The 55,864-nt window shown below is 66.6% G+C and carries 54 protein-coding genes, 1 tRNA gene and 1 pseudogene (2 of these 56 only partly in view); 24 read left to right on the top strand and 32 right to left on the bottom strand.

Going from position 1 to position 55,864, the window contains the following annotated elements:
- The 3 genes from C4B30_RS07480 to C4B30_RS07470 form a co-directional block, all read left to right on the top strand.
- Positions 1 to 316: the 3' portion of a LysR substrate-binding domain-containing protein gene (locus C4B30_RS07480; RefSeq protein ID WP_234015412.1), read on the top strand. The gene continues 212 nt to the left of window position 1, outside the view; only the last 316 of its 528 coding nucleotides appear in the window; the start codon falls outside the window, past its left edge; it ends in the stop codon at positions 314 to 316.
- 128 nt (positions 317 to 444) lie between these two features.
- Positions 445 to 1,827 carry a nucleobase:cation symporter-2 family protein gene (locus C4B30_RS07475; RefSeq protein ID WP_105132239.1) on the top strand — a complete coding sequence of 461 codons (1,383 nt, stop codon included), beginning with the start codon at positions 445 to 447 and terminating at the stop codon, positions 1,825 to 1,827.
- Positions 1,828 to 2,044: 217 nt separating this feature from the next.
- Positions 2,045 to 2,470 (top strand): NUDIX hydrolase, encoded by a 426-nt coding sequence (locus C4B30_RS07470; RefSeq protein ID WP_105132238.1) that lies wholly within the window; start codon positions 2,045 to 2,047, stop codon positions 2,468 to 2,470.
- Between the two features lie 59 nt (positions 2,471 to 2,529).
- Here the strand turns inward: C4B30_RS07470 and C4B30_RS07465 are convergent, their stop codons facing one another.
- Positions 2,530 to 2,742 (bottom strand): hypothetical protein, encoded by a 213-nt coding sequence (locus C4B30_RS07465; protein WP_080681281.1) that lies wholly within the window; start codon positions 2,740 to 2,742, stop codon positions 2,530 to 2,532.
- Positions 2,743 to 3,026: 284 nt separating this feature from the next.
- Positions 3,027 to 3,542 carry a hypothetical protein gene (locus tag C4B30_RS36280; RefSeq protein WP_442778453.1) on the bottom strand — a complete coding sequence of 172 codons (516 nt, stop codon included), beginning with the start codon at positions 3,540 to 3,542 and terminating at the stop codon, positions 3,027 to 3,029.
- Positions 3,543 to 3,735: 193 nt separating this feature from the next.
- Here C4B30_RS36280 and C4B30_RS07455 point away from each other — a divergent pair.
- Positions 3,736 to 4,254, top strand: a pseudogene (locus C4B30_RS07455) (aldehyde reductase); the annotation flags it as partial.
- A gap of 118 nt (positions 4,255 to 4,372) precedes the next feature.
- Here C4B30_RS07455 and C4B30_RS07450 read toward each other — a convergent pair.
- The 7 genes from C4B30_RS07450 to sctJ form a co-directional block, all read right to left on the bottom strand.
- On the bottom strand, positions 4,373 to 4,762 hold the full coding sequence (locus tag C4B30_RS07450) for an HrpB1 family type III secretion system apparatus protein (RefSeq protein WP_027782698.1): 390 nt from the start codon (positions 4,760 to 4,762) through the stop codon (positions 4,373 to 4,375).
- Positions 4,763 to 4,837: 75 nt separating this feature from the next.
- Positions 4,838 to 5,644, bottom strand: a complete 807-nt coding sequence (gene sctT / locus C4B30_RS07445) for a type III secretion system export apparatus subunit SctT (protein ID WP_105132237.1) — start codon at positions 5,642 to 5,644, stop codon at positions 4,838 to 4,840.
- Positions 5,645 to 5,695: 51 nt separating this feature from the next.
- Complete coding sequence (locus C4B30_RS07440) at positions 5,696 to 6,181, bottom strand: type III secretion system protein (RefSeq protein ID WP_089501525.1); 486 nt, start codon at positions 6,179 to 6,181, stop codon at positions 5,696 to 5,698.
- A 15-nt stretch (positions 6,182 to 6,196) separates the two neighbouring features.
- Positions 6,197 to 7,588 (bottom strand): type III secretion system ATPase SctN, encoded by a 1,392-nt coding sequence (gene sctN / locus C4B30_RS07435; RefSeq protein WP_089501524.1) that lies wholly within the window; start codon positions 7,586 to 7,588, stop codon positions 6,197 to 6,199.
- A gap of 51 nt (positions 7,589 to 7,639) precedes the next feature.
- On the bottom strand, positions 7,640 to 8,641 hold the full coding sequence (gene sctL, locus C4B30_RS07430) for a type III secretion system stator protein SctL (protein ID WP_105132236.1): 1,002 nt from the start codon (positions 8,639 to 8,641) through the stop codon (positions 7,640 to 7,642).
- Positions 8,635 to 9,390, bottom strand: a complete 756-nt coding sequence (locus tag C4B30_RS07425; protein WP_105132308.1) for a type III secretion protein HrpB4 — start codon at positions 9,388 to 9,390, stop codon at positions 8,635 to 8,637. Before C4B30_RS07425 ends, sctL begins: the two co-directional genes overlap by 7 nt.
- 52 nt (positions 9,391 to 9,442) lie before the next feature.
- A complete protein-coding gene (gene sctJ, locus C4B30_RS07420) occupies positions 9,443 to 10,237 on the bottom strand; it encodes a type III secretion system inner membrane ring lipoprotein SctJ (protein WP_105132235.1) in 795 nt (264 codons plus the stop codon).
- An 89-nt stretch (positions 10,238 to 10,326) separates the two neighbouring features.
- Between sctJ and C4B30_RS07415 the strand changes: the two genes are divergently transcribed.
- Entirely contained in the window at positions 10,327 to 11,379 is a 1,053-nt protein-coding gene (locus tag C4B30_RS07415) for an RNA-guided endonuclease InsQ/TnpB family protein (RefSeq protein WP_105132234.1), read from the top strand.
- Between the two features lie 18 nt (positions 11,380 to 11,397).
- Here the strand turns inward: C4B30_RS07415 and C4B30_RS07410 are convergent, their stop codons facing one another.
- Complete coding sequence (locus C4B30_RS07410; RefSeq protein WP_027782690.1) at positions 11,398 to 11,796, bottom strand: serine kinase; 399 nt, start codon at positions 11,794 to 11,796, stop codon at positions 11,398 to 11,400.
- A 28-nt stretch (positions 11,797 to 11,824) separates the two neighbouring features.
- Positions 11,825 to 12,394, bottom strand: a complete 570-nt coding sequence (locus tag C4B30_RS07405) for an HrpB1 family type III secretion system apparatus protein (protein ID WP_105132233.1) — start codon at positions 12,392 to 12,394, stop codon at positions 11,825 to 11,827.
- Positions 12,395 to 12,771: 377 nt separating this feature from the next.
- On the opposite strand from C4B30_RS07405, the gene sctU reads away from it, so the two are divergent.
- The 6 genes from sctU to sctS are packed head-to-tail and all read left to right on the top strand — an operon-like array spanning position 12,772 to position 18,820.
- Positions 12,772 to 13,830 (top strand): type III secretion system export apparatus subunit SctU, encoded by a 1,059-nt coding sequence (sctU, locus tag C4B30_RS07400; protein ID WP_027782688.1) that lies wholly within the window; start codon positions 12,772 to 12,774, stop codon positions 13,828 to 13,830.
- Between the two features lie 5 nt (positions 13,831 to 13,835).
- Positions 13,836 to 15,812, top strand: coding sequence for an FHIPEP family type III secretion protein (locus tag C4B30_RS07395; RefSeq protein ID WP_027782687.1), 1,977 nt, complete (start codon positions 13,836 to 13,838; stop codon positions 15,810 to 15,812).
- Complete coding sequence (gene sctP, locus C4B30_RS07390; RefSeq protein WP_234015411.1) at positions 15,775 to 16,773, top strand: type III secretion system protein SctP; 999 nt, start codon at positions 15,775 to 15,777, stop codon at positions 16,771 to 16,773. The genes C4B30_RS07395 and sctP overlap by 38 nt, the downstream gene beginning before the upstream one ends.
- A 7-nt stretch (positions 16,774 to 16,780) precedes the next feature.
- A complete protein-coding gene (gene sctQ, locus C4B30_RS07385) occupies positions 16,781 to 17,905 on the top strand; it encodes a type III secretion system cytoplasmic ring protein SctQ (protein ID WP_105132231.1) in 1,125 nt (374 codons plus the stop codon).
- On the top strand, positions 17,892 to 18,548 hold the full coding sequence (gene sctR, locus C4B30_RS07380) for a type III secretion system export apparatus subunit SctR (protein ID WP_089501517.1): 657 nt from the start codon (positions 17,892 to 17,894) through the stop codon (positions 18,546 to 18,548). Before sctQ ends, sctR begins: the two co-directional genes overlap by 14 nt.
- Positions 18,549 to 18,556: 8 nt before the next feature.
- Positions 18,557 to 18,820: a type III secretion system export apparatus subunit SctS gene (gene sctS / locus C4B30_RS07375; protein ID WP_027782683.1), complete on the top strand. Its 264-nt coding sequence runs from the start codon at positions 18,557 to 18,559 to the stop codon at positions 18,818 to 18,820.
- Here the strand turns inward: sctS and C4B30_RS35815 are convergent.
- Entirely contained in the window at positions 18,790 to 18,975 is a 186-nt protein-coding gene (locus tag C4B30_RS35815; RefSeq protein ID WP_234015410.1) for a hypothetical protein, read from the bottom strand. The genes sctS and C4B30_RS35815 overlap by 31 nt on opposite strands.
- Here C4B30_RS35815 and C4B30_RS07370 point away from each other — a divergent pair.
- From C4B30_RS07370 to C4B30_RS07350, 5 genes are all read left to right on the top strand, one after another.
- Complete coding sequence (locus tag C4B30_RS07370) at positions 18,967 to 20,019, top strand: helicase (RefSeq protein ID WP_234015409.1); 1,053 nt, start codon at positions 18,967 to 18,969, stop codon at positions 20,017 to 20,019. The genes C4B30_RS35815 and C4B30_RS07370 overlap by 9 nt on opposite strands.
- Positions 20,020 to 20,139: 120 nt before the next feature.
- Positions 20,140 to 21,180, top strand: coding sequence for an HrpD5 family protein (gene hrpD5, locus C4B30_RS07365; protein WP_230469077.1), 1,041 nt, complete (start codon positions 20,140 to 20,142; stop codon positions 21,178 to 21,180).
- 23 nt (positions 21,181 to 21,203) lie between these two features.
- Positions 21,204 to 21,464 (top strand): hypothetical protein, encoded by a 261-nt coding sequence (locus C4B30_RS07360; protein ID WP_011660757.1) that lies wholly within the window; start codon positions 21,204 to 21,206, stop codon positions 21,462 to 21,464.
- A gap of 173 nt (positions 21,465 to 21,637) precedes the next feature.
- On the top strand, positions 21,638 to 21,847 hold the full coding sequence (locus C4B30_RS07355; protein ID WP_006765597.1) for a hypothetical protein: 210 nt from the start codon (positions 21,638 to 21,640) through the stop codon (positions 21,845 to 21,847).
- A gap of 123 nt (positions 21,848 to 21,970) precedes the next feature.
- A complete protein-coding gene (locus tag C4B30_RS07350) occupies positions 21,971 to 22,426 on the top strand; it encodes a molecular chaperone Tir (RefSeq protein ID WP_027782680.1) in 456 nt (151 codons plus the stop codon).
- 174 nt (positions 22,427 to 22,600) lie between these two features.
- Here C4B30_RS07350 and C4B30_RS07345 read toward each other — a convergent pair whose 3' ends face one another.
- From C4B30_RS07345 to sctC, 4 genes are all read right to left on the bottom strand, one after another.
- Entirely contained in the window at positions 22,601 to 24,025 is a 1,425-nt protein-coding gene (locus C4B30_RS07345) for a secretin N-terminal domain-containing protein (protein WP_105132229.1), read from the bottom strand.
- Entirely contained in the window at positions 24,022 to 24,807 is a 786-nt protein-coding gene (locus tag C4B30_RS07340) for a response regulator transcription factor (RefSeq protein ID WP_034185277.1), read from the bottom strand. The genes C4B30_RS07345 and C4B30_RS07340 overlap by 4 nt, the downstream gene beginning before the upstream one ends.
- 88 nt (positions 24,808 to 24,895) lie before the next feature.
- Positions 24,896 to 26,104, bottom strand: coding sequence for a sensor histidine kinase (locus C4B30_RS07335; protein ID WP_027782678.1), 1,209 nt, complete (start codon positions 26,102 to 26,104; stop codon positions 24,896 to 24,898).
- A 40-nt stretch (positions 26,105 to 26,144) separates the two neighbouring features.
- The gene (gene sctC / locus C4B30_RS07330) at positions 26,145 to 27,908 is read right to left on the bottom strand and encodes a type III secretion system outer membrane ring subunit SctC (protein WP_027782677.1); all 1,764 of its coding nucleotides are present in this window, start codon (positions 27,906 to 27,908) and stop codon (positions 26,145 to 26,147) included.
- 103 nt (positions 27,909 to 28,011) lie between these two features.
- On the opposite strand from sctC, the gene C4B30_RS07325 reads away from it, so the two are divergent.
- The gene (locus C4B30_RS07325) at positions 28,012 to 29,118 is read left to right on the top strand and encodes a type IV pilus twitching motility protein PilT (RefSeq protein ID WP_371090891.1); all 1,107 of its coding nucleotides are present in this window, start codon (positions 28,012 to 28,014) and stop codon (positions 29,116 to 29,118) included.
- A 106-nt stretch (positions 29,119 to 29,224) separates the two neighbouring features.
- Here C4B30_RS07325 and pilV read toward each other — a convergent pair whose 3' ends face one another.
- The 9 genes from pilV to C4B30_RS07280 form a co-directional block, all read right to left on the bottom strand.
- Entirely contained in the window at positions 29,225 to 30,922 is a 1,698-nt protein-coding gene (pilV, locus tag C4B30_RS07320; RefSeq protein WP_105132228.1) for a shufflon system plasmid conjugative transfer pilus tip adhesin PilV, read from the bottom strand.
- Positions 30,915 to 31,394, bottom strand: coding sequence for a type IV pilus biogenesis protein PilM (pilM, locus tag C4B30_RS07315; RefSeq protein ID WP_105132227.1), 480 nt, complete (start codon positions 31,392 to 31,394; stop codon positions 30,915 to 30,917). Before pilM ends, pilV begins: the two co-directional genes overlap by 8 nt.
- A gap of 52 nt (positions 31,395 to 31,446) precedes the next feature.
- A complete protein-coding gene (locus tag C4B30_RS07310; protein WP_105132226.1) occupies positions 31,447 to 32,001 on the bottom strand; it encodes a type 4 pilus major pilin in 555 nt (184 codons plus the stop codon).
- 103 nt (positions 32,002 to 32,104) lie between these two features.
- Positions 32,105 to 33,181, bottom strand: coding sequence for a type II secretion system F family protein (locus C4B30_RS07305; protein WP_105132225.1), 1,077 nt, complete (start codon positions 33,179 to 33,181; stop codon positions 32,105 to 32,107).
- Positions 33,171 to 34,955, bottom strand: a complete 1,785-nt coding sequence (locus tag C4B30_RS07300) for a GspE/PulE family protein (protein ID WP_105132224.1) — start codon at positions 34,953 to 34,955, stop codon at positions 33,171 to 33,173. The genes C4B30_RS07305 and C4B30_RS07300 overlap by 11 nt, the downstream gene beginning before the upstream one ends.
- Before the next feature lie 4 nt (positions 34,956 to 34,959).
- Entirely contained in the window at positions 34,960 to 35,538 is a 579-nt protein-coding gene (gene pilP, locus C4B30_RS07295) for a type IV pilus biogenesis protein PilP (RefSeq protein WP_105132223.1), read from the bottom strand.
- A complete protein-coding gene (gene pilO2 / locus C4B30_RS07290; RefSeq protein ID WP_105132222.1) occupies positions 35,528 to 36,844 on the bottom strand; it encodes a type 4b pilus protein PilO2 in 1,317 nt (438 codons plus the stop codon). The genes pilP and pilO2 overlap by 11 nt, the downstream gene beginning before the upstream one ends.
- A 25-nt stretch (positions 36,845 to 36,869) precedes the next feature.
- Entirely contained in the window at positions 36,870 to 38,603 is a 1,734-nt protein-coding gene (pilN, locus tag C4B30_RS07285; protein ID WP_089501505.1) for a PilN family type IVB pilus formation outer membrane protein, read from the bottom strand.
- Positions 38,603 to 39,676: a toxin co-regulated pilus biosynthesis Q family protein gene (locus tag C4B30_RS07280; RefSeq protein WP_105132221.1), complete on the bottom strand. Its 1,074-nt coding sequence runs from the start codon at positions 39,674 to 39,676 to the stop codon at positions 38,603 to 38,605. The genes pilN and C4B30_RS07280 overlap by 1 nt, the downstream gene beginning before the upstream one ends.
- An 890-nt stretch (positions 39,677 to 40,566) precedes the next feature.
- Here C4B30_RS07280 and C4B30_RS07270 point away from each other — a divergent pair.
- The gene (locus C4B30_RS07270) at positions 40,567 to 42,003 is read left to right on the top strand and encodes a helix-turn-helix transcriptional regulator (protein WP_105132220.1); all 1,437 of its coding nucleotides are present in this window, start codon (positions 40,567 to 40,569) and stop codon (positions 42,001 to 42,003) included.
- 174 nt (positions 42,004 to 42,177) lie between these two features.
- Positions 42,178 to 42,645, top strand: coding sequence for a lytic transglycosylase domain-containing protein (locus C4B30_RS07265; protein ID WP_089501501.1), 468 nt, complete (start codon positions 42,178 to 42,180; stop codon positions 42,643 to 42,645).
- Positions 42,646 to 42,843: 198 nt separating this feature from the next.
- Here C4B30_RS07265 and C4B30_RS07260 read toward each other — a convergent pair whose 3' ends face one another.
- Positions 42,844 to 43,584 (bottom strand): hypothetical protein, encoded by a 741-nt coding sequence (locus tag C4B30_RS07260; RefSeq protein ID WP_234015407.1) that lies wholly within the window; start codon positions 43,582 to 43,584, stop codon positions 42,844 to 42,846.
- Between the two features lie 257 nt (positions 43,585 to 43,841).
- Between C4B30_RS07260 and C4B30_RS07255 the strand changes: the two genes are divergently transcribed.
- Together C4B30_RS07255 and C4B30_RS35200 are read left to right on the top strand one after the other, a co-directional pair.
- Entirely contained in the window at positions 43,842 to 46,127 is a 2,286-nt protein-coding gene (locus tag C4B30_RS07255; RefSeq protein WP_234015406.1) for a hypothetical protein, read from the top strand.
- Between the two features lie 282 nt (positions 46,128 to 46,409).
- The gene (locus C4B30_RS35200) at positions 46,410 to 47,222 is read left to right on the top strand and encodes a phage tail tip lysozyme (RefSeq protein WP_158683401.1); all 813 of its coding nucleotides are present in this window, start codon (positions 46,410 to 46,412) and stop codon (positions 47,220 to 47,222) included.
- A 192-nt stretch (positions 47,223 to 47,414) separates the two neighbouring features.
- On the opposite strand, the gene C4B30_RS07240 is transcribed toward C4B30_RS35200, so the two are convergent.
- Positions 47,415 to 47,732 (bottom strand): HrpB1 family type III secretion system apparatus protein, encoded by a 318-nt coding sequence (locus C4B30_RS07240; RefSeq protein WP_234015405.1) that lies wholly within the window; start codon positions 47,730 to 47,732, stop codon positions 47,415 to 47,417.
- Positions 47,733 to 47,793: 61 nt separating this feature from the next.
- A complete protein-coding gene (locus C4B30_RS07235) occupies positions 47,794 to 48,099 on the bottom strand; it encodes a hypothetical protein (protein WP_027782660.1) in 306 nt (101 codons plus the stop codon).
- Positions 48,100 to 48,332: 233 nt separating this feature from the next.
- On the opposite strand from C4B30_RS07235, the gene C4B30_RS07230 reads away from it, so the two are divergent.
- Positions 48,333 to 50,093, top strand: coding sequence for a hypothetical protein (locus C4B30_RS07230; RefSeq protein ID WP_105132217.1), 1,761 nt, complete (start codon positions 48,333 to 48,335; stop codon positions 50,091 to 50,093).
- Positions 50,094 to 50,301: 208 nt separating this feature from the next.
- Entirely contained in the window at positions 50,302 to 51,156 is an 855-nt protein-coding gene (locus C4B30_RS07225; protein ID WP_105132216.1) for a methionyl-tRNA formyltransferase, read from the top strand.
- A gap of 156 nt (positions 51,157 to 51,312) precedes the next feature.
- On the opposite strand, the gene C4B30_RS07220 is transcribed toward C4B30_RS07225, so the two are convergent.
- Both C4B30_RS07220 and C4B30_RS07215 read right to left on the bottom strand, forming a co-directional pair.
- Positions 51,313 to 52,332, bottom strand: coding sequence for a hypothetical protein (locus tag C4B30_RS07220; RefSeq protein WP_105132215.1), 1,020 nt, complete (start codon positions 52,330 to 52,332; stop codon positions 51,313 to 51,315).
- A gap of 154 nt (positions 52,333 to 52,486) precedes the next feature.
- Positions 52,487 to 52,975, bottom strand: coding sequence for an HrpB1 family type III secretion system apparatus protein (locus C4B30_RS07215; RefSeq protein ID WP_027782656.1), 489 nt, complete (start codon positions 52,973 to 52,975; stop codon positions 52,487 to 52,489).
- A gap of 672 nt (positions 52,976 to 53,647) precedes the next feature.
- On the opposite strand from C4B30_RS07215, the gene C4B30_RS35195 reads away from it, so the two are divergent.
- Positions 53,648 to 54,640, top strand: a complete 993-nt coding sequence (locus C4B30_RS35195) for a hypothetical protein (protein WP_158683399.1) — start codon at positions 53,648 to 53,650, stop codon at positions 54,638 to 54,640.
- A gap of 304 nt (positions 54,641 to 54,944) precedes the next feature.
- Here the strand turns inward: C4B30_RS35195 and C4B30_RS07210 are convergent.
- Together C4B30_RS07210 and selB are read right to left on the bottom strand one after the other, a co-directional pair.
- Positions 54,945 to 55,040: transfer RNA gene (locus C4B30_RS07210), tRNA-Sec, on the bottom strand.
- A 30-nt stretch (positions 55,041 to 55,070) separates the two neighbouring features.
- Positions 55,071 to 55,864: the end of a selenocysteine-specific translation elongation factor gene (gene selB, locus C4B30_RS07205; RefSeq protein ID WP_105132214.1), read on the bottom strand. 1,132 nt of this gene lie beyond the right edge of the window; 794 of the gene's 1,926 nt are visible here — the last part of the coding sequence; its start codon lies off the right edge, out of view — the gene reads right to left on this strand; it ends in the stop codon at positions 55,071 to 55,073.

The raw sequence follows: 55,864 nt of genomic DNA, 5'->3' as shown, positions 1-55,864 counted from the left end.
GGTGGGCGTCGCGGTATGCGGCCGGTGTCGCGTGAACAGTTCGATCGCGCTGCGCGAATGCTTCCTGGCCGGCCACGCGGTCGGCAGCGCACCGGCGTGGCTGGTCCAGGATCTGATCGACCCCGGGCAACTCGTCCGGCTGCTGCCGAAGTGGCACATGCCGTCGCACACGCTGCACCTCGTGTACGCGTCGCGCCGGCATCTGCCGCTGCGGACCCGCACGCTCCTGCAGTTCATGGCGCAGCGCATTCCGGAACTGCCCGGGTTCCGCGCCATCGCGACGCCAACCGCGAGCGCCACGCAGCCCATGCGCTGATCGCCGGGCGCCGATCCGGATTCTTTTCTGCGCGCCGCCGAATCCTCGGTATTGCGGGCCGGCGCGACGGCGCCGGCAGGCCCTTCGGCTAAAATGCCGCACTTTCCACCTTGTCCGGCCCGCTCGCCATGCAACCCGCCTCCTCCGCCCCATCCGCCTCCCACGGCGCCGCCGAATCGGCCCGCGACCTCGTCTACGGCCCGAACGACCGGCCGGCGCCGATGGTCGCCTTCGTTGCCGCGCTGCAGCACCTGCTGGCGATCATCGTGCCGATCGTCACGCCGGGCCTGCTGATCTGTCAGGCGCTCGGCGTGTCCAGCCGCGATACGACCCTGATCGTGTCGATGTCGCTGGTGATTTCCGGCATCGCCACCTTCGTCCAGTGCAAGCGCTTCGGCCCGCTCGGCGCCGGCCTGCTGATCGTCCAGGGCACCAGCTTCAACTTCGTCGGCCCGCTGATCGCCGGCGGTAGCCTGATGGTCAAGCAGGGCACGCCGGTCGAGACCGTGATGGCCGCGATCTTCGGCGTCGTGATCGCCGGGTCGTTCGTCGAGATGGGCGTGTCGCGCATCCTGCCGTTCGTGAAGCGCCTGATCACCCCGCTCGTCACCGGCATCGTCGTGCTGCTGATCGGCCTCACGCTGATCAAGGTCGGCCTCATCAGCATGGGCGGCGGCTACGGCGCGATGGCCAAGGGCACGTTCGCGAGCGCGGAGAATCTCACGCTGTCGGGCCTGGTGCTCGGCACGATCATCCTGCTGAACCGCGTGCCGGTCGTCTGGGTGCGCAGCACCGCGCTCGTCATCGCGCTCGCGATCGGCTACTGCGCGGCGGCGTTCCTCGGTCGCCTCGACTTCACCGGCATGCACCAGGCCGCGCTGTTCCAGGTGCCGACGCCGCTGCACTTCGGCATCGGCTTCTCGTGGGCGCTGTTCGTACCGATGCTGATCATCTATCTCGTCACGTCGCTCGAGGCGATCGGCGACGTGACGGCCACCAGCAAGATCTCGAACGAGCCGGTCGAAGGGCCGGTGTGGATGCAGCGCATCAAGGGCGGCGTGCTCGTCAACGGTGCGAACTCGCTGCTGGCCGGCGTGTTCAATACGTTCCCGAGCTCCGTGTTCGCGCAGAACAACGGCGTGATCCAGATCACCGGCGTCGCGAGCCGCCACGTCGGTATCTGGATCGCGGGCATGCTGGTAGTGCTCGGCCTGTTCCCGGTCGTCGCCGGCGTGCTGCAGGCCGTGCCCGAGCCCGTGCTTGGCGGTGCGGCGATGGTGATGTTCGGTGCGGTGGCCGCGTCGGGCATCAACATCCTCGCCGGCGTCCACCTCGATCGTCGCGCGCTGCTCATCATCGCGGTGTCGCTCGCGCTCGGCCTCGGCGTGTCACAGGTACCGGACATTCTGAACAGCCTGCCGCATGCACTGAAGAACGTGCTGGAATCGGGCGTGGCGACGGGCGGCATCTGCGCGCTCGTGATGAACTGGTTCCTGCCGGAAAAGAAGTAAAGGCGATCGCGGTGCGGACCGCATGACGACGTGGCGCGCGGGATGGGCCGGGCCGGTCGTCGTGCCAAACGGCATCGGCAGTCCGGCGCACGGCCCTGCCGCCGGCCTTGTGCATTGGACGTGCACGTAGCGTACCGACCGCGCATCGGCGGCAATCAATCGTCAAACCGCGTCAGGCCGCCTTGGCCGATCGATTTGTGCTGGTTAGAATCGCGGCATGCCCCAAACCCTCGCGCCCGACCAAGCCCCCGAAACGACCGCCGTTCCGATCAAGGAACGCGCGACCGTCGTCTGCTATCGAGACGCGCGCGTGTTGCTCGTCACGCGTGCCGCGTCGCGCTGGGCCCTTCCCGGCGGCACGATCAAGCGCGGGGAAACACCGCTCGAAGCCGCGCATCGCGAATTGTGCGAAGAAACCGGCATGACCGGCCAGGATCTGGTGTACTCGATGCAGTTCACCGGGCTCGCGAAGATCCATCACGTGTTCTTCGCGGAAGTCGGGCCGGACCAGACGCCGCAAGCGAGCAACGAGATCGAGAAATGCAAGTGGTTTCCGATCGACAGTGTCGACCGTCTGCGCGCGAGTATTCCGACGAAGCGAATCGTCGAACTCGTCTACAACCACGAAATCCGCAACGCGTAGCGCCCCCGAGCCGTCGCCCGGCTCGAGTCGATTGTCGTGAATCAGCGGCGCGCGAACGCTCAATGCGCGCGCTTTCTTCGCAGTTCGCGTGTGGAATAGACGACGAGGAAGATGCCCAGCATCGCGGCGCCTGACGCCATGAAGTCGTTTGCGCTGCCCGAGCTGCGCAACGCCGCCGGGAAAATACCCAGACTCAATCCTGCACCAGCAAGAAGCAATCCTGCTGCCACACCCCAGATCGGTCCGACGGTCTTGTCGATTTTGTTTTGCATACAGCACCCTTCTACGGTCATGACCTGGCCAGCATCGGTACCGCACCCGTGACCAGCCATTCCACTATAGCCGGGAAAAAAATCACTGCGTTTCAGTGCTTTTACCGATCAAGTTTTTCCAATCTCGACCGTGAGCACGGTTTGGATCGCGCAACTGCTTCGCGTTCAACCCGGTGCAGCCGATGGGGAGCGGTGACAGCCATCGTCCTTCCCGCGCAGTCGAGCCGCCGCGTCGTGAGTTGCCGGCGCGCCAATGGCGCGGTGACGACGCCGGCAACCTCGTCTCATTGAAGCGGCGGATTTGCCAGACCGCCCAGCGCGGTTCGCGCCTGTTGGACCCGCGCAAGCACGCCAGGATCATTGGGGACATCGAGCCTTGTCCCGCGCGCGTCGCCCGACGATGCCGACCTGAACAGGTTTTCCTCCCAGTCACAGATCGCATAGACGCTGTCGCGAATCGATGTATCAAAATCGACCGGATTGGTCGGCTGACCGAGCGCCGGCAGCCCTATCCGACCCAACAGCGCGGAAACATTGGCGACGACGGTCCTTCTCGTCTGGCCAATGACATGGTTGTCCGCAATATTCTTCATGATCCAGTTGTACGGAACGTAGTGCTTCAGCGAGCCGTTGTTGTCCCCATCCGTCTTGCTGTAACGAGGGTTGCTCACCGGGCAGTCGATGACGACATTACCGATCGTCTCGTCAAGCCAGTTTTGCGCCTGATCGTCATAGCGAATCCGGCGATTGAAAGCGATCCGGTTGTCGCAACGCGGAACTCGAAGCCGTCCGAACACCATCGCTGACTGCTACGCACGACGGCCACCTTGCCACCGTGGCGACGTCGGGGTCGAGGCCGAGCGGGACGATATTGCACAACAGTCCCACGCCCGGCGATGCCCGTGGCCGGGAGAATCGCCGATGACCCGGCGAATTTCCTCGACTGCGGCCGCGTCGTCGGCCTCGATTGACGGTCATCACGCGACGTCACCGGAAGGACGCGGCATGCAACTGTCCGCGATCAATCCGGTGACGGTTCTCGGGCCCGTGCTCGGCGACGACTATTCGCACTCCATCCGCCTGATCCGGGGCATGCTGGACGGCCAGCCTGGCAATCCACGAATCAATTCCGGTTTCGTCGACGTGCGCGATGTCGCCGACCTGCACGTGCGCGCCATGACCCACGAAACCGCGAACGGCGAGCGCTTCATTGCCATTGCCGGCGAAAGCATGTGGCTCGCCGAAGTCGCGCGAGTGCTCAAAGCGCGCATGGGGGACGCTGCGCGCCGTGTGTCGACCCGCGTGCTGCCCGACTGGCTGGTGCGCATCGGCGCACTCAGGGATCCCGCGCTGCGAGGATCGCTGCCGCTGCTCGGCCGCAATCCGAACGCTACCGGCCAGAAGGCCATCAGCTTGCTCGACTGGTCGCCCCGTCCGCGCGAGGACGCCATTGTCGCCACGGCCGAAAGCCTCGTGCGCCTCGGGCTGCTGCGTGATGCCAGCCGGCGATAGCACCCGCACCGCCTACCTGCCGGTGCATGGCGAAGCAGGCCGTGGCTAGTTCGCCCGCGCCCCATCGCGCCGGGCGCGGCATCAGCGTGTCGACGCACGTTTCAGGGTTCAGTGGCACCTATCCGCGCCCGATCGCGGGCGCTGCGAGCAGCGCCTGGGCGGTGCGCGTCGCCATCGGGTCGTCGGATTTGTACGCCGCCGCGTAGGCATAGGTACGCCACGATGCATCGCCAAGCGCGTAACGACATACAGCCGCGAGCGCCATGCCGCGCGACGACAGCGTGCCATCGCGCTCCACCCGGCGCAATTCGCTCAGCGCCTCGCCCCAGGCGCGTGCACGCACATGCCACCAAGCCAGCACCTCGCGCATTTCGCCGTTCCCGGGACGCAGCACCGCCATCGCATCGAGCAGGTCCTGAACGTCCGAAAACGTATCCAGCGCCGCGCCGGCCCACAGCACGTCCATCATCCCCGTAACGATCACGTTGTCGCTCAACGTCTCGATCATGTTCTTCTCCAGGCTTTTTCAGCCAATCGCCACCGACGAACGCATATTTGCGCCCGCTCGCGCATTCAGCGCGTTTCACTTGCCGCTCGCGAGCGCCTTCGCCTCGGCCGCGATGCCCACGAGCGACAGCTGATCGCGTACCTGATCGATGAAAATCGCCGCCATCAGGGCGAGCATCAGGATCGTGAGCGCGCCTTTCACGGGCTGCGCCAGCGACGGCAGATCGAGCTTTTGCGACACCTTTCCGGTAAAGCCGAAGCCGATATCGATCAGCAGCAGCATCAGCATCATCGGCGTGGCGAGCTTCGCCACCGTTTCCATCAGCGAGTCGGTCTTCAGCAGCACGAACGATTCGAGTACCGCCCCCCCGGCCGGCGTGAGGTTCGCAAGCGGCCACCAGGTATACGATTCGTAGATCGCGCCGAGCAGGAACGTCATGCCGCCCAGACACCAGAACGCCGCGATCGCGAACTGGCTCAGGAGCGTGGAAGTCAGCGACGTCTGCTGCCCCTGGCTCGGGTTCTGCATCTGCAGTTGATTGAAACCGGTCAGATCGTCGACGTACGTGCCGACGCTTTCGGCGGCCCAGAACACCGTCGACGCCGCGAAGCCAAGGCCGACGCCGATCAGCGCCTCCTTCAACCCGATGCCCACGAGGATCATCGCCTCCCCCTGCTCGAGCAGGCCGCGTTGCCCGTAGGCGATGAAGCTGCCCCACAGCAGCGCCAGCGCGGTGCGCACGCGGCCTTGCACGACGTTGTCGGACGTCGGCGGAAAAATCATCATCAGGACCATCAATCGTTCGCTGCAAAGGCCCAGCACGATCAGAAACCTGACCAGTTGGTGGCTCGATTCGATCGATGCGAATGTAATCTCGCTCATTTCAGTCGCCTGTCGTTCAATGGATGCCGGCTGGCGAGCGCGCTCGCCGCTTCAAAACGCCGGGTTGGGCCGGCGGCTCTCCGATGTTTCCTCGTCCTGCGCGTCCTCGATCGCGAGCTCGATGGCCTTGACGAGCGTGTCGCGCCGCTTGCCGTAGATGTCGATGCGGGCACGGTTGCGCAGGATCTCCGTGCGCAGCGCCCCGATCTGCGCCTCCTTCGCCGCCAGCGCCTGCCCGGCCTGCGCCGCCCGGGCCTCGAGCATCGCGTGCTGCTCGGCCGCGTGCGCCCGGAATTCGCGCAGCTTCAGATACTCGTCGGCCCGGAAGGAAACGCCGCCGAGCATCGCGTCGATCTTGCCATCGTGCGCGGCGAGCCCGGCCGCATGCGCGCGCACCGCCGCGCGGCTTTCCTCCAACGCGTCCATGAGCCCCTGCAGCTCGCCGCGCAAACCGCCCAGCGCCGCATTGAGCTTGCGATCGAGCTGACGGCGACGCGCCAGCACGCGCTCGAACGCGGCAACGCGGCGGTCTTTCATCGCTTGCCTCCGGCGTCAGGACTGCACGATCTCGTCGAGGGCCGCGAGCGTGTCGCCCGGGTCGACGAGCAGATCGGTCGGTTGGCCGAGGAAAGCCCGAATCGCGTCGATCTTCGCAATGGCTTCGTCGGCCAGCGCATCGGTGCCGCTCTGATACTCGCCCACCTGCAGCAGCAGTTCGACCTCCTTGTGCTTGGCCATCAGCCGCCGCACGTGCCCCGCCGCCGCCACGTGCTCGCGCGGCACCACCTGCGTCATCACGCGCGACAGACTGCCGAGCACGTCGATTGCCGGATAGCGATTCTGTGCCGCAATCTCGCGCGAAAGAATCATGTGGCCGTCGAGAATGCCCCGTACTTCCTCGGCGATCGGGTCGCCGCCCGATTCGTCCTCGGCCAGCACGGTATAAAGGGCGGTGATCGAGCCGTGCTCCGAGCGGCCCGCGCGCTCCAGCAGCCGCGGCAGCTCCGCGAAGATCGACGGTGGAAAGCCGCGCCGCGTCGGCGGCTCGCCCATCGCCAGGCCGATTTCGCGCTGCGCGCGCGCAAAGCGCGTCAGCGAATCCATCATCAGCAGCACACGCATGCCGCGGTCGCGGAAGTATTCGGCCACCGCCGTTGCCGCGTAAGCGGCCTTCGCGCGCTCGATCGACGAGCGATCCGACGTCGCGCAGACGACGACCGAGCGGGCCATTCCGTCGGGCCCGAGAATGTGCTCGCAGAATTCGCGCACTTCGCGGCCGCGTTCCCCGATCAGCGCGATGACGTTGACGTCGCAGCGCGCCCCGCGCGCGAACATGCCCATCAACGTACTCTTGCCGACGCCAGCCGGCGCGAAGATGCCCATGCGCTGGCCCTCGGCCAGCGTCATCATGCCGTCGACGACGCGCACGCCCGTCGGCATCGGGGTATCGACGACGGGCCGCGACATCGGATCGGGCGGATCGGCGATGACGGGCTGCCACTCGTCGCATTCGAGCGGCCCCTTGCCGTCGATCGGCTCGCCCAGGCTGTCGATCACGCGGCCGAGCAGGCGGGGGCCGATGCGCAGCGAAAGCGGACGCCGGAGTCCCACCACGCGTGTCGCGCGCGACACGCTGCCGAGCCTGCCGAACGGCGAGAGCAGCGCGACGTCGCGCGAGAAGCCGACCACCTCGGCACGCTGCAGCAACGCGCCGTCGGGCGAGCGCAGCTCGCACAGCTCGCCGAGCGTCGCGTCGAGCCCCGATACGCGTACGAGCGTGCCGATCACTTCCTGCACCTTGCCGCATGCCGCGGGTTGTGCGCGGGCGCGCAGTTCGCGCTCCATCGCATCCATCAGCGCCGAAAAGCCGCGTCCGGCCCGTGGCTGCGCGATGCGCACCCCGCTCGCTTCGTCGGTTCCGAAATCGTCCGCGCTGTCGATCATGGCGCTCCCTTCCTTGTCATGTCTTCTTCCATGTGCCGCTCGAAGGCCGGTTCAAATGGACATCGCGTCGGCGTCGGCATACGCGGCATCGGCCCAACGCTCGTCGCGCGGGTCGCCCGCCGTTTGCAGGGCCGCGGCATCGTCTTGCCAACCTGCTTCGTCGCCGATGTCGTCGTCGCCATCGCCGCCGTCGTCCGCGTGCGCATCCGGGTCCGCCAGGCCCTCGCCGGCTGCGACGGCGTACTCGCCGATCGGCACCTCGGCGTTGCCAGCGACACAAGCCTGCGCGTCGACGGCTTGTGCGTCGTCGCCGGGCCGCGCATTCGGCGCCTCGCGCCAGCAGTCCTCATCCACGCTTCGCACCGCGCGCGCCAGGGCGCCGCGCATCGCCGCCAAGTGCAGCGACAAGCTCGCGTCGATCGCGCCCAGGTCGGTTTCGGCGACGCATGCGCCGGGCGCAAGCGTCGCGTCGGTCGCCACGCACAGCCGCACGGAGCGTCCGGCCTCGCGCCACGCCGCGGCCGCTTCGTCGAAGGCCGCCCTCGCCGCGGCCAGATCCGACGGATGAACACGCAGATGAACGGGGCTGCCGTCGGCGACGATCCGCTCGACCGTCGCGGCCGCGCGCGCGAAAAGCGCCTTGGGATCCACCGACGCGACGATCTGCTCGACCGCCAGCGTCACCAGCCCGGCCAGCCGGTCCTGCTGCCCGGGCGCGAGCCGGCAGGCTTCGGCGTGCGCGGCCGCCGCGCGTTCGTGCCAATCGGTCAGCCCCCGCCGCAAACCGTCGTCGTAGCCCTGCTCGGCCGCTTGCGCGAACTCGCGCAGGGCACGCTCGACGAGCTCGTCCGCGCGGGCGCGGGCTTCGTCGAGCAGCATGCGGGCCTGGGCGCGTGCCGCGTCCAGCGCCTCGTCGCATTGCCGGCGCATCTCGGCGTACGCCGCATCGATCTCGACGATCGCCGCGACGCGTTCATGACGCAGGACGTCGCCTTCGACGCCCACGCCGAGGTCCGTGCCTTCGGCCTGCGGATTGCGTAACCAGATCACCATGACCCCTCCGGAAACAAGTCGGGCAGTTGCGAGACGATCGAAAGGCTCGGGCCCGCGCCTTCCGAAGACGGTCGTGACAGCGGCAACGAAGGGGACGGCAACGCACCCCCGTCGTCGCGCGCCGGCATGGCCAACCGCAGGATCGCGAGCGGACTACCCGGCGCCCATCGGCAGTCGCGCTCGAACAGCCGAAAACCCAGCCACGCGAGGGCATCGCCATCGGCCGCGTCGAGCGGCGCTTGCACGACCGATGCCCCGTAGCGTGCGCGCGCGGCGAGCGAGCGCGCATCGCCGGCAAGCTCGCGTCCGCGCGCGAAGAGCAGATTGACGCCGCGCACCCCGATCCAGCCCGTCAACTTCTCGCGACGCGTCCGGTCGATCCAGGCGCGCAATGGCTCCGCCTGCTCCACGAGCGCGCGCAAGCGGAACACGGTCAGACAATCGTGCGCCGGCAGCAAGGCAAGCGCCGTTTCCGGCGCGTTGAACGCGGCAAGCGGCGGCGCGGGCATGCCCCATTCGTCGAGCAGCGCATCGGCAAGCGCCTCGGCCTGCGCGGGGCTGCATGCGCCGAGCCGGTCCGCACAGGGCACGCGTGCGAGGCACGTCGGATGCATCCAGTCGAACAGCGTACGCCGGCGCCGATGGTAGGCGGCCAGTCTCGCCGCCACGGCCGCCGGCGTCTCGCCGTTCGGGGCGGCAACGCTGTCGGCGGCTGCGTCGTATGCATCGGCTGCGTCGTATGCGCTCATCATCTGCTCACCGTGCTTGCCATGCCGGCCTTGCGCTCGTTCGGATCGAAGGTCATGCCGGCGCCTTCGCCGCACGCCCCGCCCGGCGCGCGAGCAGGCCCGCAAGTCCGCCGCCGCCCTTGAGCAGGTTGCCGCGCAAGAACGCGAAGCCGCCGGCGATCATCAACAGCAGCACGCCGAGCGCGCCGCCCGCATAGACCACCCAGCCGTCCTGGCGGTGCGGGTGGGCAGGTGGATCGAGCGCATCGGCCGGCACGCTCGTCACGCTGACCTGATCGTAGGTCAGCCCCTCTATGCTGTGCACGACCAGGTTCTTGATCGCCGGCGTCATCCGCTCGAGATTCGCGTCGGGCCGGTACTTGATGAAGACCGATGCGGACGACGGCTTGACCGACTGTGCGAGCGGGTCGTTGTTCGGCAGCACGATCTGCACGCGCGCCACGACCACGCCGTCGATCTTCGACAACGTGTCGTCGAGTTCCTGCGACAAACCGTAAATGAAGCGCACGCGCTCCTCGGTCGGCGTGGAAACGAGCCCGTCCTTCTTGAACAGCGAGCCGAGGTCGTCGAATTTCTTGCGCGGCAGGCCGCGTGCGCGCAGCACTTCCACGGCATGCACGATCTGCTTTTCGTCGACGCTGACCGACCAGGTCTTGCCGCCATCGGGCGTGCTCTTTTGCGCGTCGACGCCGGACATCAGCAGCGCGGCCGCCATTTCGTTGCAGTCGCTTTCGGTCAATTGCCCGTAGAGCTCCTGCTTGCAGGCTGCAAGCGACAGCACGAGCGCCGCCACCGCGACGAGCCGCCATGCGGAGGGCAGCTTCGAAGGCATGAGGTTCGGTTTCATCAGTTGCTCCGAGAAACCCCGTCCTTCAGAACGGGGAGGAAAGGATTGCTGTTGACAGACAGCTTCTTCCACGGGTTAGGATCACCGACATGATCCTTGTCTACCGCTACCGGGTGAAATCGCTCAACGGACTGCTTAACAAGCAGAGCCGCGCGGTGAACTACGTCTGGAACTTCTGCAACGACACGCAGAAGCATGCGCTCAAATGGGGCAAGAAATGGCCGACGGGTTTCGACCTGAACGTACTGACAACTGGCAGCAGCAAGGAACTTGGCATTCACTCCGGCACAGTCAACGCCACGTGCGAGCAATATGCGAAGTCGCACAGTCAGCGCCGGCGTCCTTATCTGCGTTATCGCGGGAGGAAATCGCTCGGCTGGGTGCCACTGAAAGGGCGGGACCTGAAGCGCGAGGGCGACGCGTTTCGTTTTGCCGGCAACACGTTTCGCGTGTTCAACAGCCGCCCGCTTCCCGAAGGCAAGATCAAGGACGGAACCAGTTTCGCGCAGGATGCGCGGGGCAACTGGTTCCTCAACATCGCGATCGAGGTGTCCGATGTTCAGGCTCGAGCGATCCGTTCTGGTGTTGGCATCGATCTCGGTCTGAAAGACTTCGCCACACTTTCGACCGGCGAGAAGCTGGCGAATGACCAGTTCGGCCGACGTGCGGCCGACAAGCTCGCGAAAGCTCAAAGAGCGCGAAAGCACAAGCGACATATCGCGAAGCTGCACGCCAAGGTCGCGAATGCGCGTGCCGATTTCCAACACAAGCTCGCGCTCGATCTGGTGCGGCGTTTCGATTACATCGCGGTCGGCAACGTGTCGGCCGCAAAGCTCGCCAGAACCAGGATGGCGAAGAGCGTCTACGACGCATCCTGGTCGTCCTTCCGAAACAAGCTCCGCTACAAAGCGATCGCGCACGGAGTCACGTTTGAGGAAGTCGACGAAAGCGGTTCTACCCAGTCCTGTTCGGCGTGCGGATCGAAAGACAGCACGACGCGGCCGAAAGGTATCGCGGGACTGCGAGTAAGAGAATGGGCCTGTAGTGACTGCGGTGTCGAGCATGATCGAGATACCAACGCTGCGTTGAACATTCTCCGATGCGGACGTGCATCGCCAGGTGTGGGAATCCTCTCCCTTTAGGGAGACGAGGACGTCAAGTCACTGGTTCTTCATGAGCGTCTGCACGGCGTCCTTCGACGACTGCACGGTTGCCATCTTCACCTGCAGATCGGCATTCAGGCTTGCGATCTCGAGCTGGATGGTCATGTCGGCGGCGGCAAGGCGCTCCATCGACAGCGCGCTCATGTGCTGAGTCATATAGAGCACGTCGTTCGGCACTTGCCGGTAATAGTCCGCCTGCTCCTCGACTGCTTTCGTCACGAGGTCCGCGCGCTCGGTCGGGTGGACGGCTGCCGCATGCTGGCGCTCCGAAGCCATCATCGCCTGGAATTTGTCGACGAGCGGCTGCGATACCGCGTCCGCATTCGGCGCCGCGGGCGTCGTGCCGGTGACGCGCGCCAGTTCGTACTGGAGTTGCGATGCAGTCGTGATGCTCATTTCGTTTCTCCTGGTAGGGGCAACAGGCTCAGACGCGCATGTACTGCATCGTCAGCAGCATGTCGCTGGATGAGGACGACGGCGTCGCGACCGCTTCGCCGTCTTCGGCATGCGCTCCGTTCTCGAACGCGAGCGCGGAATCCGGCGCAACGAAGCGGCCCGTGCGCTTCGCGGTCGCGACCGCCTGCTTCAGCTCCTCGCTCGCAAGCAGAACCTTCGCGAGCCGCTCGACCTCTTCGTTGCCGCCTTCCTCCAGCAGGTGTCGGGCCTCCTCCTGCCAACCGAACTCCTGGCGGGCCTTCAGGCACTGCAGCAACATTCCCTTGCTGGCCGGCAGGCAGACCGAGCGCTCGACCAGATTGCGAAAGAGCCGTTCGGCCTCGCTCCATTCCTCGCGCACCATATGCAGCCAGCCGTCGAAAAACGCGAATTCGGCGGAATCCGGGCGCAGCAGATGCAGTACTTCGACGAGGTGCTCGAGATCGTCGATATCGACTTGCTCCGGCGTGCCCGCGCGGGCCATTGCCACCCTGACCAGGTCGACGATCGCGCCGACGACTCCCGATGGGCACTGCGGCCGATCCTTCAGAACGTCCATCCTTTCCCCCAAGGAAATCAGATTCGATCCGATGGGCCACACCCGATGAGGCGTGGCCTTCCGTTGACGCTAAGTTACGCAACGCGATGGGCGCGCCACCTGCCGGGCACGAAGTCGCACAACGAATTGCGAAGCGCCGCATGCGATGGGCGCCGGTCGGTGCCGCTGCCGCGAACGTCTGCGCTCGTGCCCGCCGCCACGCGGGTTGCCTTTGCTCATGCGGCCTGCGCCCGAGCGACGCGCCGTCGCGCCGCCTCGCTTCGCAGCCCTCGTCCTTGCTTCGCATCGCCATCGCGCCGGATACCGCGGCGCCGCTAACGTTGCATCGGGCCGCCCCATCCCGGGTGCGCGCCTGAGACAAGCGAAGGACAGCGGTCATGAGCGACGAGAAAACCGAAGAGCCCACAGACAAGAAGCTGGACAAAGTCCGCGAGGAAGGCCAGGTCGCGAAGAGCTCCGACCTCGTCGAAGTCGCGTCGCTCGGCTCGATCGTGCTCGTGCTGACGGCGGGCCAGCATTACCTGGCCGATACGCTGCGCGCGATCGTCAAGGAGGCGGTCGATTTCACCCACGGCGAGCGCGAGTTGCAGGACCTCTGGACCGTCCTCGTTCATATCGGCCTGCAGGCGCTCGGCCTGCTGTGCGGGATCGCGGCCGTTGCGCTCGTCGCCGCCATCATCGCGCTCGCCCCCCAGACGGGGCTCAAGTTTTCGCTGAAAGCCGTCATGCCGAAGCTTGCGTCGGTCAGCCCCGGCTCCGGCTTTCAGCGCATCTTCTCGATGAACTCGGCCATCGACCTCGCGAAGATGGTCGGCAAGGCCGCGGTTCTCGCCGCCGTCATGTGGCAGACGATCAAAAGCGCGATGCCCGTGGTGGCGAGCGCGCTCGATCAGTCGGTACCGCAGTTGATTGGCGTGCTGTGGTCCGTGCTCATGCATGTGGTCGCGGTCGCGCTCGGCGTGTTCGTCGTCATTGGCGCGTTCGACTACAAGCTGCAGAAGTGGCTCTTCATCCGCAAGAACCGGATGTCGAAAGACGAGGTGAAGCGCGAGCACAAGGAGAGCGAAGGCAACCCCGAACTCAAGGGCGAGCGCAAGCGCATGGCCAGGGAGATGTCGCAGGAAGGCCCGAAAGGCGGTGTCGCGCGCGCGAACGTCGTCGTGGTCAACCCGGTTCACTACGCGGTCGCGCTGCGCTACGACCCGGCGGAGTTTCCGCTGCCCGTCGTCCTCGCCAAGGGCCTCGACGAGCAGGCGCTGCGGCTGCGCCAGCAGGCGATGCACGCGCGCGTGCCCATCGTCGCGAACCCGCCCGTCGCGCGCATGCTGCACAAGGTGCCGCTCAATCAGCCGATTCCCGAAGAACTGTTCGAAGTCGTCGCCGCGATTCTTCGCTGGGTGGACGGCCTCGCGCCTCAAACCGCCACCACGGAGTAGTGGACATGTTCAAGACCATGAAACTGCCCGGCATCGGCGAGGCCGGCATCGCCGTCCTGCTGATCGCGATCGTCTCGCTGATGATCCTGCCGCTGCCCCCCGCCATCATCGACGGGCTGCTCGCGATCAACATCATGATCAGCATCACGCTACTCATGGTGACGATGTACGTGGGCCATATCGCCACGCTCTCGGCGTTCCCGTCCGTGCTGCTCTTCACGACGCTTTTCCGGCTCTCGCTGAATATCGCGTCGACGAAGTCGATCCTGCTGCATGCCGATGCCGGCGAAATCATCGAAAGCTTCGGCCAGCTCGTCGTGGGCGGCAATCTCGTCGTCGGCCTCGTCGTGTTCGTCATCATCTCCGTCGTGCAGTTCATCGTGATCGCCAAGGGCTCGGAGCGCGTCGCCGAAGTGGGGGCCCGTTTCACGCTCGATGCGCTGCCCGGCAAACAGATGAGCATCGACGCCGACTTGCGCGCGAACATCCTGACGCCGGACGAGGCCCGCAGGAAACGCGCGAGGCTCGCCATCGAAAGCCAATTGCATGGCGGCATGGACGGCGCGATGAAGTTCGTGAAAGGCGATGCGATCGCCGGCCTCATGATCACGATGATCAACATCGTCGCGGGCATCGCCGTGGGCGTCGCCTATCACGGCATGTCGGCCGGCGAGGCGGCCAACCGCTTCTCGGTCCTCTCGATCGGCGACGCCATGGTCTCGCAGATTCCCTCGCTGCTGATCTCGGTGGCCGCGGGCGTCATGATTACGCGCGTGGACGAAGGCGGCGACCATGGAAATTCCTCCCTCGGCGAAGACATCAGGCGCCAGTTCACGAGCAGCTCGCGCGCGCTGTACTTCGCCGCGCTGCTGCTCCTCGGCTTCGCCGCCGTGCCCGGTTTTCCGGCGGCGCTCTTCGCGCTGCTCGCCGGGCTGCTCGGCTTCGTCGGCTACCGTCTGCAGAAAAAGCAGGACGGTCCGGCCAAAGGCGCCGGCAAGCCCGTAGGGGCACTGCAGCGCGCCGGTGCCAAGGGCGACGCGCCGTCGATCCTGCCACGCCCGCCGCAGTTCACCTGCCCGCTCGGCGTGCGCCTCGCAGCCGATGTCAGCGCGCGTCTCGCGGCCGATGCCCTTGACCGTGCGTTCGACGCACAGCGCCATGCGCTGCAATCGGAAGTCGGCCTGCCGTTCCCCGGCATCATGATGTGGTCCGACGGCACACTGCCCGAAGACAGTTACGAAGTGCTCATCTTCGACGTGCCGCAAGGACGCACCACGCTCGCCGAAACGCGCGCGGTACACGCGGCGGCCGACGGCGGCGCCGCGGACGCGCCTGCCGCCGCCGCGACACCGGAAGCATTGATTGCACGCCACACGATCGACCTGCTGCGGCGCAATGCTCATCTCTTTCTCGGCATTCAGGAAGCACAGTGGATGCTCGATCAGCTCAACGAGGACTACCCTGGACTCGTCGCGGAGGTACAAAAGGCACTGCCGCTGCAGAAGATGGCGGACGTGCTGCGCCGGCTGCTGGAGGAAGGCGTGCCCGTGCGCAATATCCGCAGCATCACCGAAAGCCTGATCGTCTGGGGACCGAAGGAGAAGGACATGCTGATGTTGACCGAATACATCCGCATGGAGCTCGGCCGGCTCATCGCCTATCGCGCGACGGGCGGCGTGCGGGATTTGCCCGTCGTACTCGTCGACGTTCAGGTCGAGCAGCACATCCGGCAGTCGATCAAACAGACCCCCACGGGCAACTTCCTCGCGCTGCCGCCCGACGAAATCGCCCAGCTCGTCGGCAAGATCGCCGACATCGTCGGCGATACGCCGCGCCAGCCGCTGGCGCTCGTCGCCTCGATGGATATCCGGCGCTACATCAAGCGCATGATCGAGGCACCGCTGCCCTGGCTGCCCGTGTATTCGTACCAGGAGCTCGGCGCGTATGTCGATCTCCAGCCCGTCGGCCGCCTGGCGATGTGATCGGGCGAGCCGCGCCATGCACTCCTCCGCCCCTCATCGCGCCCGCGTCATCGCGGCGCCGGCCACGCACACCGATCCCGCACCCGAGATGCCGGCCGCGCAGTTGAGCCGCCAGGCCGCCCTTTTTCAGCGCCTGCGCGAAGGCGTGCGCGCCGGCGCCTCGGAAACGCCCGGCGACGAGCAGCCATGCGCCGCACCGGCCGCGCCTCCCTTCGCCGAGCAAGCCGCCCCGCTCTACCCGGTCGCCGGGTTCGCCGCGGACGAACATCGCGACGATGCCGGCAGCGGCGAGCGCGACGACGACGCACAGGCCGGCTCCGGCGACGAACGCGATGACGCTGCCGCGCACGCTCCATCGGCAGCGCAGGTGCCGGCTCCGGTACCTGCGACGATTCATCCGCCCATGCATTCGACGATGCGCGTACCGGTGCATTCGGCCATGCATGCGCTCATGCATGTGCCGGCCTATTCGACGATGCCTGCGCCGACGCCGATGCCGGCGCGCGGCGCGGCGCCGCTTTCACCGCCGAGGCCGCCCAACGCCCGGCCATCGACGGCTGCGCCGGACACGCCGCGCGTACAAGCCGCGCGCGGGCCGCAGCGCCCCGGAGCAGGCGGCCCGCACGCCGTGGTCGCCGTGCGGGCACCGGCGCGCACGGGCCAGGACATGAACCGGTTCGTCGATTCGATCGTCGCCGAGGTGTCGGACTTCTGCGCCAATCCGATCGTGTTCGAAAGCGGCGACTGGCAGATCACGATTCCCGTCGATCCCGCGCTGCTGCCAGGCTGCACGTTGAGCCTCGCGCTTTCGCATTTCCAATTGACGCTTCGCTTCGACACCACGGACGCACGCTCGCGCGAACTAATCTCACAACATGCAGCGACGTTGCGCGCCAGCCTCGAAGAAGTGATGCAAAACCGCTTCGACGGCGCGCGCAGCGTCGAGATCATCGTCACGTAAAACCAATATGGACACCACACGAACGCTACTGACGGACCACGTTGCGGCGGGCGCCCAAGCGCCGGCGGCGGCCGTCTTGCTCGATCCCGCGCGGCTGCCCGCGCTTGCGGCCGCCACCGCGCGCCAGCATCGGCTCGCCGTCGACGCGCGCCTGAGCGCACTGCTCGCTCACGCACTCGGCGTCTCCGCCTTCAGCGTCGGTGCGCACGATTTCGTCGAGCCGGAGCGCGCCGCCGTCGTGCGCGTGCGCTGGGGCATGGAGACGGCCTCGGTACGCATCGACGTCGGACAGCACACGGGGCTCGCGAGCGTCGTCGCGTCGGACGAGCCCGTCAACGAGCGCTTGCGCCATGCCGTGTGCGCCATCCTGCTCGATCCGCTGCGGCGCGCGCTGCAAGCGCTCGGCTTCGACGGCGTGGAAGTCGTCTCGCTCGAACGTGCCGCGCGTCAGCCGCTGAGCGCGCCTTGCTGCGCGCTCTCGCTGCGCGTCGGCGATACCCGCTTCGATGCGGTTATCGAGCACATCGACAGCGGCTGGCTCGACGCGCTCGAAACGCTCGTGGCCCGGCAATGCACGCCGTTCGCCACCCACGTCAGCGAGATCGCCGTACCGGGCCGGCTGCAGATCGGCGAGAAAACGATGAACGTGACGACGCTCGATTCGCTGCGCGCGGGCGACGTCATCTTGCGTGCCGTACCCGAAGCCACCCGCGCGCTCTTCACGAGCGAGCGGTCGTCCGCCCCGATGCAAGTCGTCTGGGGCCGCTACGGGACGCGGCAGCTGCGCGCCGTGGCAGACGTCACCCACCACCTGATGACCTTGAGCGAGGACCCCACCATGAGCCACGAGACGCAGTTCAACGCGCCGCTTACCGATTCGATCGACACGCCCGTCGAAATCAGCCAGCTGGACCTGCCGCTGAAGCTGGAGATCGACACGGTTTCGATGCCGGTCGCGCAGCTCTCGGCGCTGCGCGCGGGCTATGTGCTCGAGCTTCCCACCGCGCTGCCCGATGCGCGCGTGCGGCTCGTCACCTATGGGCAGACGATCGGCTTCGGCGAACTCGTGAGCGTCGGCGATCATCTCGGTGTGCGTCTCGTTCAGCTGTCGCGCGGCCATGGTTCAGTTTAGCGATCTCACCGGGCTGCTGATCACCGTCGTCGCGATCAGCCTGATCCCGTTCGTCGCCATGGTCGCGACCTCGTACGCGAAGATCGTGGTCGTGCTCGGGCTGTTGCGCAACGCGCTGGGCGTGCAGCAGGTGCCGCCGAACATGGTGCTCAACGGCATCGCGGTCCTCGTCTCCGCTTACGTGATGGCGCCGATCGGCATGCAGGCCATGCAAACCATGCAGACGATGCACCGTACCCCCGGCGGCGACACGTCGCTCGTCGTGCTCGATGCCTTCGATGCGGCAAAGGAGCCGTTTCGCGCCTTTCTGAAGAAGCACGCGCACGAGCGCGAAAAGCGGTTCTTCGTGCGCTCGGCAACCGTGGTATGGCCGAAGGACATGGCGGCGAAGATCCGTGAGGACGACCTCATCGTCCTCGCCCCGGCCTTCACGCTGACCGAGATGGCCGACGCCTTCAAGATCGGCTTTCTGCTGTACATCGCATTCATCGTCGTCGATCTCGTCATCGCCAACGTGCTGATGGCGATGGGCCTGAATCAGGTCCAGCCGACGAACGTCGCGATTCCGTTCAAGCTGCTCTTGTTCGTCGTCATGAGCGGCTGGTCCACATTGATTCACGGTCTTGTCATGACCTATCGCTGAGGCGCACCATGGAAACCGATACGCTCGTTCGCATCACCTCGCAGGGCCTGCTGCTCTGCCTGTCCGTCTCGATGCCGGTGGTGGCCGTCGCCGCGCTCTCCGGCCTCGCGATTTCGTTCGTGCAGGCCATCACGTCGATGCAGGACCAAAGCATCTCGTACGCGGTGAAGCTCGTGGCCGTCGTGGCCACCGTGCTCATGATCGGCGCCTGGGGCGCCGCCGCGATCCTGCGCTTCGCCAATCAGATCATCACGCTCGCGGTGCCGTCGTGAATTCGCCGATCCGCAACAACCACGGCCACCACGCCGCCGATCTCGCGCAGCAGGCGCAGGCCGGCGCCGAGCACACGGGGCAGATGACCCAGGCGCGCGGCTTCACGGGCGCGAAGGTGCAGCACACGAAAATGCAGCGCGTGCGCATGCAGCACAACAAGATGCTCGCCGCCGCTTTCTACCGCGGCAAGCGTTTTGCCGAAGGCATGCACAAGCCGCCGGCCCCTTCCGCGCAAAAGCTGATGCGCCAGCTCGGCCAACGGCCGCGGCCGGGGGGCTCGGCGAAGACGCAAGGCAAAGACGCATCAGCTCACGAACGACCGGACGACCCGCACGCGCTCGAGCCCAGGCACGAGCACGAGCACGAACACCCGCACGAGCGCGAACGCAAGCACGAGCAGGGGCAGCAGCAAAAGCGCGAGCGCGATCGGCAACACGGCGACGGGCAGCAACAGCATCGCAACGGCCATGGGCACGATCGCGGCTCGAATCAGCAAGGCGAAGAGCAGGGGCAGCCGCAGCAGCGTGCGCCGCGCGACGGGCAGCCTGAGCGCGACGGCCGTCAGTCCGGCGAAGGCCGCGACAAACCGCGCAAGTTCGCGATCGGCAAGGCGGGCCGGGCCAAGGCCGCCGCGCGCAGCCAGCCGCTCGCGGCCACGATGCAACTGCTCGCGAGGCAAAGGCTCGGTGCGCCGGACTTGCCGGCCGAGCTCGCGGCGACGTGCGCGAAGGAGGTGCTGCGGCTTGCCGCGCAGATCGAGCTGGGGCCCTTGCTGGCGGTGCCGATGCTGCTCGCCATGCGCTCGCCGATGGCGCTCCGGCGCAATGCCGCCCGGCTTCACGCGCACCGCCATGCGGCACTGATGCAAAGCGCCGCGACCCCGGGCAAGGCCGCCGCGGTGGCGGGGCTTCTCGGCGTATCGCTCGACAACACGCTCGCGCGCCAGAGCGCGGGCATCGAATACTCGTACGACGATCAATCGATCGCGGCAGTGAAGCAACGCATTCTCGACACGCAAGCCGCGCTGCCGGCCAGCGGGGCACCAGCCGGTGCCGCCGTCACGGGCGGCGCGACGGGCGGCGCGATCGGTGGTCAAACCGGCGCCGCGCGGCAAGAGGCGGCCAAGCCCACGGCCGGCGCTTCGGATAAGACGTTCGAAGTTCGCATGGCGCCGGCTGCGCCAACGGCAAAACCCTAAACTGATTTCGACGGTCAAGGCCTGGCGGCCCGATGCGCGAAGCAGCGAAACGCCGGAGCGACGACCAGCAAGAGCAACCGCAACCGCATGACACACGTCGGATACACGGATACCACGATCATGAAAGCGCTTCGAGTACTGACCGGCACCCACGCCGGAGCCCAGGTCCGGCTCACGAGCGGCGCCTACCGGATCGGCGCCACCGAGCACGCGGATGTCTGCATCAGCGACTGGACGGTCGAGGACATCGAGCTTTGCGTGGGCGAGGACGGTGTGGCGCGGATCCGCTCGGCGAACGGCGACGAGGTGCTCGTGGCGGACTTCGTGGCCGTGCCGTTCGGCGATGTCGTGTTGTGCGTGGGCCCCGATGGCGAAGTCTGGCCGCGCGATCTCGATTTGCTGGCGGGCCTCTGGAAGACGGCCGAGCCGCCTGACGCCGACACCGCGACGGGGGCTGACGCGGAAAGAGGCGCGCCGGATCGGGGCCCGGCCCATGCGGACGAAGCCGGCGCCGACCATGCGCCGGCCGCTTCGCCCAAGGTGCGCTGGCGCACGGCCGTGCTGGCGCTCGCCTGCACCGCTGCGATCGGCGGCATCGCCGTGGCCGGTGTGATGTTCGCGGGCACGCAGTCGAGCGAAGCGGCGAGCGTGAGGTTCGACGCCGACGCGCTCGCACGGCAGTTGCAGGAGGCCCTGCACCGCGAAGGCCTCGGCGATCTGCAGGCAATGGCACGCACGAACAGTGTGGCGGTGCGCGGCATCGTGACGAGCACCGACGAAAGCGCGAAGGCGCAGCGGATCATGGACAGCCTCGCGCGCGGCAAGGTGCGGCGCGAATACGACGTCGCGCAACAAGACGTGGACAACATCCAGCAGTCGCTCGCCAGCACGGGCGCGGCAGTGAGTTACCAAGGCCACGGCATCTTCCGCGTGAGCGGCAGCGTGCAGTCGATGACGACCTTCCGCACGCTGATAGCAGGTATCAGGGCTGACCTCGGCGACAACGTCAAGCGCGTCGACGTCGATGTCAAGGAGGCGCAGGCGCTCACGCCCGATGTCGAGTACACGGCGGTGATCGCCACGGGCGGGCTGCGTTACATCGAGACGCCCGACGGCACGAAGCATCTGTTCGCGAGCAGCAGGGACGAAGCAAACAATTGACCTCGACCACCAAAGGAACCGACATGTACGACGCATTGCTTCCCATCGCGCAGGATTTGAACGCGCTCGATGCCACGCTCTCGGCGCCCGACGGCGCGCAACGGGTCGCGCGCATCGCGGCGGCCTTCGATGAAACCGCGCGCCGGATCAGTACGGCCACGCAGTCCGCGGCCGACGAGCGCGAGCGGCTCGATCTGCAAAAGCTCTATCGCGGGATGATCGCGGCGCGCCGCATCGTGCTCACGCTGCAGGAGCGCCACAGCGCCCGTGGCGCGGCGCTTTGACGGCATCCGCGGCGATACGGAAGACGGTTGAACAGTTTGCAGTTGCAGCATCCGGCTGCGCGTCAGCCGGTCCGGACCGGCGGCCACCACGGCCAAGGGCCTTTTACCGAAGCATCAGGCGTCAACCCACAGCAGTGCTTTTTCCATCACTTTCTTGATAAGGGGAATACATCATGTCTTCATCGATCGGAAGCTCGGGCGTCTCGCAAGCCGGTTCGCAAAACGCCGACATGGTCGGCCAGATGCAAGCCATGGCCAACCAGAACAACGCCATGACGATGGCCGCCATGCAGATCAACATGCAGCAGCAGGAAACGTCGGCGCTCGCGTCCGTCGGCAACAACGGCGCGAAGAACATCGCCGACGCCGCGAAGGGCCAGTAAGCCACTCGCGTTGCCGCGGTCCGTTCGCGCGAGGGGCACGAAAGCGGAAAGCCTGGCTTTCCGGCTACGTGCCCCCGCTTTTTTGCAAGCGGGCCGCCCTATTTTCGCCGGAGATTGCCGCCCATGAGCAGGGAACGTTTCGTCGAGTTGATTCACGAGGTTTGCGCGGTGGTCGGGCTGCCCGACGCCGAGTATGTCGTCGAGACGCAAACGCTCGAGATCGAAGGGTTCGACGTCCATCTCGACCACCACGAGACCGACCCCGATTCGGTCTATGTCAGCTTTCATTACGGCGCCGTCACGCCCGGCCGCTCGCTCGTCGTTTTCCGGCTCATGCTCGAGGCCAACCTGCTCGTCTACGCGCAGGATCAGGCGCAACTGTGCCTCGAATCCGATACGGGCAACGTCGTGCTGCTCGTCCATCTGCCGATAGGCCCGACGATCACCGGCGATTATCTCGCCGATCTGTTCTCGCACTACGCCGAACACGGCCGCTACTGGCAAAACAACATCCTCGAATCGCCCGACGAAATGTTCGAGGGCATCGCCTCGGGCAATTTCATGTGGCTGCGGGCGTAAGCCCGGTGAGCGCAAGCGTGCCTCAGCCAAGGGGCGCATCCGCGCGCGCATCGACGCCTGGCCAGCCATCGCATCCGTTCGTACCCGGCACGTCGCTTCACACTCACGCCATTGCGGGCGCTCGCCCGATCGGCGCTAGGGCCTGTTCACGCTAATAACGGGCTTGCGCTGGCCCTAGGCTGCCACGCGTGGCATCAGCAAGACGAGACGGCGACGCGTACCCTCCTCTCCCGCTCTGCCCGAATCGGGATCGTCCGCGCGGCGCTCGACATCGCTCCCGTGCCGCGCCGGTCCCTCGATGACGAGGCACTCGCCCGGCGCCAGGCTCTCGTCGACGGCCCGATAGCGGCGCGCATCGCGGCGGCGCCCCAGTTCCACGCGCAAGCCGATACGCGGCATCGACGCGGCGCCTTCGACCGTCGGTGCAATTGAGAGCCACAGATCGCGGGCATCGTCATCGGGCAGGTCATCCTCATCGCGGCGGGCGAGACGTGCCTCGTGGCGGTCGATGACGGCCGGCGAGCGGTCGTGCGTGAGCGCCGTTTGCGACACCTCGATTTCGGCGCGGCCGCTCCTGGCCAATGCCTTGAGCTGCGCGAGCAGCGCGCGGCCGCCGTCGGGCGCGATACCTGCACGGTGCTCGCGCGCGGCCGCCGTTGCCTGCTCCGCGCCTGCCCCGTCGGCCATGGCCGGCGGCAGCGCGGATCGCAACGTGTCGAGCGCGTCGCCATCGACATCCACCACCCACGTCTGGACCGATACGAGCTGTGCACGCACGTCCAGGCTGGCGACGAGCGCGCCGTCGGCGTCGATGCGCTCGGCCCGATCGCGTACCAGGATGGAGTTCGTGGTCGCATCCGCTTCGATCGCCGGCAACGCTGCATCGAACTCGACGATCCGCGGTGCATCGGAAACGGCGGCCCCGCTCGCAACGGCCGGGCGCTCGAAACGGCGCCGCAAGAGCGTGGCCACACCGGGCACGACGAGCGTGCGGCCATCGACCACGCGCGTTTCGTCGGCGGCATTCGCGGCACTCAGGCGAAACACCCGCACGGACAAACGCACGCGCTTTCGCGCGTCGCGCTCGAAGCGCTCGGCCGCGGCACGAATACGTTCCACGTAGGTCGCCGGCCCGCGCACGTTCACCGTTTGCGCGGCGGCATCCACCGTCAACGGGAAGTGGGTATCGGCAAGACCTGCCTGCTCGAGCGACGCACGCAGCGCATTCGCCAAAAGGAAGTGAGGCCGGATGGCGACATGCGCCTGCTCGTTCGCGGGCGACACATGCAGGACCGCACCGTCGTAGTACCAGACGAATCCGTACGACCGGCTCATGACATCGAGAAAGCGCTGCGGCGGCATCGCGAAACGGCCGCTCACGGCGCCCTCCACTTGACCGTCGATGCGCAGGGCAACGTGCTGCCCCGCGGCGAAGGCATTCAGGACCTCCGCGAGGCTCGCACCGTTCGTCACGTAGACGAAGCGGGCGCCGGCGCCCCCGGCCCACTCCATGCTCGCCGCCTGCGCATGCACGGTGACCGTGCAGACGAAGGCAGCGACGGCGCCGCGCGCGAGCGCTCGCATTCGTGCCGCGCTCATGCGGCGCCTTCCGGCGACGCACCGGCGCCGGACGCATCGGCGCCCGACGCACCGGCGCCCGTCTGCTCCATATCCGGCTTGAGGGTCAGGCGGTAACCCGTCGCATAGACCGATTGCACGGTCCAGCCGACGCCGGCGGCCTTCAGGCTCGCACGCAGCCGGCTCACGTACATGTCGACGGAGCGGCTTTGCACGGCCGCATCCCAGCCCCAGACCACGCTCATCAGATCCTGCCTCAGCACGACGGCGCCCGTGTGCCGAGCGAGATGCCAGAGAATGTCGAACTCCTTGGTGCCGAGCTTGTGCGCCACGCCCGCCACCACGAGCGAGCGCGCCTGCTGATCGAGCGCGCATTCGCCGTCGACGAACATCTTGCGGCCCTGCACGTTCATCGGCGCGAAGCGCCGCAGCAGCGCGCGCATGCGCGCGAGCAGCACCTGCCTGTCGTAGGGCTTCACGAGATAGTCGTCGGCACCCGCATCGAGTATGCGCACGATGTCGGACTCCGCCGAGTGCACGGTCTGAAAAATCACGGGCATGATCGATTGCGAACGACTGCGGATCTTTTGCAGCAGCTTGTCGCCGGAAACGCCCGGCAGGTCCCAGTCGAGAATCGCGAGATCGGCCCACTGCTCCGACAGAAATTGCTGCGCGTCGAGCCCGCTGTGAAAAGCGTCGACGTGGTAGCCCTCGCTCTTGAGCCAGGAATGGATGAGCGCGTGGTGCGCGACGTCGTCCTCGACGAACAGAATGCGTACGGGTTTGCCTGCAAGCGATTTCATGTGAACCCTTGGTTCCGACGGCCGCGCGGGAGCCGGTGCCCGGTCCGCGCAACGCGTGTCAAACGAATACGGGCCACGCCCTGGCGCCTCACTCGCCGCGCGCCGCGCGCAACGCGCGGTCGGCATCGACAAGCGATGTCGCGTGCGGCTTCGCGGCGACAGGATTCAGGCACGGCAGACGCAGCACGAACATGGTACCGCCTTGTCCGTTGAGCTCGGCGTAAAGTGCGCCGCCGTGCATGCCGACGATCTGCACGGCGAGCTTGAGCCCGAGACCGAAGCCCGTTGCCGTCCGCTTGCCGAGCTTCTCGAAGTCGGTCAGCCGATCGCCGTCGACGAGCCCCGGCAGCCCGCCCGCGCGATCGTCGACGACCACCTCGGCGAAACCGTCGGCCTGCCGGATCGACACCGTCACCGCCTCGCCGCGCGGCGACGCACGAACGGCATTGTCGATGACGTTCTGGACGGCGCGCGCCACGAAGTTGCGCATGCCGCTCACCCACAGCGGCGCGCTGTCGGGCAGCCACAAGTGTAGCGCGACGCCGCAATAGACGGCGGTGACCTCCAGTTGCGAGATGATCTGGCGCAGCGTCGCGCGCAGATCGAACCGTTTGAAGTCGCGCGCCTGCAAATGCTCGGTCACCGACGAGAAGATGAACTGCTCGCCGAGCGAGAGCACGTACTGCGCGAGCGCGGTGATCTGCTGCATGCCGCCGCAACGCTCGAACGCCTCGGGGTCGCTCGCATCGAGCTGCGTGAGCGCGCTGATCGAATTGAGCGGCGAGCGCAGATCGTGCAGCAAAAAGCGCAGCGACATGGCTCGCTCGTCGAGCGAGCGTGCGAACGGCGTCACGTCCGTCACGGCGATGACGGATTCGCCCACCCCCGCACCGGCGCACGCACCGGCGGGACCCGCCTGAATCCAGAAGGTCGAATCGTCCACGCGTACCTCGCGGCCCGCTTCGAGATCGCGCAGCCGCGGCACGTCCGTCATCTCGAAGCGCTCGCTCAGCGCCACGCTGAAATCGACGCCCGCGGGCAGCGTCATCGCCAGCATCTCGAGCGCGCGCGCGTTCGCGTGCACGACCGCACCCGCGCGATCGAGCACGATCACCCCGCACGGCAGCCCGCGCAGCGTGCCGCGCAGGCGGCGCGCCTCGTCGTCGGACAGGCCGCGATCGGCAGCGCCCCCGCCGCATGCGTCGGCGGGCAAGCCCGGTTGGGTGGGCCGCGGCTCGGACTGCTGCCCAGGCTGCACGTCGGGCCGCGAATGCGGCTGAGTATGGGATTCGTTCACATGGCCTCCTGCATTCTCCGGTGCGGGCGGTTGCGGTGAATCACGGCGAGATGACGCGCGGCGACAACAGGAAGAGCCGCTCCATGTGGCTCTTCTGGCGGTTGTCGGTCCTGAAGAGCGCGCCGATCAACGGAATCTTCGAGAGCCCGGGCACCCCGGTCACGCCCATCGTCGCGCTGTCCGCGCGATAGCCGGCGATGAGCAGCGCCTGCCCCTCCTCGATGAACGCCTGCGTGTTGATCGTGCTGTTCTGGATCACCGGCAGGTTGCTGACCGTCTGATCGGTGAGCTGGCCGTCCTGAATCGCCACGTCGAGCTTGATGCGCGTGCGCCCGTCCTCCTCCACGACCATCGGCAGCACACGCAGCGAGATGCCGGTCGACACGCTGTAGAGATCGCCCGAGGTGTATCCCGACACCGGCACGAAAAACTGCGTCTGGTTGTCCATCACGGCCTCGATGTTGTTGAGCGTGACGACCTTCGGACTCGCGTCGATCTTGGCGGCCTTCGTCTGCTGCAGCGCCGAGATGCGTGCCATCAGATAGCGGCCGGCGTCGCCGAGCACGGCGGCCACCGATGCGCCCACGGGCGTCGCCGCCGCGAGCAGGTTGCCCGGCAGCGCCGTCTGGCCGAAGGTCTGCGAGAGCGTGCCGTTGTAGGTGCTCTGTGCGAGCGTGCCGGTACCGGTCTGCACGTCGACGTGGCTGTTGTGCGCGGTCCAGTCGACGCCGAGCTGATGCAGCGCGTCGTCGTCGATCTCGATGATGTGCGCCTCGATCTCGATCAGTTGCGGTTTGACGTCGAGGCGATCGATCAGCTTGCCGTACTGATCCATCCGGTCGGCCGTATCGCGAATCACGACGGAGTTGGTGCGCTGGTCCGCGACGATGACGGGCAGTTGATCGTCGCTCGCGGGCGCCGTGCTCGTGTTCTGCGGCGGCGGCGGCTCGCCCACCGCCGCCGCCACGGCCGGCGATGGCTGTCCGGTGAGCCCGGCGAACATGCCCTTGCCGGCCGCGCCCGACGGCACCGGCGGCGGAACGTACGGGCCGTTGTAGGCATTGCCGTTCACGTCGTTGATCGGCGTGTTGCGCTTCACGCCGCTCGCCGCGCGACCGCCCTCGCCGCGTTTGTCGGCGGCCTTGGCCGTGCCCGGGTGGTAGATCCCGTTGAGCACGGCCACCACGCCCTGCAGCGTGACCTGCTGGCCGTCGATGGGCACCGTGCGGTCGTGCGCCCACGCGTGATAGAGCGGAAAGACGCGTACCTGCGTGCCGCTTCGATGCGCGGCGTTGTTGTCGAGCCGCGAGGCCACGTTCGTCACCATCTGCACGTAGCGAGGCGGCCCGCTCACGAGCGCCGTGCCCTGCGCGCTGTCGTAGACGATCGGAAAACGCTCGTCGGCGATGCGCAGGCGGTCGAGCGCATCGCGCAGCGCGCCCGTATCGGCCGAATCGAGCTTCACGAGCGTGCTCTGCAGTTCGGCAGCCGTCGTGACGTCGAGCACTTCGCCGTCGTAGTACCACACGAAGCCGAACGACGCCGCGAGCGTATCGAGAAAGCGCCGCGGCGGCAGATGGAACTTGCCGCTCACGGTGCCGCTCACATCGGCCGCGATGCGCGTGGGGACGCCCTGGCTCGCGCCGAAGTCGCGCAGCACATCCTTGATGTCCTTGCCCTGCGCTTCGTAATCGACGATCGACGACTTCCAGCGCACGGCTGCCGCCTCGGCAACGGGGGCGGTCGCCCCGAATGCGAGCGCGGCGGCGAGGGCCACGGTGCCCAGTCGGCGAGCCCAGTTCATGACGCGCCGCCCGCGATGAAACGTACGCACCGCCGCCCGGTGCTTCTCCGACACATCGACAAAATTTTCATGTAAGTTCCGACTATCTTTCATAGGAAGGGCACTGACGATGAACGCTCCGAGTCACGAACGTCGCGACCTGACGCGCGAGATTCTCGAATTGATCGACCTGCGGCAGACTTTCACCGACATCCATATCGAGCAGGACCGGCCGATCATGATCAAGGCGCCGCGCGGCTGGCTCGCCGTCGGCGAGGAGCCCGTGCTCCACGACGAAATGCTGCCCACACTGGCCTCGATCGAACCGGACTGGGAGGCGCAGCTTCAGCACGGCGCGATCGATCGCCCGTTCGTGCTCACGCGCTGCCGCCTTCGCTGCAACATCTACCGCACCAATGGCGGCCGCAAGCTCGTCATCTCGATCCGGCGCCTGCCGCTGCAGCCGCTCGCGCTCGACAAGCTCGGCCTGCCCGCCTACGTGCGCTCGATGATCGACAGCGCCAAGGGGCTGATCCTCGTGACGGGCCCGACCGGCTCGGGAAAGACGACGACGATCGCCTCGCTGCTCGAGCACATCAACCGCACGCGCAACAGCCACATCGTCACGATCGAAGAGCCGATCGAATACGAACTCGAGGGCCGCACGTCGATCGTCTCGCAGCGGCAAGTGCCCACCGACACGCCGAGCTTCTCGGCCGGCCTGCGCGAGGCGCTGCGGCAAAAACCCGACGTCATCATGGTGGGCGAGGTGCGCGACCCCGAGACGGCGGAGACGGCGCTCCAGGCCGGCGAATCGGGCCACCTCGTGCTCGCGACGATGCACACGGGCAGCGCGATCGGCACGCTCACGCGGCTGTTGTCGTTTTTTCCGGCCGAGCAGCGCGAGCGCTATGCGGCCGCGCTCGCGAACTGCCTCATCGGCGTGATCTGCCAATGCCTCGTGCCGACGGAGGATGGCGAGAACTTCGTGCTCGCGAGCGAACTGCTCTTCAACAATAATCAGCAGATCAGCGGCCTGCTGACCGATCCGGGCAAGCTGCCGTACCTTGCCGAGTTCATGAAGCGCAAGGAAGACAACATGTCCCGCATGCTCAACGATCACCTCTTCAGCCTCGTATCGAAGCAGCAATGCCTGCCGCGCGACGTGCTGCGCGCGACCTACAACCGGCTCGAGCTGCACGAAATGCTGCAGACGCTCGCGCCGCACTGAGCCCGCGCGAAGGCGGTGCCGGCGCAATGGCGTCGCTTTCGCCGGTCGCGCCGTGCGTGGCGGTGCTGCGAAGGTGTGCGGTGTCGATCGGTTCACGGTTGGGCGCTCAGTAGTAGGAGTTGATCGTCCAGCCTGCCGCGACGGGCGTGTTCCAGACCGTCTGGCCGGACTCCCCGCAAAAGCTGCTGACCCACGGCGTCGTGATGCCGGCGTACGTCGCCCAGTTCGTCGTCACGATGATCGTGTAGGTGCCAGGCGTGCCGGCCTGGGACAGCGCGTTGTTGATCCCGCCCGAATCGTCCTGAAGCGTCGGCGTCTGGCTCTCCGTATGCCCGAGGTTGCGGTTGCCGCCGTCGGTGATGTCGATGCTCTGCGAGAGCTGCCCCCGGTTGCCGGAGGGGCCGTTGCACATGCCGTCGTTCAAGTGCGCCCAGGTGGACGCGACGATGATCCCCGGCTTGGTGAGGTTGACGGTCGTCCTGAACGTATACGAGTACGTACCGTTGCTGCCGTTGTACGAATAGGCGCCCGATTGGAAGTTCGTCGCCGGCTGGCCCGTGCAGGCGGAGTAATCGCCCGCGCCGTTCGGGTTGGCCATCACGAGCTGACAGCCGGTGAGCGACGACGCCGGCTCGATTTCGCTTTGCGTTTGCCACCGGCCGCCGCGGCACGACAGCACGCGCCCGTTCGCATCGGTGGAGACGAGCGTCGTGCTCGCCGACGCCGGTGCGATGGCCGAATTCTGCGGCGCGGGCGGGCATGGGTCGCCGACGTTGTGCGCGTTGCCGAGCGCGAGATTGCCCGCTTCGTCCACCGCCAGCGCCTGCCATGTGGCGCCGTCGTACGCATAGGCCCGATTCGTCGCGGCGGTGAGCCGCACGTCGCCCTGATGCGCGGCAACGCCCCCGAGCGCCGCTTCGTTGGCCACCGGTTCGCGCCAGTGATAGGCCGCCTGCGGCACCCAGAGGTTCTGCGTTCCATCGCAATTCAGGACGTTGCCCGAAGCGTCGGCCGCGATGGCGCCGGGCTGCGTGCAGGCGGCATAGTCGATCTGACGCGCGAGCACGATCGGCACTTGCATCGTGTTCGCCTGCGGATTGCCCGGCACGGCCACGCGGTACAGATAGTCGACGTTCTGCGCCTGCGTGCCGTCGTAGAAAATGAGGCTCGCCAGATGTCCCGTGCCCGTTTTCGTGTTTGTGCAGGATGTGTTCGCCGGGTTCGGCGTATCGACCTTCCAGGTGCCGAAGGCGCCGGTGGCCGCGCCGGTCGAATTGTTCGTCGCCTGGATCGAACCGCCGCCCGGGCCGGCGTTCGCCGCGATGTAGCCGAGTTCGGGATCGGGAATGGTCCGGCCGCCCTCCGTGACGAGCAGCGCCTGCAACGCCACCGGATTGGCGCCGCCCGGGGCCGCGTAGACGAGCAGGCACGGCGCCTGACCATAGGGGTTGGTGCCGCTCAACGCATTCGGAAGGTAGGTCGACAGCTGATACGTCGAGCCGGTCATTTTCGCGATCACCGGCGAGGTGGTCGTGGCCTGGGCCGCGAGCGCCGTGTAGTTTTGCCGAATGAGCCGCGTGGCAGCCGCCGTCAGCTGCGACTGATAAAGCGCGGCCTGCTGCGCGCGCGTATCGTCGAGCGACGAGTTCGTGAGCGCGACGAGGCCCGCCATCATCAATGCGGCGAGCGCAAGCACGGCCAGCATCTCCACCATCGTGAAGCCGGCCATACGGCGAGCCGGCCACGCGCGGGGGCCGGGACGACGCATGCCGGTGCGGGCAACGGTATGGGTGCGCTCAGTCATACGCTTGCGCCATCCATACTGGCATGCCGTTCGGGATCGCGTTCGCCAGGGCGGCCGGCAGCGGCACCGCCGGATTGCCGGGGGACACGAGGTTGGCGCCGAGCGCCACGCCGGCCAGCGCCGAGCCCTGCGCAATCTGCTCGATGCCGTCGACCGCCGCCGCGGCCGCTGCCGACGCCGCATAGACCACGACGAGGCTGCCCGCATAGCCAGTATTGGGCTGGACGTAGTTCCGCCACATCGGATCGGGAACGGTCGCCCCGAGGTAAGGCGCGAGGCTCGCCGCCGGCACGCTGCCCGCGAACGACGGGTTGGCGCGCGCGAAGGCCGCCACGGCCTGCCGGTAGGCGCTCATGTTCGCCGCGAGCACCATCGCCGACGGCGCGAGCGGTGCCGGCGCCGCCTCGGCGCCGAGCAGCGCGTAGGCACCGGTAAGCATCGCGAAGGCGGCGACGATCCAGATCAGGAACATGGCGGGCGGCGCGTGGCGTCAATCGGAGCGAAGGCCGATACTCGGGCCGCGATCAGGCGGAGGTCCAGATGATGTTCTTCGCACCACCGGTACAAGCCGCCTGAGCGGCGGCGGGCGTTACCGGCACGGTTTGCGCCGTACCGCCGATAGAGACGGCCGTCCACGTTCCGCCCGCAGATGCCGCGTTGATGCATACGTCCGTCGGCACGGAATCGAATTCGATCGTGAATGTACCGGTGCCGGTGCCCGTAACGGTTACCGCGCCACCCCAGGCATCGGTGACGGTATTTGCCGCGGTGTCGATGACGAGCGTCGTCGGGATGATGCCGGCCGAAATGGCGACGGTCGTCGCCAGCCCGGTGTAGCCGTTGGTCTGCCCCATATACAGCTTCTTGACGCCGGTCTGGATGGCCGTCACCTGCTCGGCCGTCTGATTCGACGAAGCACTGCCGAATGCGCCGCGCAGCAGCGCAATGGCGCCGATGACGACGATTGCGGCGATCCCGAGATAGGCGATCGCCTCGAGCAGGGTGGCGCCACGCTGCGTGCGCCGCGACCCACGGCTGCCCACCCTGGCGCGAATCGATGCGACGGTCTTGACCTTCATGTTGCTCTCCTTGGTTTCCTCAATCGGCACTCGAGAAAGACGTGCCCTCTCCTTTCAACACCCGTTCGTTTGCGCTGCGCCTGCACGTCATTACACGGCAGGCTCAATGCAGACTCCGAGCCAAAGCCGCAATTTCCTGCTGAATTCCGAAGAAGCCGCTGATGAGCCACGACAGCACGAGCGCGAGCACGACGATCGCCGCGCCGTTGACCACGCGCATCTGCGCCTCGATCGTCTCCACGCCGTCGGTCATCCATTCGTTGGCGATCGCGTGCAGCGCCTCGGCGAAGCCCTTGTATTCGGCATACACGCACAGATCGTCGACGATCTCCTCCGAAGGAAACCGGTAGCCGGCATTCTTCATCGCCTCGCCGACGTTGAGCCCCGACTTCACGCCGAACAGCATGTCGTCGATTCGCTGCCTGAGCCACGGCTTCGCATCGGTGGCCAGCCGCGCGAGCGAGCGCTCGACCGTGAAGCCCGCCGCCTGCAGCGACGAAAACGCGACGAGAAAACCGCAGCCCGTAATGAGCCGATAGATCGAGTAAGGCGGGTAGCGGTCGAGCCAGACCCGCACGTTGCCGGACCAGCGCGGCATCGAGTAAAAGAGCGCCGCGACGAGGATCGCGAGCACCACGAGGCAGTAGATCATGCCGCCCTGCACGAACCGGGACAGCTCGTAGAGCGACTTCGCCACGCCGTGCCAGCGCTCCGGGCTCACGATCGACGCGAAGCGCGGAATCATGAGCTTGCCGAAGAGGTACACGTACCCGATCGTCATCGCCACGATCACGCACGGGTAGGTCAACCCGCCGACGATGGCCGTGCGGATCCGGCGGCTGTACTGCACGACGTTGCACACGTTCAGCAGCGCGGCCTCGAGGCGCCCCGACTGCTCGCCGGCCATGACGATCATCTGCTCGGTATGCGGCACCCACCACGCCATTGCCTCGGCCAGCATGCCGCCGTTTTGCACGACGCTGCGCCAGTCCGCGAGCGTCAATGCCAGCGGCTCGTTCGGCTTGCGGCCCTCGTGCGACGCACGCAACTCGAGCTCCTCGAGAATCTTGAGCAACGGCAAGCCGTTCGCGAGCATTTTCGCGATCTTGCGATAGAGCCGCAGGCGCGCCTGCGTCGTGAGTTGCAGGCGCGCCCAGCGCCGGTTGAGCTCAAGTGCCATAGCCGCTTCCGAGCGGCTGCGGCCGCCCCCCGCTGCCCGGCATGAACGGGCCGACCACCCGCTCCGCCATGCGCGGATCGACGAGACCCGCCGCCACTTTTTCGAGCGCGTGCTGCGCGACCGTCTGCCCCGCGAGCTCGCCGAGCCAGTACGCCTGCGCATCGGGCTTGCGCCCGGCGCGCAGCAATTCGCAAAACGTCGCGTCGGTGCGCACGACCTCGGCCACCACGGTCCGGCCGACCGTGCCGTTCTTGCAATGCGGGCAACCGGGCCCGGCCACGCGCACCGCGTCGAACCGCGCGCCGACGGCCCGCTTCACGCGCGCGACGAGCCCCATGTCGAGCTGCGCCATCGCCTCGGCCAACGGGCGCGAGCAGTGCGGACACAGCAGCTTGACGAGCCGCTGGCTGATGAGCCCCGTGACGAGCGATTCGTCCGTCACCATCGCGATCGGCAAGCCGAGATCGACGAGACGATCCACGATCGCGAGCGCGCCGTTCGCGTGCACCGTCGTCCAGACCTGATGGCCCGTCATCGCGGCGCGCAACGCGCTTTGCGCCGATGCGCGGTCGCGCACCTCGCCGATCATGATCGTATCGGGATCGAGCCGCATCGCATTCGCGATCGCGGCGGCGAACGCGAGCGAGCGCGCCTCTTCCGTCGGCGCGTTGACAACGGGCGTCTGCACGGCGCCCTCGATCGGGTACTCAACCGGATCTTCCACGGTAATGACGTGAATCGAGCCGGCCATCTCGCGCAGTTGCTTCGTCAGCACGCGCTGCAACGTCGTGGATTTGCCCGAGCCGGTCGGGCCGCTGATGATGTTCATGCCGTGCGGCTGCTGCGCGAGCAGCTCGAACGCGTTCGCCTGCGCCACCGTGAAGCCGAGCTCGGTCAGGGCAGTCGCCTCGCCCGCATCGTTGTAGAGCAGCCGCAGCACCATGACGCTGCCGACGCTCGTGGGCGCCGTCGCGATCCGCACGCCGAAAAGCCGGTCCGGCAGCTTGTCGCGATCGCCGATGGCCGCGTCCTGGCGTTCGTTCGGCTTGTAGGTGTTGTCCGATACGCTCGACATCGCCGCATAAAGCGTGGCGAGCAGCCGCTCGCCGTACTCGCGCGTCTGCTCCGACATGCGCACGAGTTCGTTGTGGATGCGAAAAAGAATCTCCGTGCTGAAGCGGTTCACGCGGATATGGATATCCGAGGCACGCGCGTCGCACGCCCGCGTGATCAGGTTCTTCGCGACGACCTGCATCTGCGTGTGATCGATGCGCTCGGCACTGCCGTCGCGGCGCGGGCCCTGATAGCTGCGCCTGATCGCGTCGAGTGTCACGAGCCGCGTCGTATAGCGGCAATTGAGCCGTTCGAGTCTCGCGCAGTACGACAGCACGAACGGATTCATTTCGTGCCCTTCGGCAACGAGCAGCGTGCCGTCGTCGAGCAGACAGAGAAACTTGCGCTCCTCGTCGCTCGCGGCGAATTCGCCGCTGTCGGAAAGCGGGCGCGCCACCGCGGCGAGCGGCAGCGCCTGCCCCGGCGGCGCGTTTTGCGACGCCGTGTGCGCGGGCAGCACCGAAGCGGCGGCAGCAGCGGCCACGGCGCTCAGCGCCGGCTCGCGTGGCCGCGCAACGGGCGCGAGCGCCGGCGCGGCGGGAGCCGCGGGCTGAACCTGCGCAAGAGACGGATCGGTTTCGATCGGCTTCACGGCGCGCGAGAGAATCAGCGGCGTCACGCTTGCAGGCGTCTTGCCCGGCGGTGTCGGAGACGAACTCATCGCATCACCTCGCAGGCATCGGCAAAGCAGGCAGCGGCGGCACGCCGGGCGAGCCTGTCGACGCCAGGTTGCGCGCGGGCTGCTGCCGCGCGCTCGCGGAGACGGTCAGCGTCGTGCGCCGTCCGTCTTGCGATGCGAGGACGATCGCACCCGGGCGAATGGCCGCCACGCGCATGCCGTTGGGCAGCGTATCGCCGGGCCCGACGTCGAACTCCGCTCCGTCGCTCGTCGCCACCGTTGCGCCGAGCCTCTTGCCGAGCCCTTGTGTCGCCACGAGCGACACGTCCGAATACGAGGAGACGGTACTGCCCATCCGGTGCAGCGCTTCTTGCCGCTCCGCCACCTGCGCCTGCGCATCGAGCTTTTTCAGCTGTGCCTTGAGGATCATCGTTTCCTCCTGTAGCCGCATCAGTTCGTTGGCGGCCTGCACGGCGGCCGGTGTCGGAACGACGTTCATGCGCGGCGCCGCTTCAGCGGGCGCGGCGGCCGCGGCAGCTGCGGCGCTGGCCTCGCCGAACGCGGCCAACGGCCACGCGCAGCAGCAGGCGAGCACCAGCACAGTCCATGCTTCGTCATTTCTCATAAAGCACTCCGTCGAGCGTCCACTGCCCGGATTTGTATGAAAGCGTCTCGACGCGCACGCCCGGCTCGTCGAGGTACCTGATGAGGCTGTCGGGCCGCACGTCGCCCAGTTGCGCGGACATGCGCCAGGTCTGCCAGCTCGGCGCCGGGGGCGGGCCGCCGCCCGGATGCAGCCGGTCCAGCGTTTGCGAAGCGAGGCTGCGCTGCGGCGCGCTTGCCGGCTGCAGCGTGAACGTCAGACCGATGCCAAGCAACTGGAAGGCGGAAAGCATGCGCAAGCGCACGCCGTGCACGCCATCGAGCACTTCGTCTCCCCCCACGGGCAATGCCAGCGGCTCCACGTAGCTCGCATGCTCGCCGTTGCCGTCGATCGTCGCGCGCGGCTCCGCCGCCATCAACATCGCCACGTTCGATCCGCCCCGCGACCAGCTGTAGCTGACGTTCGAGGCGCGGCAAACGTAGTCGTCGAGTTCCCAGCCGCCCGGCGCGATGCGCGTGAAGTGATCGAGGCACGCGCGAACGAACGCATCGGGCCGCGGCTCGCCGGCCCACGGGTGCGCGGCTTCGGGCGGTGCCGCGGGCTTGGGCGGATGCAGCGCGAGCTCCGCGCGCATCCGCTCGAACGCCTGCTGCCGCTCGAGTTCCATACGGTGGCGCCGGTACGCGACGATGCCGGCCACGACCGCGGCCACCACCACGATCGCAACGGCGACCAGCAGCACCTCGCGCCGCGGTGCGCGCCGCGAGACACGCGACAGGTTGAGCCAGCGCGGCAAATTCGGCTTGCCGCCCCGGCGCGGGATCATGTCCTCGATACGCCGCGCGTAGAAGTTGTGGAACCCCTGCACTTCCAGCTGCGGATCGCCGATGACGACGTTCCAGCCGCCGAGGCTGTAATCGCTGTGCAGCCGCTCGAACACTTCTTCGCTGGAACCGATCCAATCGCCGTTCGGCAGGAACGCGCCGTCGCGCACGGCGAAGTAGGCCCAGCGCCCGTCGGGCAGATGAAACGCGCCGAGCCAGTTCGGCGCCGGCTGCTGGCGCCCGTCGTAGAACGCGCCTTCGGCCGCGATCGTCTTCGACACGAGCGCGCCCAGCGACGGCAAGCCCGGTTGCGCGCCCTCGCGCGTGCTCGCGAAACCCGCGCCCGCGAAGGTGCGGTCGATACGCAGCACCATCGCATCGAAATTCAGGCGCGCGGCAAGTTCCACCGCCTCCGCGCGCAGCGCGTGCCGGCGCGACAGCGATTGCCAGAAAAGGCCGCATATGAAACGCTGGCGGCCGATCTCGATGATTTGCGTCGCCATGACGGATCCTGTGCCCGAGCGCGCGTCAAGCGCCGTTGATCGCGATCGGCGAAAGCAGGATGACGATCACCTCGCGCGTGCCGGAGGCGTTGAACCCGCCCATCGCATAGTTCGACGGATGGCCGACGCCTTGCCGGTTATCCAGATCGGTGATGCCCTCGTAGCCGCTGATGACGAGCGTCTGCCCCGACTTCACGGCGATGCGCTGCAGGAAGTTGCGCGTATCGACGGTCGGCAGCTGGATCTGCTGGTTCGTCGGGCCGAACGGCACAAGGTTCACGAGCGACGAAATGTTGCTGTAGAACTGCATCATGATCGTGCCGTCGTCGAGGATGTGCGGCAGCACCGTGAGGTTGAAGCCGGTCGTGATCGTGCCCGGCGTGAGCGACGTCTGGCTGCCGACGTTGACGGTGTTGGTCGTCGAGATCTGCGCGAGATAGCCTTGCTGCTCGGCCACCTGCACGGGAACGGGCTGATCGTTGAGCGTCGTGATCGAGGCCGAGGTCTTGCGGTGCACCGTGCCCTGCGTCGAAAGCGCATCGATGATGGCCGTCGTGCTCGACGCGCGGCTCGACGGCGTGATCACCGTGGCCGAGAGCTCGCTCGGGTTCTGGATCATGCTCGTGAACGCGGTGGTGATGCCGAACTGCGTGCCGAGCGCCTGATAGACCGCGTGCCAGTTGATGCCGTAGCTGTCCTGTGCGGAAAGCGTGACCGAGAGCACCGTCACGTTCACGAGCACCTGCCGCGCGAGCACGCGGTTTTGCTGCTCCATGAACTCGCCCACGCGCTCGAGCACATCGGGCGTATCGGTGACCGAGATCGAGCCCGTGGCCGGCGAGGTGATGACCGAGCCTACCGGAGAGAGCATCGCCTTGATCGCAGTCTGCAAGCCGTTGTACACCGAGAGCTGCGCGTTCATCGTGATGTTCGCGGTGTTGTCCGACGACACGGACGGCGAACCGGACGTCCCGCCGCCTCCGCCGCCGATGCCCGCGCCACCGGCGCCCGATCCGCCCGCGCCCCCCGCGCTGTTGCTCGACGCGCCGCCGCTGTTGCTCGCACCGCTCACGACGTTCGTATCCAGCTTCGAGTCGCCCGGAATGGCGACAACCTGATAGACGCGCGTGGCCGTGTAGAAGAAGACGATCGCGCCGTCCTCGTACTTCCAGTAGACGCCGAAGCGCGCCGACGCCGTGTCGAGCAGCCCGCGCAGCGTGCCGCCCGAATACGCGATACGCACGGGCGAGGATACGCTCGGCACGCGCGCGGCCACCGTCGCGGCGCTCGTGCTCGGCGCGGGCCCCTGCAGCAGGCCGGCGGGCAGCGGCGGCACGCCGGGATACGCGCCGGCGCCCCCCGTATCGACCGCGGTCTGCGTGGCGCGCGCGGCCGCTTCGCTCGTGCCCGGCGCAACCTTGGCCGGCAGGTGCGCGAGGCGCGAAATGCGATCGGCGAACATGCGCAGCGAATCGACCGTGCCGTCGAAGCTCGCCGGCTCGTCGAAGAGCTTCGGCAGCGTCGATTTCGTCGCGATCTTGATCGTCTTGCCCGAAAGCCAGAGTTCGTCTTTGACGATGACGCCGTCACTGCCCGGCACCGCGCGGTTGTCGCCGTTCGAGAGCTTGCCGAGCAGTTGCCCCGCACGCGCGGTATCGGCCTGCGAGTTGCGCTCGATCTTGTCCAGCAGACCGGTGCACCCCGCGAGCAGCGAGAGGCATGCGGCAAGGATGACGAAAGGACGACGGAGGACGCTCATCAACTTGCTCCTTTGGGAACGACGCGCATGACGCGGTTGCGCTGGTACAAGACCACCTGAATCGGCACCTGCGAGCCGGCGAGCGCATTGGTCACCTGACGCAGCGCTTCGGCGAGCGTGCCGTGTATCGTGGCCGTCGCGTCGACCTGAAAATCGGTCGGCACGTCCCAAATGAATTGCCAGCCGGCTTCGCTCGCCCAGCGCGAGAGCGCATTGCGCACGGAGCCGTCCGACAGGCGCATCTGCCACTCCGTGCGCTCGGGCGGCGCGGCGGGTACGAACGCTGGCGTCGCGGCGGGCGCCGACGACGGCGCCGGCGAGTCCGGGCCGGACGCCGGTTGCGTGGCGGCGAGCAGCGGGGGCGCCATGGCGTCACGCTTGGCGGGCGCGGGTACCTGCGCTCGCGGCGGTGCTGAAACAAGTGCCGGTACCGATGCCGGCATGGCCGGCCCGGCTGCCGGTGCGGGCGACATCACCGGAGCGGGCGCCGGTGCCGGTGCCGGCACGGGCGGGACCGCCGGTGTGCGAGCCGATGCCGGTGTTGCAGGCGTCGACGTCGAAACGCGCGCCTGCGCCACGGTCTGCGCCTGTGCAATGGCAAGTCCCGCCGCGGGAGCCATCGGCGCCGCGCCCGTGGGCAAGGTGGAAGACGCATTCGTCGCGGCACCGTTCATGCGCGAGGCCGCGCCGGGCGCAGGCGAGGAAGGCTGCGGCGCGTCAACGTTTGCACGCCGCGCATGCGCCGTCACCGTGAGCAAACGCATATCCGTATCGATGCGCGCCTGCAGCGCAGGATCGCCCGACAGCACCTCGCCGAGCGCGTGCACGACCGACGAGCCGGCGCGCCAGCTCACGGGCGCGTCGGCCCATGCGCCCGCGTTCGGCACATTGATGCTGTAGCTCGTCGGCATGATCTGCTCGAGCGCGCGCAGCAGCGGAACATCGTGGCCGCCCGAGCGCACGACGCCGCCCAGGCGCTGCCCGCCGTCGACGATGACTTGCTGATCGGAAGCGTGCGCGACCGTGCAGGCGAACCAGACGCCGCACAGCAGCGCCCGAATTGCCAACGGCATCACCGCTCTCCAGACATTCGCCCTCGCCCGGTTCCACCTCTTGTCGCTCACGCACCTCGGACGCACCGGAAGCTCTATTTTTTTTGTTGCCACGTTCTTTTCAATCTGCTTGAACCATGTCAATAGCTGCCCTGAAAGCAGTACCGAAAGGCGTCAGGAATTCGAAAGAAATTCTGTAAGAAAACAGTAACGACGCGTAAGGATAGCACTACAGCTCAATGAATGTTTACGACAAAGTAAACCGCACCTTTAAGTAAAAAAATACTCGCGGAAAATCATTCATTCTCGGCCGGCATGGATGATACAGGCACTGACGCGAGCGTGTCGTCCTCGCGACACAATCCCCGCCCAGCAAGGCGCTGCGGCATCCGACACGCTTTTTGGAACGTTTCGACGCGAATCGCGGAATCGCGGCCCGTGGAAATATGCCAGATACAATAATGTGCTACGGCACCGTTCGCGGGCGAGTCGCCAATTGGGTGCCGTGCAGGAGATATCCGAATTTCCGTGTGTGAGTCGAATTGGGATTAAGACTCCAATGTTTAATCGTTCTTGATAAACAAGCGCGAACCGATTCATGGCGCTCTTCCAATCGTGACGGGAGCGCACGACGCCTTCGTCGCGCAGACAGGCTCGCCGTGCACCGCGCCAAACAGTGCACGGCGGCGGCAAACGTAACAAATCATCAAACAACCGCGACGCAGGCCTCCCGCTCGTGCGTGAAAGTCCACCGCGGCACCGCCCTCTCCGACAAATGCCGATGCCGAGCCGAAGGTAACAAACCATCACAAACACGCGACTGAATCGGCCCGCGATGAAAACATGCGCTCACTGCTTCACGAATCGTTTCACGCCGCGTAACGCATCGCTCATTGAGTCAGGAGCACGACATGTTCTCAACGATCTACTTCGCCGCCGCCTCGGCCCTCGCTTTCGACGACACCCCTGCGGACGTCGCCTCGAAAATGCTCCAAGGCCAGTTTCTCGACGCTGTCCGCCACGCCGCACGCCATGCCGATACCGACACGGCGCAAGCTCAGCCCGGCTACGCACTGCTGCAAGTCTGCGCCGACCTCGAGCTGATGCTCGGCCGCCATGAAGAAGCGGAGGAAACGTATCGCCGCGCGCAAAAAGCCATTCGCGCCCATCGCGACGATCTGCGGATCGCGTCGTGCCGCAATACCGGCTGGCAAGCCTTGTTCCGCAACCAGTTCAACGTCGCGCTCAGTTGCTTCAAACGTGTCGGCGAGGAAAAGGCAGCCACGCCGCGCCAGCGTCTCGACAGCCTCGTCGGTGCGACACTCGTTTCGTTTCATCTGGGCTTGATCCAGGCGGCGTGCCATCGCCTCGGTGAGCTGGCCGCGCTGGCGGCAACGCATGACGATCGCCGCTGGAGCTACCTCGTGGAGGCGCTGCGGCGGGACCTCTTCGCGCAGCACGAACTGCACGGTGCCGAGCGACTCGCCGACCACATCTACTGGCGCTCGGCTATCGCGGAGTTCGAGCCGAGCGAGGCACCGGTACCCGGCTCGCAGCCCGCCGGGACCGCGCTGCCGCTGCTGGCCGAACGACTCTCGCACCTGAACCGGCTCGTTTCGCTGGCCGACGGCCGGACGAGCGCGGGCGAAACGCTCAAGCAATACGTGAGCTGGAGCCGCCAGGCAGGCCTCAACGATTATCACCGCAGCCTGTGCCTCGAAATCACGCTGGCCGCGATCGCCGGCCACGCGACGTCGTTGGCCGAAGCGATGCTCGATGCGTCCGGCGCGGCGAATTCGCAAGGCAGCCAGCATGCGCGCTGGTACCTCGACTACCTCTACTGCCGCGCGAAGATCATGCAGCAGCAGATGCGCACGCAGGAATTCGCGCAGTTCTACGGCCGCTACGCGCTCGCCTCGATTCAGCATGTGCGCGCGGACAGCATGTCGATGCCCGCCGCCGCGGCCGATCACATGCAGGCATCGCGCACGGCGCAGCGCTCCGACGACGTGAGCGCCCGCCTGCCGGCGAAATACCGCCGCGCCTATCGCTACCTGATGGACAACCTCGACCAGAAGGACCTTTCGGTGCGCGAAGTGGCATCGCATGTGGGCGTGACCGAGCGCGCGATGCAGGCAGCGTTCAAGAACCACCTCGGGCTGTCGCCGAGCGAGCTGATCCGGCGCCAGCGGATGGAGCGCATTCGCGACGATCTGCTCGACGACGGCGCACCGGCCACGCGCGTGCTCGACGTCGCGAACAAGTGGGGCGTGCGCCATCGTTCGACGCTGGTCAACGGCTACCGGCGCGTGTTCCAGGAAGCGCCCTCGGAGACGATGGGCCGCTGAGGGCAGCGGTGTGCGGCGCCAAAGCGCCTGCACCACCGATCCGTAACACGGCCGGCCCGCGGCATTTTTCCGCCCACGCCGTCCGACGAAACGCAAACGCGTGGGTCGGACGGCGTTTTCATTCGCACGTCGGTGCGAAGCGATTCCCGCACCGCTGCTCTTACCGGATGATCCATGATGCGACTATTCACACCCAAGCCGGCGCTCGCGCTGGCGCTTGCCGTTCTGTCCGCGCGGCCCGCCGACGTGCGCGCGCAGACCCCCGACTGCTTTGCGGCGGCCGCGGCCTATCAACATGTGAGCCCCGTCGTGCTGCGCGCGATCGCGTGGCAGGAATCGCATGCCAATGCGAACGCGCTCCATCGCAACCGGAACGGTTCGACCGATTACGGCATGATGCAGATCAACTCGATTCACCTTCCGCTGCTGTCGCGCTACGGCGTCTCGGCGGACGACCTCATGAACCCATGCTCGAGCGTCTACGTGGCTGCGTGGCACCTGCACAAGATGATGGTCAAGTACGGGAATACCTGGGCGGCGATCGGCGCCTACCATTCGGAGACACCTGCCGAGCGCGACCGCTACGCGCGTTCGGTGGAACGCATCGTCGAGCGCATGAAGCTGGCGGATGACGGGCAGTAGGTCGAGCAGGGGCAGCCGGGGAGACCCGGCTGCCCGCGAACGTCATCGAGAGAGAAAGCGACGTTGCATGAGGAAGTCGTCCCGTATCGCGAGCGCCAAGGCAAGCGCCAAGCGGGGACGAAGCAGGAACAAAGCGTGGACGATCGGACCGGGGCGTTCGCGAGCCGCGCGCGAAAACGCCGCGGCCCGCCGCAGCCGTTACTGCCCCTTGGCGGCGTTCGAAATGTTGCTGGCGCCCTTGTTGCCCACCGACGCCAGCGCCGACGTGAGCTCCTGCGACTGCTGGTTGACCGCGGCCGCCATCGTGTTCGCGTTGTTGAGCCGCGTCATCTCGTTTTGCTGCTTCATGAAGTCGTGTTGCATCGCAGCCATTTGCGTCACGGGGTCCCCTGCGCCAAGGGCCGATGGACGCACGATGTCACCCGCCGCATGCATGGCGGTGGACGCGACGCCGGGCGGCAGAAAGTGACTTCCGGCATGAAGCGCCGAACTCAGCACCTGTGCGCCGACGTTCCCCGCGCGCCCCGGCAGGCTGGCAAAGTTGCGGGGCGGCGGAGGCGGAGGTGGCGGCGCGCCATCGGCCCCCTTGAAGCTGGATAGCCCGTCCAGTTGGCCTTTGCTGCGCGCGGGCGATTGCTTTTGTGCGCCGTCGGCCGCACCGTTCTTCGTCCCTTTCTCGAACTCCGCGACACGGGACTGGACGAGCCCCGGCCGAATGCCTAAGTTGTTCATGGCGAACTCCTTGAGTGACATGACGATTTCCGTCGCCAGCAACATCGCTCGATGTCGGTGCGGCACGGTCCCCGCATCCCACTCACGCGGAGCGATATCGAGGAATGCAAGCGCAAGCTTATGCGCCACGGCATTGCGCAACGCAAGCGACGCGACGCGGCGAGCGAAATTGCGAAGCGCGCATGCGGCACATGCGATGAAGTGCACAAAGGGATCCGCAGTCGTCGCACCGGCGCCGGCATCGACGTGCGTTTTTTTGCACGCCACTTCGGAATCGGCAGGCTGCCACCGTCATGTCGTTTTACCTTTCCAACACGAGAACCCACGTTCGCAAAGCGCGAAGACGGAATCGACGGGAGAAGGCACGTCGCGACCGCCTGGACGCGATGAGCAGCGCGAAAGTCCATCAAGGCCTTTGTCGCGAGGCGACGTCGAACGATCGAAATCAACCGAAAGGAAACGTCATGACGATCAGCAACAGCACGCAAGTACGGTCTTCATCGCTCGACCTCCCGCGCAACGACACGCAGCCCGCGCCGGCCCCGCGCCAACGAAGCGCATCGATGCCCGGCCCGCGCCCCTCCGGCGGCGCATTGCTCGGTGCGCTGAGCAATGCACCCGCCTTTCCGGCGCATACCGGCACCCATGCACCGGCGCAGGCGGGCCCGCTTTCGACAACATCGCAACCGGCTGGGACGGCGCAGCCCCCATCGCCGGCGCTGCCGGCACCGTTGCCCGTCAGGCGCAACTCGCTGCCTCCGCGCGCATCATCGTCGTCAGGCTCCGCGATCGGCCGCCACGGTGGAGGCTCACGGTCGCTGCCCGGTTCGGGCAAGCTGGACGCTCAACGTGCAGCCCTGGGAGACGAGACGGCGTCGGTGCTCGACTTGTCGGCGGGCGGGCAGTCGAGCGAAGCATTGCCCGTACACGAGGAACTGCAGCCACACACGCCGGCATCGCAGCACGACAGTGCGGCGCCCGTTCGACCTCAGGAGCCGGTGGAAACGAAAACTGCCGGCAAGCAACCGGCCACGTCGCCTTCGGCCAGCCCGCTGCCGCACGAGAAGGACGCCACGGGGCTGACAACCGCGACGACGAGCGAGGCCGAATCGAAACCCGAAACGTCCCGCGCGGCCGGCACGCTGTCGCTCGACAAGGGGGCGAACCCGGCCTTGCTCCACCGCGCCGCATCGGACGCCTCCTCATCCGCTCCGTCCAGCCCCGTCTTCGATCAACATAAACCTGCGCTGGGAAAAGCTGTTTCCGAGCCCCCCGAAGACAAACCCGTGTCGGCAAAAAATACTTTCACGATGCCTTCCCACGCGGAGGCGTCATCGTCGCGCCTACCCGAGACACCTTCGTTGCCCGAGGAGCACGACACGACGTCCCGGAGCCCGCTCTCCCCGAATCCGGCCAGCTTCTCGGCGCCTCACCTCGTCGCGCACGATACCGACATTCAGGATCCCGAAATCCAGCCCGAGACAACCGTTCCGAGTTCGTCGTCCCGGATAGCCCTGGAAACCCGCACGCTGGCCCCCGCCGGGACATCGGCGATCGCGGAACCCGAAGACACACGTCCGGCATCGGCCGCCGCGATCAGCGACCACCTGTCGGCGGCGCTGTCCCGGCCGGGGCAAATCCGGTCGTTCATCTCGAACGTCGGCGACATGCTGACTCGGAACCCCTACGGCGCCGCGCAACCGCTCAAAGGGTGGACGGCCAACCTCGTCAACGCGTTCAGTCATGAATTCGTCGCGACCGGCGGCGCCACGCTCTTCCGGGAGCTGTGCTCGATGGCGACCGAAGCCGTCCTCGACAAGACCGGCGCCGGGCCCGAAACACGCGGCGTCATCACGGCCTCGCTGTTCACGGCGGCGGCGATGGGCAACCTGGTCGCGATGTTGCACAAGTATCACACCGGCACCGCGGACAAGAAGACCTACGCGGGCCACGGTGCGCAGCTCATCGCACTGGTAATGACGGTGGGGCTCGCCGCCCATGCCGGCAAGAACGACGAGGGCAACGGGCATCTTGGGCAGCTCGCCGGCATGCTGCCTAGCGCGATCAAATCGTACGCATATCTGGCGCGCGACGTGATCAACGTGTTCCGCCCGCTCGAAGGCAATCACGACGCAGGCTACGAGCGCCCCGTCAGAGGCCAGGCGCTCAACGGCGCTCCGTATTTCGTGAACCAGCTCGCCGTGAACACCGCGCAGGCCAGCTCGCAATGGTCGGCCACGTCCTACGTCGACAGCCTCATTCACCACACGAAGACCAACGCATCGATCAAAGGCCTGTTCGGCTATTCGGCAGCGAATGCCGCCGGCGAGGGGCTGGATGCGATCGGGGGACGCGTGGCCTCGGAAATCTCGACGCACGGCTTCACGGGCAAGGCGCTCGATGAACTGAAGACGCTGCGCCTGAGCTGGGGCAAGATCGATACCTCCGAAACCAGCACGGCCAGGCAGCTCGGGGACAAGGCGGCCGGCGCGGGAATCGCGCGTCTCAGCCTGTTCCTCTCCCTTTATGCGGCCACCGCCGTGGTCAATCACGCGGTGGGGGGTAGAAGCGATTGGTCCGCCGGCGATAAGAACTTCACGGAGAACGCGTTGGGCGCACTGCTCATCATCGCGGGATGCCTGCCGTTTGCCGCGAGCACGTCGAGCCCGTCGAACCGGTCGAACGAGCGGCGAACGGTCGACGCCGACAACGCGATGGAACTCGGCGTGATGCATCGCACGACCGCCTGATCACACGGGCCGTGCCGAGCTAGCGAAACGAAAGGTTCGTGCGGGTGGCCGCATCCGTGGCGCGGCGGCTCGCCTGCCGCAAGCCGCTTGCATCGGCATCGCGGCCGCCACCCGGTTCGGCGGTTCGGCGGTTCGGCGGTTCGGCGGTTCGGCAATCCGGCGACGGCTTCGCATCCGTCAAGGCGCTGTAAGCGCCGGGCAATAAATTAGGTTTCGCAGGCGGCCGCTATCGGCCCTCCATCGGCAGCTGATGAATAACGTCATTCTCACGCGGAGAAAATCATGTCCACCACGGCAGTGCAAGGCTATAACGCCGGCTATCTGAACGGCATCGACGATGTCGGCGGCATCGGCGGCACGAACGAATCGCAGCTCGCACAACTGCTCGAGTTGCTCATCGAAGAAATCAAGCAGATTCTCGACCCCTCCAGCCAGAATTCAGGCGATGCGGGTGGTGTGGGCGGCATCGGCGGCGGTACGCCTTCGTACTCCGCGCCGCCCGCCTATGCCGGCGGTGGCGGAGGCGCCCCCGCGGGCATGAGTGGCGGCGGTGGCGGCCAGGGCGGTGGCGGCGCGACGCCGGGAATAGGCGGCGGTGGAAGCGGTGGCGGCGGCAACGGCAACACGCTGCCCAATGTATCGGGCGGCGACGCCGCGCACGCCATCGCACAGGATCTCAAATCGCGCTACGGCCTGACCGACGCGCAGGTCGCTGGCGTGCTCGGCAACCTGCAGCAGGAAAGCGGGCTGCAAGGCAACGTCAATCAAGGCGGAGCGACAGGCGCGCCCTCCGGCAACTTCGCGGACGACAACGCCAACGGTTGGGGTCTTGCACAATGGGGCGGCACGCGCAAACAAGGCGAAATCAACTATGCGAAGCAGCACGGGCTCGACCCGGGCAGCCTCGAAGCCAACATCGGCTTCATGAATCAGGAACTCGACACGACGTACAGCAAGACGATCACGGACATCAAGCAGACGACGACGGCGGAACAAGCGGCACTGGTCTGGGACAAGGACTACGAACAAGCCACCGATCCGCAAATGGAAAACCGCAACAAGTACGCCGAGCAATTCCTCGCGCAAGGTCTCTGAACGCGAACGCGTCCGCCCCCGGGGCGTTTGAAGCTCGCACGATCCCGCCCGATGTCCGGGCGGGATTTTCTTTGCACGGCATTTTCCGCCGCGCGAAAACGCCGCTCGTGGGCAATACATGGACTACCCGGATTCGACGTAAACGACTCGATGGGGTTCGCCGAGCGGGGCCGAAGGCCCCGGGAGCGGTCATCAGTCTCTTTCGAGCAGGCGCCGCATGGCAAGGCGCACGTAGGGATCGGTACTGTCCTCGTGTGCCGTCGCATAGCCATGCCACGACGGATCGTCGAGGAGTTTCAGGCAGATCGCCTTCAGTTCGGGCGCGCGATCGTCGGGCAATCCGTTCACGATCTGCCACGCTTCGTGCGGACGCCCGCGCACCAATGCAATCGTCACGGCAAACACGTGCACCTCGCGCGTTTCGGGGTAGACATCGTGCATGCGCGCCAGCAGCGCCTCGGCCTCGTCCAGCTCGTTGGCCTCGATATGCTCGATGATCGCCTGCGCCATGGCCGGCGCATCGGCCGGCCGTTCGGTAAGAAGCTCCATCATGCTCGTCACCGTCCGTGTATCAGGCGGCGCCCGTGCCTGAGGTCAGCGTTCGCACCGCCTCCTTGCCGCCCGCCAATGCGAGCGCGGTAGCGGCGCCCTCCGGCGTCAGGTTTTCCGCGAGCGCCGTGCCGCCCTCGAGCGCCTCGAGCCCACCCTTCGCAATGGCCCCTGCCCCCGCAAGGGCTTCCTTCGGGTTGCCGCTCAGCAGCCCCTTGCCGAACGTCGCCGCGCCGTGCAGCGCGTTGCCGACACCATGGAGAACATCCCCTGCAGCCTTGGTGACATCCCCGACTACGCTCTTCACAATATTGCCGATGAAGCTCATTCGTTTTCTCCTTGATCGTGAACGAAACGCGCGTTCGATGAAACGCGCGACACCGAACCGCATGAACGCGGCCCTCGTTCCAATCTAATGAATGCGGATGCGAAAGCGTTCGCGCGCGCGAAGCCGCACCGCGAAAACCGAATGAGCAACACCCGCGAGACGGCTCGGCGGTATGCCGCCGCGAACCTGCTTCGCCAATCCGAACGATGCTTCGCGCGGTTCACGGGAGTGTCATGACCGGCTCGCACAGTGCAGTCCATCTTGTCTCCTGGTCCGAAAACATCATGGCGCCCCCACCCAAGATCGCGTTCCCGTCGCATGCAATCGAATCCGCGTCCCTCACCCGCACGCCGAGCGACCCCGGCCCCTCCACCGGAGCGAAACCCGCGCCGATGCCGACGCGGCGCGCGAGTGCCGGCGCGCTCATCGAGGAACTCGGCAGCCTCGGCAAGCGCCCGTGCGCGGAAGGTCCGCCCGCCGCACCCGCTGCTCCGAAGCCCGCAGCGGCTATCGCGCCGCAAAAGCCCGGCGTGGACGACATCGGCGCATTCGTGCCGGGCGCCGGCGGCAAGGGCCGGCTCTTCGCCGATTTCGCGCACGCGATGGGCGTCAACCGCAAAGGCATGACGTTGACGGCCTTCGCCGCCAAGCGGCCCGCGAAAGACGGCCTGAACGGTGCATCGACGGCGGCGCACGGACAGTTCGGCTACGACGCGGCGCCCGCCACCGACCTCGTAAACGCGCTGGCCTCGGGCTCGAACGCCGCCGCCGCGCATTCGATCCATAGCCGTTACGAAACCAAGGTCAAGGCGATGCTCGCCGCCGACGTCGAACGCTTCGAGCACCCCGAAAAACGCCCGCCGGGCGCGCCGATGCCGAACCAGGTCGACAACCTGCTGCTGACGAAAAACAGCAAGGGAGAATGGCAATACGACAAAGGCAAGCTCTCGCGCATTGCGCGAGACGACGCGCATCCACTCACGCAGCATGCCCGCGACGTATTGACCGCCATGAGCATCGCGGAGAACAAGGGCAAACAACGTAACGGCGCGTTCTACCAGTCGGTCACGTCAGCCATCGGTCTGACGGCAAGCGGGCTGCTCATTGGCGGCTCGCACGGCGCGCTGGCACCGCTCGCGGCATCCGGGCACCTGACCAACGCGGTCAAGGAAGCGCTCGATTTGAAGAAGCCGTTTGTCGAAGGACGGCAAAACCTGCGCAATGCGAAGGCCGCCACGATTCAACGCTACGTCGACACGGTATTGGCCCCGCACGACTACACGGGCCAGACGCAGGACGAGCGCCTGCGCGCGGCGCTGCAAACGAGCCGCGCGAAGATCGACGATCTGCGCGCGATGGAGGCTCGGCCGGAGGACGAAGGCCTGCCTGCGGACTTGCGTAGCCCGCAGGCGCAGGCGGGTATCTATGCGTCGCTCTATGACGATGCACGCCGCTACGCCAACAGCGCGACGTCGTTCAGCAAGCGCTTGATCTCGGGCATGCATGCTGAAGACAAGGCGAAGGTACACAAGGATGCCGAGCGCGACATCGTGGTCAAACATATTCTGTCGATGGTCACCAAGAGCATCGGGCGCCTCGATCCAGCCTCGCTTGCGGCGCTCGCGGGTGCCGACATGGCAGTCGATGCATCAGGCGCACAGCGCGCGAGGCAGGCGCTCGCGATCGTGGGCAACCATCCGCGCGCGAGCCGCAATCAGGATCTGATCGCCGCGCACACGCTGCTGACAGACAGCGGCATTCCGAAGGGCGAAGCGGCACTGCTGCTTTCGCAGCTGGCACGCGCGCGGCGCGAAAAACCGCAAGCGGCGACGGCGCCGCGCGATACATCGGCTTCCAGCCGGAGCGCCGCACCGCTGACCGACAGCGAGCGGCTCAAGCAGATCGCCAACATCATCGGGCAGCCCGGCCTCACGGCAACCGCCGCCAAGACGGCCGAGGACGCCATCAAGAAGAACCTCGGGCTGAGGTCTTGACGCGCGGCGCGGCGTAAGGCGCAATAGCGACGTCCTCGCCGCGGCGCGCAATCGGCGATTCATTTGCCGGTTCGCGGCACTCGACGAAACTTCGGAATGCACAGGCTGTCCTCCACCGTGCGCGCTTACCGTGAAGCGGGGTGTGGCCGTCGGCCGTCATAGCCGTCCATGCCGCCATGACCTTCATTGTGAAAGGGAGAACCGACCCATGCGATTCGCGTTCGCCGGCTTCGATCGCTGGCGTGTCGTCTTCGACGCGTTCGTGGCCGCCGGCTGGGAGCCTGTGGCGCTCTACTCGATTCCGGTCGACAACCGGCTCGACTTCAATAGCGAACTCGTCGAGCGCGCGGACAAGCTGCGCATTCCGGTGCAGCTGTCACGCATCGACGAAGACGATCTGCGCTGGCTCGCCGAACGGCAATGCGAGGCACTGATCGTGGCCGGCTACAACTGGAAGATTCCGGCGTGGCAGCCCTATCTGCGCCATGCGGCGAACTTTCATCCGTCACCGCTGCCCGACGGGCGCGGCCCGTACCCGGCCATGCGCGCCATCCTCGAGGGGCGGCGCGAGTGGGGCGTCAGTTGCCATCGAATCGATGCCGATTTCGATACCGGCGAGATCGTCGATTCCGAATGCTTTCCACTCGATGCCGACGAATGGCACGAGACGCTGCAGCTGAAGCTGCAGATGGCTGCCCGTCGGCTGGCCACGCGCGTGGCCCGCGACTTCGATCGGCTTTGGAACGAACGGCGTCCGCAAGGTGCGGGCAGCTACTGGCCGCGCGTTGCCGATGCCGAGCGCACGATCGATTTCGCGCAGCCCGTGGCCGAGGTGATGCGCGTCGTGCGGGCCTGCGGGAACGTCGAATCGATCGCGCCGCTCTTCGGCACGACCGTCCACGTGCGGCGCGCCACCGCCTGGCAGGAAGCACACACGTACGAGTCCGGGCAGATCGTGCATCAGTACCGGCGCTGGGTCGTGGTCGCCGCGCAGGACGGCTTCGTCGCCTTGCTCGAATGGAGCCCGCTGAACGCGTCCCTTCGTCAGCAGATGGCGGGCTGAATCGGGACGTCGGTTGCGCCGGTAAACAACGAAGCGGCCGCGCTGCGGTGTTTCGCAGCGCGGCCGCCGATTGTCGCCGATCATCGCTTCCTGCAGCCCCCGATCGGCGGCCGCTCGGGTCGCCGATCGGGATGATCGCCGGAACTGCCGGCGACGTTACTTCGTGCTGACGCCGGCGATCGTACCCGTGTGAATGCCGGTGATGTTCTCGAAGGCGACCGCGGCGCGCGTCTTGCCCGGCGTCAGCACGTTCGCGCCGCCCAGCGCATCCGAAAGCGCCTTGCTCGCGTCGTGGCTGATCTTGCCACCGCCATGCGCGTTCGCCGTCTGCTGCAGTTGTGCGCCGATCGCCGCCGCATCCGACTGGCTCAACTTGCCCGACTTCACCGCGTTGGCGAGCGTCTTCGCCGCGGCATTGCCGTCGCCGTGCGACAACGCGCTTTCCATGGCCTGGAAGTCGGCACCATCCTGCGCGTTGAAGTTGGCCAGCGCCTTGCCTTCGTCGGCCATCTGCAGCGGCTTGCCGTCCTTCAACAGGTCGCCCGTACCGGGTGTGAAGCCTGCCGTCGCGCCCGTTGCCGGCAAGCCACCCGTCGTCGGCAGCGTACTGGTGTTCGCCGGAAAACCGCCCGTGCCAGGCAAGCCGCCGGTCGTCCCCGGCTGCCCCGCCACGCCGCCCGCGCCGCCCGTTGCGTTGCCCGCCGCACCGAGTCCGCCTTGAGCCGCCCATTGGAAATTGCCGACCCCGGACTTGCCGTCGGTGCCCGCCACGTCGTGCGTCTCGATCTGCTGGTAGGCACCCGGGTTCGCGAGCATCGTCTGCGCCGCTTGCTGCACCGTGGGCGGCGTGCCGCCGTCGGCGTTCGACGCGAGTTTGTACATCGCGTTCGGGTCCGACGCACTGATGCCATGCTGCCCCATGTACGAGGCCAGCACGCCCGCCGCGTTTTGCACCGTCATTCCCCCGGTGCCGCCCGGCATGGCGCCCGCGCCCCCCATGCCGCCGGCCTGCCCGTTCTGCCCGGTCTGCATCTGCTGGAGCAACTGGCTGATGAGGCCGATGAGATCCTTGAGCACGTCCTGCGTCGAGCTCGCCGAGGCACCGCTGGTCAGCCGTTGCAGGTAGCTCGCCGGATCGGTGGGGTAGGTGGTCATACTCGGAACGTTCAGATTCATGATGTCTTCTTCCTGTCGGGTAAGTGTTTGCGTGACCGTCGGTACTACGAGGCAAAGTCAGTCTAGGTTGCTGCCGCTGCTACAAGCGCACCGATGCGAAGGCCGCAATTGAAATGCGAATCGCCCGGCGCGCGGAAAAGGTGAAAACGGCTGCTCATGCGCGGACCCACGTCATCGACGCGGAGAATCCGCTGTTGTCGGCCGGCACGCCGTGCGTGCTCGCCGGTGCGTCGGTGGACGCAGGCGCTCGAACGCTGGCGTCGAGCTTTGCGGCACGCTCGAGCAGACGCGCGCCGATCTTCGCGCCCTCGATGCTTTCGCGCTGCTCGGCCGCGCTGAGCGCATAGCTGTGCCACAGCGGGTCTTCGAGGCCGAACAGACACACCGCCATCAGTGCGGCATGAAGCCCCGAGCGCTTCGCTTCGGTGTCGTCGTCTTCGAGCACGCGGCGCGCGTCGCCCCATGCCTGGCGCCGGACGTAGCGCCACGCGGCGACCGTCCCCGCCCCGGGCCACCTGGGCCAAAGCACGCGGATCGCTTCGAGGAGATCCTCGAAGTCGGCTTCGTCGTCGAGCTGCGAAGCCGTCCACAGCACCTTGGTTAGGCCGCCGGCAATCTCATCCCTGCATCCTGTGTAAGTCACGATGTCCTCGTCTGCTGGAGTGCTGCAATCAAAAAGCGCACGGCGGCGCTGCGCACAGCCGTGCCGCGCTTGCTGTCGGCTCGTGCGTCGTGGGCGTCCCCTGGCGGTTAGTCTCTTGTATCGGGTCGGCTTTCGCCGACGCGATGCGAACGGAACGATCGGGATGCGAAGAGAGCACGGAGAAGAAAACCGACCGCGACGGGATCGATCGGTGCGATAGGCCGGATCGCTCGCCGTGTATCGAAAGGCGGGGATTTGCTCGATGCCCGGCGTCGAAGACGCCCCGCCATCGGTCGATGCGCGCCGGCCATCGGCCACGCTGTGCCCGTCGAATCGCCCCCGGCGACCGACGCAGCGTCCGCACGCAACCGGCTCATAAAATGGAGCGGTCACCACGGACACGAGGCGCTGTCCATGGAATGATGCTCGACGTGCGAACGCTTCTTCGAGCGTGGCAACACAAGTTGTCGGTGATCGACGTACCGGGCCGGATTCGCGCCGGTAGTAAGCAGGTGCAATCTTTAGTTGCACTACTTCCAGTCAATTGCCGCTTTCAGATTGAAGCGTTCTCTGGTTCGCGTTTCATGCTTTTATTGCGCGTGAGCGAGGCTTCCGGGTCGGCCTACATCATTAATATCGGTAGTACACCTTGTGTTAACCGGAGAAACCCACATGACGGGCAACAACAGCTTTCCTCGAGTGACGTACGGCAACCAGGCTTACACGACTGATTTTCATGAACCGTACCCAGCGCCCGGCTCGGGGGCAGGGTCGGGGACTTGGCCCGCCTCTCTCACGCAGCCTCCTATCCATGGGATGCCGCCGGCATTCCACGGGCGTCCATCTTCTGCGCCAACGACGACTGATCCCGCGTTTGCCGCCTCCTATAGCAGCGTAAGGCGAAACGGTGTCCTTTCTCAAAACCAGATGCGAGATCGGAACATTGCATTTAATCAATCACACGACGGCCGAGTGGAGCGGGACGATATTGATGTTACCCGGATACGGGGTAGCTCGGATCCTCAACAGCGGGCGCGCGCCGCGCGCATGGCTCTGGAAAATCCTGCGCATGGGGCGCTGTCCGTCGCGCTCGAGCGCCATGGATACGGCCGGCTGCATACTGAAACACATGCGCCATCAACGGAAGAGGTGCTTCGCTCGTTGAGTCCCGAACAACGTAAGGATTTTGAAGAATTGGTGAATGGCGGTATGGAGCCTGAGCAGCTTCTCGCGATGATGGCGAGGAATCAACAAACAACAGGTTTGTCACCTCACGGGCAATCGCAGGCCTACCATCGGATGCAGAATACTTTTATGGTGACAGCGCACGCAAGTGCCCCAGCGGCATATGCATCCCCGTACGAAGAAACCCGTCAAGGTATGCCGCCGTCAGAGTTTCGTAGTGTTTACGTCCCGCAATCGCATGCGCACACCGCTCGTCAAGTTGATCGGGAATTAGCCGCACGTCAGTCGGTATATCCGCAGGCCGTCGTCGTGCCAGATCGGCCCGGAATGAACCCGTATTATCAGGCGCCGAATGGGAGCGAACATCAGATCCATGGTGTTCAAGCTCCTGACTATTACAATGCCCTCAGAGCCCAGCTCAGTTCCGAGGAAGACTATGACGCGCACATCGTGAAGACCGGTATTCAGCGCGGATGGTAAGAACGCCTTTAGCCGATCGGCAAGGAACGTTGGGAGCGTAAGACATGACCTTGACGTCCTCCCTGTCTGAAGGCAGGGAGGACGTCAAGCCCATTGCACATCTGATCGGAATCAGATTGCCCGTGTCGCACGCTCATGAACAGACGGTGTGCATCGAGCGCTCACCGCCAGTACGATGGCCCATGACTGTTTCAGCGTCGAATATTGCCTTGATACGGCCGCGTACGCGACGTGCGGTCGCTGGCTTCGTCCATATCGGTTGGAGGAGCCGCCGAAGCCACCGAAATGCGCACGAAGCCATGATTGGCGGAAGGCAGCCAGAGTCGAACTGACCCGGGAGTGTCTGACACCCCCAACCGGGTTTGAAGCCCGGCCGTACCACCGGATACGAATGCCTTCCGCGGAGAAAAAACACAAGAACGACGAGCGCCTACGCCTGAATACCCACCCAACCGCTGTCAGGCCGCAGGTAGTGAAGATCGCGGCGGAAGCGAGTATACCCAACCCGATCGAAGAACTCGAGAATCTGGATCGCGCGCTTGCGACCGAGGCCCGTCGCATCGCGGAACGTCGCCGCATCGAGCCCGCCGCCGCGCGACGGCGCGAGATGCGCGACCAGTTCCGCCAGTTCGCGTGCGACGTTCGCATGATAGAACAGGTCGCGCACGACCTGATGCACGTCGCCGCGCCGTGCGAGCTTGCGCAGCAGCGCGCGCACCGCGTCCTCGGCCGTGCCCGTATCGCGGGCCAGGTCGCGCACCCACGGCGGATCGAAGCGCCCCGCGTGGATCAACGGCAGCAGTTGCCGCGCCAGCGCTTCCTCGCGCGGCTCGAGGCTCACCGAATGCGACGGCAGATGCAGCCACGGCCCGCTGCGCGCGACTTCGCCGCCGGACACCAGCGCATCGACGAGCGCCCGCCACAGCGCATCCCCGACGAGCGGCGCAGCCATTCGCCGCAGGCGTGCGGCGTCGAGCCCTTGTTCGTCGGGCATGCGTTCGTGATACACGCGCAGCGTATCGACCGCCCGCGTCTGCAACGCACGCCAGTGCGCATGCGCAATCACCGCGCCTTCGTTCGACGCGGCATCGCGTTGCCCGATCGCCAGCGCATCGCCCGGCAACGCCAGCGCATCGGGTGCGAATCCCGTCAGATGCGTGAGCGTCGCGCGCGCAATGCCGAGCGGCGCCTGCGCGAGCAGCGCATCGAGGCGCCCTTCGTCGA

Origin of the sequence: Burkholderia sp. BE12 (assembly GCF_002959955.1) — a bacterium.
Lineage (GTDB): Bacteria > Pseudomonadota > Gammaproteobacteria > Burkholderiales > Burkholderiaceae > Burkholderia.
The sequence above is the reverse complement of the archived record's forward strand: the minus strand, read 5'-3'. Positions and strand labels throughout refer to the sequence as shown.

Excerpts from the sequence above, each read along its gene's own strand:
- C4B30_RS07415 (WP_105132234.1), top strand. The coding sequence starts at position 10,327 with ATGATCCTTGTCTACCGCTACCGGGTGAAATCGCTCAACGGACTGCTT.
- C4B30_RS07465 (WP_080681281.1), bottom strand. The coding sequence starts at position 2,742 with ATGCAAAACAAAATCGACAAGACCGTCGGACCGATCTGGGGTGTGGCA.
- pilV (WP_105132228.1), bottom strand. The coding sequence starts at position 30,922 with ATGACTGAGCGCACCCATACCGTTGCCCGCACCGGCATGCGTCGTCCC.
- pilN (WP_089501505.1), bottom strand. The coding sequence starts at position 38,603 with ATGAGCGTCCTCCGTCGTCCTTTCGTCATCCTTGCCGCATGCCTCTCG.
- C4B30_RS07410 (WP_027782690.1), bottom strand. The coding sequence starts at position 11,796 with ATGAGCATCACGACTGCATCGCAACTCCAGTACGAACTGGCGCGCGTC.
- C4B30_RS07475 (WP_105132239.1), top strand. The coding sequence starts at position 445 with ATGCAACCCGCCTCCTCCGCCCCATCCGCCTCCCACGGCGCCGCCGAA.
- C4B30_RS07370 (WP_234015409.1), top strand. The coding sequence starts at position 18,967 with ATGCAGCACAACAAGATGCTCGCCGCCGCTTTCTACCGCGGCAAGCGT.
- C4B30_RS07270 (WP_105132220.1), top strand. The coding sequence starts at position 40,567 with ATGTTCTCAACGATCTACTTCGCCGCCGCCTCGGCCCTCGCTTTCGAC.
- C4B30_RS07355 (WP_006765597.1), top strand. The coding sequence starts at position 21,638 with ATGTCTTCATCGATCGGAAGCTCGGGCGTCTCGCAAGCCGGTTCGCAA.
- C4B30_RS07235 (WP_027782660.1), bottom strand. The coding sequence starts at position 48,099 with ATGAGCTTCATCGGCAATATTGTGAAGAGCGTAGTCGGGGATGTCACC.
- C4B30_RS07425 (WP_105132308.1), bottom strand. The coding sequence starts at position 9,390 with ATGAGCGCATACGACGCAGCCGATGCATACGACGCAGCCGCCGACAGC.
- sctN (WP_089501524.1), bottom strand. The coding sequence starts at position 7,588 with ATGATCGACAGCGCGGACGATTTCGGAACCGACGAAGCGAGCGGGGTG.
- C4B30_RS07470 (WP_105132238.1), top strand. The coding sequence starts at position 2,045 with ATGCCCCAAACCCTCGCGCCCGACCAAGCCCCCGAAACGACCGCCGTT.
- C4B30_RS07230 (WP_105132217.1), top strand. The coding sequence starts at position 48,333 with ATGACCGGCTCGCACAGTGCAGTCCATCTTGTCTCCTGGTCCGAAAAC.
- C4B30_RS07440 (WP_089501525.1), bottom strand. The coding sequence starts at position 6,181 with ATGAAAGACCGCCGCGTTGCCGCGTTCGAGCGCGTGCTGGCGCGTCGC.
- sctL (WP_105132236.1), bottom strand. The coding sequence starts at position 8,641 with ATGGTGATCTGGTTACGCAATCCGCAGGCCGAAGGCACGGACCTCGGC.
- C4B30_RS35195 (WP_158683399.1), top strand. The coding sequence starts at position 53,648 with ATGACGGGCAACAACAGCTTTCCTCGAGTGACGTACGGCAACCAGGCT.
- C4B30_RS07310 (WP_105132226.1), bottom strand. The coding sequence starts at position 32,001 with ATGAAGGTCAAGACCGTCGCATCGATTCGCGCCAGGGTGGGCAGCCGT.
- sctR (WP_089501517.1), top strand. The coding sequence starts at position 17,892 with ATGGTTCAGTTTAGCGATCTCACCGGGCTGCTGATCACCGTCGTCGCG.
- C4B30_RS07265 (WP_089501501.1), top strand. The coding sequence starts at position 42,178 with ATGATGCGACTATTCACACCCAAGCCGGCGCTCGCGCTGGCGCTTGCC.
- C4B30_RS07300 (WP_105132224.1), bottom strand. The coding sequence starts at position 34,955 with ATGAGTTCGTCTCCGACACCGCCGGGCAAGACGCCTGCAAGCGTGACG.
- C4B30_RS07280 (WP_105132221.1), bottom strand. The coding sequence starts at position 39,676 with ATGCCGTTGGCAATTCGGGCGCTGCTGTGCGGCGTCTGGTTCGCCTGC.
- C4B30_RS07350 (WP_027782680.1), top strand. The coding sequence starts at position 21,971 with ATGAGCAGGGAACGTTTCGTCGAGTTGATTCACGAGGTTTGCGCGGTG.
- sctU (WP_027782688.1), top strand. The coding sequence starts at position 12,772 with ATGAGCGACGAGAAAACCGAAGAGCCCACAGACAAGAAGCTGGACAAA.
- sctP (WP_234015411.1), top strand. The coding sequence starts at position 15,775 with ATGTCGATCTCCAGCCCGTCGGCCGCCTGGCGATGTGATCGGGCGAGC.
- C4B30_RS07405 (WP_105132233.1), bottom strand. The coding sequence starts at position 12,394 with ATGGACGTTCTGAAGGATCGGCCGCAGTGCCCATCGGGAGTCGTCGGC.
- C4B30_RS07240 (WP_234015405.1), bottom strand. The coding sequence starts at position 47,732 with ATGGCGCAGGCGATCATCGAGCATATCGAGGCCAACGAGCTGGACGAG.
- sctT (WP_105132237.1), bottom strand. The coding sequence starts at position 5,644 with ATGAGCGAGATTACATTCGCATCGATCGAATCGAGCCACCAACTGGTC.
- C4B30_RS07360 (WP_011660757.1), top strand. The coding sequence starts at position 21,204 with ATGTACGACGCATTGCTTCCCATCGCGCAGGATTTGAACGCGCTCGAT.
- C4B30_RS36280 (WP_442778453.1), bottom strand. The coding sequence starts at position 3,542 with ATGGTGTTCGGACGGCTTCGAGTTCCGCGTTGCGACAACCGGATCGCT.
- sctJ (WP_105132235.1), bottom strand. The coding sequence starts at position 10,237 with ATGAAACCGAACCTCATGCCTTCGAAGCTGCCCTCCGCATGGCGGCTC.
- C4B30_RS07395 (WP_027782687.1), top strand. The coding sequence starts at position 13,836 with ATGTTCAAGACCATGAAACTGCCCGGCATCGGCGAGGCCGGCATCGCC.
- C4B30_RS07345 (WP_105132229.1), bottom strand. The coding sequence starts at position 24,025 with ATGAGCGCGGCACGAATGCGAGCGCTCGCGCGCGGCGCCGTCGCTGCC.
- C4B30_RS07220 (WP_105132215.1), bottom strand. The coding sequence starts at position 52,332 with ATGAATCTGAACGTTCCGAGTATGACCACCTACCCCACCGATCCGGCG.
- sctQ (WP_105132231.1), top strand. The coding sequence starts at position 16,781 with ATGGACACCACACGAACGCTACTGACGGACCACGTTGCGGCGGGCGCC.
- C4B30_RS07225 (WP_105132216.1), top strand. The coding sequence starts at position 50,302 with ATGCGATTCGCGTTCGCCGGCTTCGATCGCTGGCGTGTCGTCTTCGAC.
- hrpD5 (WP_230469077.1), top strand. The coding sequence starts at position 20,140 with ATGAAAGCGCTTCGAGTACTGACCGGCACCCACGCCGGAGCCCAGGTC.
- pilO2 (WP_105132222.1), bottom strand. The coding sequence starts at position 36,844 with ATGGCGACGCAAATCATCGAGATCGGCCGCCAGCGTTTCATATGCGGC.
- C4B30_RS07255 (WP_234015406.1), top strand. The coding sequence starts at position 43,842 with ATGACGATCAGCAACAGCACGCAAGTACGGTCTTCATCGCTCGACCTC.
- C4B30_RS07340 (WP_034185277.1), bottom strand. The coding sequence starts at position 24,807 with ATGAAATCGCTTGCAGGCAAACCCGTACGCATTCTGTTCGTCGAGGAC.
- C4B30_RS35200 (WP_158683401.1), top strand. The coding sequence starts at position 46,410 with ATGTCCACCACGGCAGTGCAAGGCTATAACGCCGGCTATCTGAACGGC.
- sctS (WP_027782683.1), top strand. The coding sequence starts at position 18,557 with ATGGAAACCGATACGCTCGTTCGCATCACCTCGCAGGGCCTGCTGCTC.
- pilP (WP_105132223.1), bottom strand. The coding sequence starts at position 35,538 with ATGAGAAATGACGAAGCATGGACTGTGCTGGTGCTCGCCTGCTGCTGC.
- sctC (WP_027782677.1), bottom strand. The coding sequence starts at position 27,908 with ATGAACTGGGCTCGCCGACTGGGCACCGTGGCCCTCGCCGCCGCGCTC.
- C4B30_RS07450 (WP_027782698.1), bottom strand. The coding sequence starts at position 4,762 with ATGATCGAGACGTTGAGCGACAACGTGATCGTTACGGGGATGATGGAC.
- C4B30_RS07305 (WP_105132225.1), bottom strand. The coding sequence starts at position 33,181 with ATGGCACTTGAGCTCAACCGGCGCTGGGCGCGCCTGCAACTCACGACG.
- pilM (WP_105132227.1), bottom strand. The coding sequence starts at position 31,394 with ATGTTCCTGATCTGGATCGTCGCCGCCTTCGCGATGCTTACCGGTGCC.